A 57,383-nucleotide genomic window follows, 5' to 3' on the forward strand; every position below is an offset into this window, starting at 1 on the left:
CATCGCTGGGCATGGCGGCGGTGTTGGGAGGCGAGACGGAGACGTCCTTGGCCGGCGCGTCCGCGGTGGCAGTGTTCGGGGCGGGTGTGTTCGGGGCGGAGGTGTTCGTCGTGCGGGCGCCCGCTGTGGGCGTGTTCGTGGAGCGGGCGTGCGTGGTGCGGGCGTGCGTGGTGGGGGCGTTGCTCGGCGGTCGGGACGTGTCGTGCCCGGGGGTTGGGTGGGTCATCCTCGTGTCTCCTCGTCCACCGGCAGTACGGCCCGTACTCGCCAGATCTTGTCCTGCCCAGCCGTCTGTGGGCCCGCCTCGAAGGTGCCGCCGAGCAGCGCGGCGCGCTCCCGCATGCCGACAAGACCAGCGCCCGAGCCCGGCGCGCGCGGGCCGTCGCGGTCGCCGAGTGCGCTGCTCACCTCGATGTACAGGGGGCCCGGCGCCGTACGGCTCAGCCGTACGCGTACCTCGCCCGGGCCCGCGTGCTTGAGAGCGTTCGTCAGCGCCTCCTGAACGATGCGGTACGCGGCGAGCTCCACCGGCGCGGGCAGCGCATGTGCCGCACCGTCGCCTTCCTCGTTCAGCTCGAACCGCAGCCCGTTGTCCTCGCCGGTCCGCCCGGCCCTGGTGATCAGTGCCTGGAGGCCATCGAGGGTGGGCGCCACGGCGGGCTCCGTCTCTCCGGTGGCGTCACGGAGTAGCCCGATGAGGCGACGCATTTCGGCCAGCCCCTGAACGCTGTTCTCGCGGATGACGCCCAGTGCGTCGTTGGCCGCCTTCGGGTCGCCCAGTGAGAGGGCGGCGGTGGAATGGATGGCGATCGCGGACAGATGCCCCGCGACCATGTCGTGCAGTTCGCGGGCCATTCGGGCGCGCTCACTCGTGATGGCCTCTCTACGGTCCAACTCGGCCAGCAGCGCGGTGCGCTCGGCCTCAAGGCGCGCCGCCTGCGCCACCTCTCGATGGTTGCGGATGATCGTGCCCGTCCACGCCGGGACGATGGTGATCATCGCGGTGGCGAAGCCGAGCAGCAGCGCGGCCGGATCGCGGTAGATCACCAGGGTGGCGACCGTGATCAGGGCGGTGATCAGGTGGCACCCGTGCGGGATGCGGCGGGCCGCGCGGGGTGATCCGTACAGCACGGCCGCGTACACCAGGTCCGAGTACATCAGCACCGTGGTCACCAGGGTGCCGGTGAGCACGTCGAGCGCGAGAGCGCCGGTGGCGATGGCGAGGCCGGTCTGCGGAGCCGTACGCCGCAGCAGTTCGGCACCGGACATGATGACGAGCGCCACCAGCGACAGCCAGTTCGGCAGCCCGGACGAGGCGGGGCTGTTGTGCAGTCCGAGCCCCCACAGCACGCCGCCGCCCAGCAGCCCGCTCGCGCTGATCAGCACGTCGTCCTGGTGCGGGCGGAGCGGAGGCGAGCGGAACGGCATGCCCCCATCACAGCATGGGCGCGGAGCGCAGACGTCCGCTGGCGGGCGGGCGTGCGGGGCTGCGCGGTACATCAAAGGATGCAGCGCTGATTCGTCATCGGTGACGACGCGGGGCGGCTGGCGCCGGGCCAGGCTGGAAGAGATGTCAGGGAATGGTGCCATCGAGGGCCCCACCCACTCACCCACAACCTCACCCCCACCACCGACTCACCCCCACCACCGACTCACCCCCACCACCGACTCACCCCCACCCACTCACCACACGCGCACCCAGCCACGACCACACGAACCGAGCGGGAGAGATGCCGTGATCGTCGCCATGATCGTCATTGCCGAGGTGGGCTTTTGGGTGCTGCTGGCCGGTGGTCTGTGCCTGCGGTATCCGCTGCGGCGACCGCGGGCAGGAGCCATCGTGTTGATGTGCGAGCCGCTGCTCGAACTGGTGCTGCTGATCGTCACCGTCATCGATCTGCGCAACGGGGCGACTGCCAGCACCAAGCATGGGTTGGCGGCCGTGTACATCGGGTTCTCGGTCGCGTACGGCCGCTACCTGGTCACGTGGGCGGACGGGCACTTCGCCCACCGCTTCGCGGGCGGCCCGCGGCCGTCGAAGCCGCCGAAGTACGGGATGGCGCGGGCCGCGCACGAGTGGAAGATGTGGGGGCGTACGGCGCTGGCCGCGGCGATCGCCGCCGGGCTGCTCCAGGTCGCCATCTGGTACGTGGATGACGCGGACCGCACGGCGGCGCTGCGGAACTGGCAGTCGCCGATGGCTGTGGTGACCGGCATCTGGCTGGTGGTCGCGCTGTCGTACACGGTGTGGCCGAAAGAAAACCCCTCGGGTCAGGGCAACTGCCCCACGGGATCAAAGAGCCGTACTCCGGGTGCGATGAGTCTCATTGGTCGTGGCGAGGGTGTGGTGCGCACGGAGCGACCCGCACGAGTGGGGGAGCGGCCACCGGACGCGGACCGCTCTTGACGGCGTCGGGCTCGGGCCAGTCCCGGTAGACGGTGGATACCGCCCACCGGGAACAGGCGATGGCCATCGTGCGTCAGCGTTCGCCGCCCGGGACCCACAGGACGTCGCCGGTTTCCTTGTTCGCGGATCGCGCCAGGATGAACAGCAGGTCGGAGAGGCGGTTGAGGTAGGTCGCGGTGAGCGCGTTCATGCTGCCGCCGTCCTCGCTCGCGGCGTGTTCCTCCAGCGCCGCCCAGGTGGACCGCTCCGCACGCCGTACGACGGTGCATGCCTGGTGCAGCAGGGCCGCACCAGGAGTGCCGCCCGGCAAGATGAAGCTCCGCAGCTTCTCCAGGTCGGCCAGAAACGTGTCGCAATCCGCCTCCAACTGGTCGATGTAGGACTGCTCGACCCGCAGCGGCGGAAACTCCGGGTTTTCGATCACCGGGGTGCACAGGTCAGCGCCCACGTCGAAGAGGTCGTTCTGTACGCGTACGAGCACGCGTACCACCTCGTCGGGTAGCGAACCGAGCGCGATGGCGACGCCAATCGCGGCGTTCGCCTCATTCGCGTCGGCGTACGCCGCGATGCGGACATCGGTCTTGGCGGTACGGCTCATGTCGCCGAGCGCCGTCGTGCCCTTGTCACCGGTTCGGGTGTAGATGCGCGTCAGATTGACCATGCCCTGAGCGTAGCCACCGGTCAGGCTCCCGCGGACTTGAACACCCGGGTGCCGATGGTCACGGCGAGGGCCGATAGCGCGCCGCCCATCAGCACCCCGTACAGCATCTCCGTGCTGGCGTAGTCGCCGACGAACGCCGCCCGCACCGCGTCCACCAGGTAGCGGAACGGGATGAAGTGGGAGAGCACGTCCAGCCAGGTCGGAGCCAGCGCCATGGGCAGCATCAGGCCGGACAGCAGCATCGCCGGCATGGTCAGCGCGTTGACCGTGGGTCCGAACTCCTGCGGCGTGGAGACCTTCAGGGCCAGCGCGTAGGACAGGGAGGCGAGCGACACGGTGAGTACGGCGACGAAGGCGAAGCCGATGAAGACACCGGCGACCGGCGCCCGCAGCCCCATCACCAGCGCGGCCAGGATCAGCAGCACGGCCTGGAAGACGAACAGCGCCGCGTCCCGCAGCACCCGGCCGAGCAGCAGCGCCAGCCGGCTGACGGGGGTCACTCGCATCCGCTCCACCACTCCGTTTTGCTGTTCGATGATGACCGCGAAGCCGGAGTACGAGGCCCCGAAGAGGCCGAGTTGAAGGAGCAGCCCGGGCACGAGCAGTTGCCAGGAGTCCCCCTTGGAGCCCAGGGGCAGATCGGTGAGCAGCGGCCCGAAGAAGAGCAGGTACAGCAGCGGCATCAGCGTCCCGAACAGCATCTGGAACCGGGAGTTCAGGGTCTGGCGTGCGTACCGCCCGAAGATCAGCGCGGTGTCGGAGAAGAAGGCAGGCAGGGTGGTGGACACGGCAAGGGACTCCTAGCAGTCCGGGGACGGGGCGAGGCGGGTAGTGATGGTGCGAGTGCTGGTTGCGGCGTGACACCTGGTCACACGGTGACGGGGGCCGGGGAAGCGCCGCCCAGGTTGTCGGGGGCGAGGCCGCGTCCGGTGATGGCCAAGAACGCGTCCTGTAGCGACGCCTCGGGCGAGCCCGCGTAGCGGCGCTTGAGTTCGCGTGGGGTGCCCTCGGCCGCGACCACGCCGCCATCGACGATGATCAGTCGGTCGGCGAGTGCGTCGGCCTCATCGAGGTAGTGCGTGGTGAGGAAGACCGTGGTGCCGTGCTCCGTGCGCACCCGGCGCACCAGGTCCCACAGGTCCGCGCGGCTGCCGGGATCAAGGCCCGTGGTCGGCTCGTCCAGGAAGAGGATCTCGGGCCGGTGGGTGAGCCCCATCGCGATGTCGAGCCGCCGCCGCTGCCCACCGGAGAGCGCGAACGGCTTGCGGTCGAGCAGTTCGGACAGGCCGAGGTCGGCCGCCAACTCGATGGTCCGCGTTGCTGCTTGGGCCTTGGGCAACCGGTAGAGCCGGCCCTGGGTGACGAGTTCTTCGCGGACCGTGAGCTGGGGGTCTACGCCGCCGGACTGGGCAACGTAACCGCTCTTGCGCCGTACGCCTGCCGGATCGCGGAACAGGTCGCACCCCGCGACGGTGGCGGCTCCGCCGGTGGGTGGCAGCAGCGTGGTGAGCATGCGCAGCGTGGTGGTTTTTCCGGCGCCGTTGGGGCCGAGGAAGCCGACGATCTCGCCGGGTTGCACGGTCAGATCGATGCCTCGCACGGCCTCGACGGGGCCCTGCTTGGTCGTGAAGGTCCGGGCGAGGCCGATCGTGCTGATGATTGCCACGCCCACAGAAAAACAGAGTCTCTTAAAATTTGCAATCACTCCAAGTTTGGAGGCTGTCCATCCCGCCGCGCGGTCAGGCTTACGATGGAGGCATGGCAGAGGGGCTCAGAGAGCGCAAAAAGCGGCAGACGCGGCAGCACATCTCGGACATGGCGACCGGGCTCTTCTTGGAACGCGGCTTTGACGCGGTGACGATCGCGGAGATCGCCGCCGCGGCGGACGTCTCCGTCAACACCGTCTACAACTACTTCCCCGCCAAGGAAGACCTGTTCTTCGACCGCAGCATGGGCGTGATCGACCGGCTGCCCCGCTACGTGCGCGGCCGTGAACCGGGGGAGTCCGCTGCCCTGAGCGTCCTGCGTCAATTCCGTTTCGAGGTCGAGTGCGTCTCGCCCACCGTCGGACTGTTTGACGGCTACGACCGCTTCATGCGCGTCATCGAGGGGGCGCACGCCCTCAAGGCGCGCCTGTGGTACCTCCAGCAGGAAGTCATCGAGTCCGTCGAGCGCACCCTGCGCGAGGAGGCCGGGGCGGCGGCTGACGATCCGCTGCCGATGCTGGTCGGCGGGCAGCTCGCCTGGATACAGGGAACCCTGATGGGCTTTGTCGGCCGCGAGATGGTGGCGGGCCGTAAGGCGGTCGAGGTATCGCGCGAGGCACTCGTCTTGCTGGATGAGATGGAGGACCTGATCAGCGAGCGCGTCCTCAACTACGCGGTGCGGCCCGCCCCATGACCGCCGCCGGTGTGATGTCCGTCATGTGAGACGTGACGCGCATCTCTTCCCCTGCCGCTGGGGCCCTGACGCCCGCTAAGGTCCGCCCCAGAGCCGAAATTCCAGCGTGTGGTGGGGGCGCCGTGGCCCCCGGCCGGTAAGGGAGAAGCAGTGGCCAAGAAGCTTGCCGTCATCGGGGCCGGACTCATGGGTTCCGGCATTGCTCAGGTCTCGGCCCAGGCGGGCTGGGAGGTCGTACTGCGCGATGTGACGGACGCCGCCTTGGCGCGGGGCAAGGACGGCATCGAAGCCTCGTACGCGAAGTTCGTGTCCAAGGGCAAGCTGGCGGCCGACGCCGCCGAACAGGCCCTGGCCCGCATCACCACCACCACTGACCTCGACGCCGCCGCCGACGCCGACCTCGTGGTCGAGGCGGTCTTCGAGAAGATCGACGTCAAGCGGGAAATCTTCAGCACGCTCGACGGCCTGGTGAAGGACGAGACGATCCTCGCCTCCAACACCTCCGCCATCCCGATCACCAAGATCGCGGCGGCGACCTCACGGCCGGATCGGGTCGTGGGCACGCACTTCTTCTCGCCGGTCCCGATGATGGCGCTGTGCGAGTTGGTGCGCGGCTACAAGACCAGTGACGAAACCCTGGCCGCAGCCCGCGAGTTCGCCGAGAGCGTCGGCAAGACCTGTGTCGTCGTCAACCGCGACGTCGCCGGCTTCGTCACCACCCGGCTCATCTCGGCGCTCGTGGTCGAGGCGGCCAAGCTGTACGAGTCGGGCGTCGCCACCGCCGAGGACATCGACATCGCCTGCAAGCTCGGCTTCGGTCACGCCATGGGGCCGCTGGCCACCGCAGACCTCACCGGCGTGGACATCCTGTTGCACGCCGCCGACAACATCTACACCGAGTCCCAGGACGAGAAGTTCGCCCCGCCGGAAATCATGCGCCGCATGGTGGACGCGGGCGACATCGGCCGCAAGAGCGGCCGGGGCTTCTACCCGCACAACTGACCTACGGGGGCACGAGGGTCCGGCTCCAACAGCGCGGGCCCGGGTCCCCAATGCAGGGGGCGGATGCCGCGTGGGCGGGTAAGTGGACCGTACGAACGGGCCCTGCGGACCCGTACGAACGGGCCCCGTGAACCCGTACGAACGGCGCCCGCGACGTCCGTCCACCTCATAGAAAGGCCCGCACTCCACGGGCCCACCCCATGGGGTGAATTCGGTATCGGTTCGCTTACGGGCGGCAACTTTGCCGTATGAGAGGCAGTCAGTTCTGTAGACCGAAGATCACGACGACGCACCATCCGGGGAGCGCATATGCACATCAAGGGCGACCACGCTGAGCTGGTCGTCGGGGGCCGACTCGACATCCGTAGCGCGGCGGACGCCCGTACAGCCTTCCACACCGCCGTAGACGGGGGCGGCGGAGACCTCGTACTCGATCTGTCCGGACTCGACGCCTGGGATGCCACCGGGCTCGGCGTCATCATGGGCGCCCACCGCAGGGCGGGCCGCGTCGGCCGCCGTCTGGTGCTGCGCGACGTACCGCCGCAGATGCAGCGGCTCCTGGTCGCCACCCGACTGCACCGGATTTTGGCCATCGAAGGCGGCCTGGAAGTGGCATCCCTGCCCCGGGTGTGAGGTTCGTCGGCCACGGGCGCGACGCACCCGCCCGGCCGCGGAGCCGTACGCACCGCGTGGAGTGGGCAGCCATGGTGAGGGATGAGAGACGCTCGCGGGCCGGCACGCTGGCGGGCGATCCTCACCATCTCGTGATGTCCGGGCGGCACGGCGCCCCCGGGGTTCAGAGATACTGAGTAAAGGTTTAAAGTTCGGAACCGCCGCGCGCTATGCCAGGTGGATACCGGACACGATGCGGCGGCCGGGCATCTTCCCGCCCATGACGGAACCGTCGCGAACCAGCCCGCTGAACACACGGCACGCAGCTCTGGGGGGCTTTCACCATGGACCCGACGCACCGGGGACCTGAAGAGCACGGCCAGGACGCTCCGGGCGGCGCAGCGAGCAGCGGCGCCCCCGGCGGCCACCCGCGCCGCTCGCACCACCGCGGACCACAACTGCCCGCCATCGGCCCCCACGACCGTGACCACGGCGGCGCACCCTCGCCCGGCATCGCCCGCACCGCCCGGCTCACCTCGGGCGACTACCTGCTGACGATCAACCCCATCGACGGCAGCGAGATCGAACAGTGCCCGCCGGGCAGCGCCCACCGCCCCGCCACGCCCGAGCGGCACACGCCCGAAGAGCGCGCCGAACTGCGCCGGGCGCAGGCCACAACGCGCTCCACCGTGACCGCCGGCGCGGGCGCCATCGCGGCCGGCACCGGCCAGTTCGAACTGCCGCTGCTCGAACGCGAGGAGGAGCGGGATCGGCTGATACGGCTGCTGGCCCGCGGCCGTTCCGTACGGCTCACCGGCCCGCCGGGCACCGGCCGCAGCTCGCTGCTCGACGCGGTCGCCGATGGGTGTGACGACATCGCACCGGACGGCGTAGTCCGGCTCTCCGGATACCGCCGCACCGCAACCGACCTGCTGTACGCGCTGTGCGCCGCCGTCTACCGGATGCCTACGCACCGCCCGGACCGTGCCCAACTCCTTGAGCTGACGCGTGACATCGGTGCCGTCGTCATCCTCGACGACATCGAGTTCGGCGGCACCGCGCTGGACGACTTCCTTGATGCCACACCCGAATGTGCCTTCTTGATCGCCGCCACACCCGATGTGGCGGCCCCGTCCCCGGGCGCGTATCTGGAGGAGGTCGCACTTGGCGGCCTCAGCCGCGCCGCCTGCATGGAACTGCTCGGACGATTGGTGCGCCGGCCGCCCACCGACGAGGAAGCGGCCTGGGCGGCGGACCTGTGGTTCGAGTCCGAGGGACTGCCGCTGCGCTTCGTTCAGGCCGCGGCGCTGCTGCGGCACCGCGATCGGTCAGCGGCGGCTGCCGCTGACGTTGACCTGGTGGCGGACGCCGCGCCCGGCGATGCGTCCACGGGCCCCGTTCAGGTCGCCCACGAGCAGCAGGGTGCTCACGAGGACCGCGGTGCGCACGGTACGCAGGATGCCTCTGAGGACGCGCTCGCTGACGCCACATCGGATGAGATCGCCGCCTCGATCGAGGACCAGGACGGTGCGCGGGACGCGCCGAGCGTTCCCACGCTCACCGAGGGAGTGGCGCCGGCCGCGCTGCTGGCCGCCATGGTCAGCGAACCGGCCCGCGAGACCCTACGGTTCGCGCTCGCCCTCGGCGGGGAGTGCCCGCACCCGGCCCATCTGCCCGCGCTCATCGGCGACCCGCAGGCCGACGCCGCCATCGCCGACCTGCTCGGCTGCGGCCTGATCACCCCGGCGGGCAACCATCACCGGCTGGTGAACGGCGTTGCCGCGCAGCTTGAGGCGGCCGGATTCCAGGAGAACGCGACGGCACGCGCCCTCACCGCGGCTCAGCACTACGCCTGGTGGGCCGGGCACCCCTCGGTGGCCGCACGTCGCGCCGCGGACGAGGGCGACGCCATACTCGGCGCGCTCTCCGCGCTCGTGAGCGCCCGCGACACACCGAGCACCCCCGCCACCGGCCGCGCGCCCGGCGCATCGGGCGCACCGAGCGCCCAGCAGGGGGCGCAGCCAGCGGGGCCCGGGACCGGCGGCGGGCAGCGCGTGGGGCAGCTCAGCGCCGCCGTGCTGCTGGCGCGCACGGCCGCCCCGGCCTTCGCCGCCGGGCTCCACTGGAGCGCCTGGGAACGCTGCCTACGCCATGGCCAGGAGGCCGCAAGACTCGCCGGCGAGGTCGCCGAAGAGGCGTACTTCCACCATGAGTTGGGCGTGCTGGCACTGTGCACGGGCCAGCTGGACCGAGCCCGCGCCGAACTGGAGGCGTCCATCTCGCTGCGCGGCGTGCTCGCCGACCGGCGCGGTGCCGTCGCCGGGCGCCGCGCGCTGGCCCTGGTCGTGGATCGGACCGGGATCTCAGCGCCCGGCGGCCTCGACACGCTCGGCGCCCTCACGGCGGGCGATGAGCCGCCTGACGCACCGGCGAGCCAGGCACGGGACGGCGCTGGTGCCTCGCCGCAGCAGGGCCCGAACGATACGAAGGTGAGCACCCCGCGGCACGTCGCGGGCGACACCCTCAAGGGCACGGCGGTAGGACTCGGCGCGGTGGCGTCCGGTAGTGGCGCGGGCTCGGGTGCCGGCGCGGGCTCCACCGGTGGTACGGGCTGGACCCGCGGTGGCTGGCGCTCCTCCGTGCGGCGCCTGCCGCTGCTCATCGCGGCCCGCAGAAACGTGGCTGCCGCGGGCGCAGGGGCGCTCCTGGTCGCGGTGCTCGGCACGGTGGTCACCCTCGGTGCCACATCGGGCGACGACGGGGCGCCGGACCGGGGCAAGCCACAGCAGAGCACATCGCGCCATGACGACGCCGACGAGGATCGGGCGGCCGACGAGCCGGCCCGGGACGCGACCGGCGGCGACACCCGACCGGGCCAGACCGCGGCGCCCGGCACGACGGGGGCGGCGAGCCCATCCGCATCCACCGGTACGAGCCAGAGCCCCAGCGCCTCGCCCACCAGCGGCTCCGGCACCCCGTCAACGGGCAGCCCCTCCACATCGGGCAAGCCCACGGACCCGAAGCCGACCGGCCGCCCGACCAAGCCCACCGAAACGCCGACGACGCCGACCGATCGTCCGACGAGCCCCACGAGCTCGCCGACCAAGCCCACGGACCCGCCGACCAAGCCGACCGATCCCCCCACGGAGCCAACGGACCCGCCCACCACGGCCCCCACGACGGACGCGCCCCCGCAGACTCCCACCCAGATCACCACCGGCCCGAGCACCCAGACCCCGGAAGCGACCACGGCCAACCCGACCGTGTGACCCGCAACGCGGCGCCCGCACCGGGACGGGTGCGGGCGATCGGCTCGTACGCGGGGTACGGCGTACGGGGCACGGGCCGGGGGCGCCAACGAGTCTGCGCCACCGCGGCCCACGCGGCGCGTCACGCGACCCGTACCGCAATCCATGGCGCGAGCCACGACGAAATCATCGGTGCCATCGGTGCCATCGGTGCCACCGGCGCCGTCGTCGATGGCGTCCTCAACTGGGCGCAGCAATAGCCGTGTTGAGGGCGGGGCCGTAGGGGAGCGTCAGAAGAGTAGAAGAGCGTCAGAAGATCAGAAGAGGCGCAGCTTGTCGTCTTCGATGCCGCGCATCGCGTTGTAATCGAGTATGGCGCACCCGATACCGCGGTCCGTGGCGAGCACGCGAGCCTGCGGCTTGATCTCCTGCGCCGCGAAAATGCCCTTGACCGGGGCCAGATGGGGATCGCGGTTGAGGAGTTCCAGGTAGCGAGTGAGCTGCTCCACGCCATCGATCTCGCCGCGTCGTTTGATCTCCACCGCGACCGTCACACCGTCCGCGTCCCGGCAGAGAATGTCCACGGGGCCAATGGCAGTGGGGTATTCACGCCGAATCAGGGTGTAGCCCTTACCGAGCGTTTCGATGCGGTCGGCCAACAGTTCCTGGAGGTGCGCCTCCACCCCGTCCTTGATCAGGCCGGGGTCCACGCCGAGCTCGTGGGAGGAGTCGTGCAGCACTTCCTCCATGGTGATGATGAGCTTCTCGCCCCCCTTGTTCACGACGGTCCACACGCTGTCGTCACCCTCCTTGAGGGTGCACGGCGGAGACATCCAGTTGAGGGGTTTGTAGGCCCGGTCGTCCGCGTGGATGGACACGCTGCCGTCTGCCTTGACCAGGATCAGCCGAGGCGCGGAGGGAAGGTGGGCGGTGAGCCGGCCCGCGTAGTCAACGGAGCAGCGGGCAATGACGAGACGCATGGTCGGCAACGCTACTCGACGCTGGGCCGTCCACGCGATTCGTCCGACGATGGGCCCTTCGCTGTTGGCCGGTAGTAAGTGCACCGTCCTGGTGCGGGGCACCGTGGCCGAATTACCGTTGCAGCGGGGCGTCGTCACACGAGTACGCTGCGTCGCGGCTTCCCGCCCCCCCATCCGCAGGACCCCGGTCCCCGGGGTCGCGAGAGGAGAACTCATGTCGCTCGACGTCTCACCGGCCCTGCTCGAACAGGCCGAGCGAGGCGAGGTCGATGAAGCGATGTTCATCGACTGCGTCCGGACCTCCCTGCCGTATGCCTGGGAGATGGTCAGCTCTCTAGTGACTCAGCTCAAGGCGGACGGTGGCGAGATCGCCGACAACCAGGTTCCGCCGCCGGACGAGCAGGCGCGCGGGCAACTGCTGCGTGCGCTGGCCAGTGACGCGATACGCGGGTCGTTAGAGCGGCACTTCGGAGTGCGGCTGGCCTTCCAGAACTGCCACCGGGTAGCGGTCTTCCCGTTCGGCCCGTCAGCCGACGACCGGCTTGCTCGCTTCACGTCCATCCGCGGTCAACTGCTGAATCAGTCTCCGCAACTGCGCGACTGCTGATGCGCTGCCGCTGCCGCTCCACATGCGGGAGGAGCCCAACGCTGGGGCGGCAGCTGCTTCGCGGCCTGCGCGGCACCCGACACATCGCGCACGACAGGTAGCGACCCCGGGCCCAGCCCGCGCCACCCGTGCCGCAAGCCGGTGTGGTGGGGGTCGCTCAGCGGAGCTGTGGCAGCACTTCCTCGCCCAGCCGGCGCACGTTCTCCTCCGTGCCGGTCAGCTCGCCGGAGCCTTCGACCAGGAAGGCGAACCGGTCGATGCCGGTGCGCTCGGCGCTGGCGGCGAGCAGGTCCGCGCAGTACCTGGGCGGGCCGACCGGGTGCAGCGCGCACAGCATCTCCGCGTACGCCCGCGGGTCACGCATCGACCGCCGCCGCCCATCCACGGTCGTATACGCGTCGAGGCCCTGCCGTAGCCAACCAGGCATCGCCTTCAGCAAGCACTCCGCCGCGTCCTCGCGGGAGTCCGCGATCTGGGCGACGCCCGTCGAAACATGGCCGGCCGCCACGACCATCTCCGGCGCGTGCCCCGCCGCGAGCGCCGTCTTGCGCCACAGCGCAACCATGTCCGCCTTCTCCTCATCGCCGCAGTGCATCCCGAGCAGCATGGGCAACCCCCGCTCGGCGGCGATTCGTACGCTGCGGGGCGAGACGCATGCGACGATCACCGGCGGCCCGTCTGCGGCTACACCATCCATAAACTCATCCACTCGCGGTACGACGGGGACCTCGCGAAAGACGAACTGTTCTCCGTCCGCCCCGACCTCTGGCTCCCGCAACCAGCGCAGCAGGAGGTCGAGCGACTCGGGGAACCCCTCCTCGTACGCCCGCAGGCCCGTGCCGAAGACCTCAAGATCAATCCAGGGCCCGCCGCGCCCCACGCCCAGCGTGAACCGACCACCCGTGGTGAGATGAAGCAGGGCCGCCTGCTCACCCAGTGCGACGGGATGGGTCGTTGACAGTACGCTCACTGCCGTGCCGACGCCGATGCGGTGCGTGCGCCCCAGTACGAGGGCGGCGAGGGTGGTCGCGGACGGGCACACTCCGTACGGGATGAAATGGTGTTCTGCTAGCCAGACCGCATCGAGCCCCGACTGCTCGGCGACCTCAGCGATCCTGACTGCCCTGCGTAGGGCCTCCCCCTGTCCTTGGCCCGGAAATTGCGCGGCCAGGACAAATGCTCCAACGCGCATCGCTCTCTGCCTCCTCTTGCAGCCTCGCGACCGACGCGGCCCCCGCTGGCAATAACGCCTGTCACGTGCCAAGGGCACGGCTCGGCAAGAAGTTTTCATGATGATCAGGAGATGGGGCGAGTCGGAGCCCGCCCTACGGCATCCCGAGGCGGTGACGACAGCCCTTACGCTGGTAACAGCCCGTAGCCCCCGCCGAGTCCACGAGGTGCCCCATGTCCCCGCGCCGAAACCGCCCCCGAGGCGGCGAGAAGCCAGCAGAGCGTCCCGCAGGGGGCGTGACAGGGTTGGAACGTAGGGAGAGTTGGCGGGGGGAGGAGTGGCTGGTGCGGCCGGTGGCGGGGTCCGCGGCGGGCAAGCGCTACCGCTGCCCGGGATGTGATCAGGAGATTCCGCCGGGCGTGGGGCATCTAGTGGCCTGGCAGCAGTACGCCGGAGTGGACGACCGGCGGCACTGGCACCGTGCGTGCTGGAGCGCACGAGACCGCCGGAGCGCGAGGCTCCAGCGGTCTCGTAACGCGCCCCGCTACTGACGCGTCCACCGTGTCCACCGTGTCCACCGTGTTCACCGCGCCTCGGCAGGGGCCGGCGGGGTCGGCTGGTTGCTGACGGGGCCGGCGGTTTGCAGACGGGACCGATGGGTTGCTGACGGGCCGTCAGGAAGGCGAAGTCTCTAGCCCCAGGCCCGATGGGTCGAGCTGAACGGGATGGACGCTAGCCACTGGTCAGTTGGTCCTCAGCCGCAAGAGGCGCGACAGCAGACCCCGGGCATCTCGCACTACCGACCACCGGGCCGTAGCGATGCGAGAACAGGGCTGACCAAGGACGTCAGACGTCCCGCTTCTCCAGCACCGCGAAGGCGCCGGCCATTGCCACGCCCGCGACGATGATGACGATCAGCAGCGGCTCCCAGCCGGAGGGCCCGGAGTCCGAGATGGTGTTGCTGTACAACACGCCGAGCTGGCTGGGCACCGAGTAGTCAAGCAGCGCCTCCTGCACATCTTGTAGCGCCTCGCCTTGCATGAACAGTGCCAACACCATCGGCAGCAGTACCAGGCCGATCATGACGGTGATCGCCCCGGCGGAGTGGCGCAGCAGCGAGCCGACGCACAGTGCGAGCAATCCGAGCGCGGCCACATACAGGCTGACCCCGATGGTCGCCTTGACCCAGTCAGCGCTACTGGAATCACCTGCGCCCCGGTGACCGCCCAGTATGCCGTCGTTAATGAGCGCGACCAGGGTGGTCGAGGCGAGCGTCACCGCGAAGGACAGGCCGAAGAACACGAGCGTCTTGGCCACGAGCACCCGGCCGCGGCTCGGGCACGCGGTCAAGGTGGTACGGATCATGCCCGTGCCGTACTCCGACGAGACGACCAGCACCCCGAGCGTGATCACGCACATCAAACCGAGCAGCACCCCGAAGAAGCCGAAGGCCAGCGGCGATTCGCCCTCCAGGTCGGTGTCGCCACTGGAGATGCCCACCACGGTCAGCAGGCTGATGCCCACCACGAGCGCGACCATGACGCTCAGCGTCCACACCGTGGAACGCACCGACTTGATCTTGGTCCACTCGGAGGCGAGCGCATGCCCGAGGTGCGTGGGCTGAATCGGGATCGGCGAGCTGTAACCACCGGGCGCGAAGCCGCTGCCCTGCACTGGAGCGTGCGCCTGTGCGTAGGGCGCCGGCGCCTGGGGGTGCCCGTGTGCCGGCGCGTACGCCCCGGTCTGCTGCGGTACGGGCGGAGCCTCCAGCGTCTGGAGCTGCTGCGGCTGCTGCTGCGGCTGCTGGGCCTGATGTGCCAGCGGCGGCTGGGCCGGCTGGGCTTGCTGGGCCGGCGGCTGGGCCGGAGCCGATGACGGGGGCTGCTGCGGCTGCGCCGGTGCGGCCTGGGCGGGGGCCGGCTCGCCTTGCTGCGGCTGCTGGCTGACCAGCGGTGCGGTGGGCGCTGCCGGGGGCTGCGCGGCGGGGGTGCCCTGCGGCTGCTGAGGGGTGGTCATCGGGCGTCCTCGTTGTCGCGCTTGTTCAGGTCGGCGGGGGCGGCGGGCGGCTGCGCCGCGGGGGAGGGGGCCGGGGCGGAGGGGGCTGCGGCCTCGTACGGGCTCGGAGCAGTCGGCTGGTCCGGCAGGGCGCGCAACTGCGTGGTGCGCGGCGAGCCACCGGCCGCCTGCTGGGGCGGTGGCTGGTGCGGCGTCGGCTGCTGCGGCAGTGGCTGACCTGGGGCCGCTGCGGCGGGGCCTGGCTGCTGCGCCGGGTAGGGCTGCTGGCCCGGGGCGTACGGGTGCGGTGGGCCGGACGCGTAGGGGTTCGGCTGGCCGGGGGCCATGCCGGGCCCCTGCGGCGCGGGGTGGCCCCAGCCCTGCGGGGGCCCGGGCTGGACCGGCTGGCCCGGCGCGAGGCCCTGCTGGAGCCCAGCGCGTAGATCCTGCGTTGAGCGGTAGTCCACGGCGCCCTGCGTCATGCGCATGTACGCCTCTTCCAGCGAAGCCCGGTGCGGCGACAGCTCCCACAGCCGGATGTCCGCACCGTGTGCGAGGTCGCTGATCCGTGGCAGCGGAATTCCGGAGACCCGCAGCGCGCCGTCCTGCTCGGGCTGCACCTGCCCGCCAGCCTCGGCGAGGGCGGCCAACAGCTTCTCGCGCTGTTGCGGCTCGGTGTCCGGGGTGCGTACCCGGGCGAAGTCGGCAGAGTTGGCCGAAATGAAGTCGGTCACACTCATATCGGCGAGCAGCTGACCACGGCCGATGACGATCAGATGGTCCGCGGTAAGCGCCATTTCGCTCATCAGGTGGCTGGAGACGAAGACCGTACGGCCCTCGGCTGCGAGCTGTTTCATGAGGTTACGCACCCACAGGATGCCCTCCGGGTCGAGACCGTTGACCGGCTCGTCGAAGAGGAGTACCTGCGGATCGCCGAGCAGGGCCGCCGCGATGCCGAGCCGTTGGCCCATGCCGAGCGAGAAGCTCTTGGACCGCTTTTTGGCCACCTCCTGGAGCCCGACCACGCCGAGCACCTCGTCCACCCGGCGGGCCGGGATGCCGGAGAGTTGCGCGAGGCACAGCAGATGGTGACGCGCGCTGCGGCCACCGTGCACGGCCTTGGCGTCGAGGAGCGCGCCGACCTGCCGCGGGGCGTTCGGCAGCCGGCGGAACGGATAACCGCCCACCGTGACCTGACCCGCGGTCGGCTCGTCGAGGCCCAGGATCATGCGCATGGTCGTCGATTTGCCGGAGCCGTTGGGGCCCAGGAAACCGGTGACGGCGCCTGGCCGCACCTGGAAGGACAGGTTGTGCACGGCCGTCTTGGCGCCGTAGCGCTTCGTCAGGCCGACTGCCTCGATCAATTCTCCGCCCCTCGCGAGATCGTCGGGACGTCAACCAATTGGCGGGACGCCCCCGTGAGGGTTAGGAGGATAACGGTGAGCTGACGGTTCCACTTCTGCCGCGATCGATGTGAGGCCCGGCACACCGGCACCGCAGCACTGGCCCTTGCGGTGGCTGGCCATCAATGCCACTCGTGTCGTACGCGGCGCTTAGGCATCCCGCTTCTTCAGCGAGATATAGCCGCCTACCAGGGCCGCGAGTACCCACAGCGCCATGATGAAGATGCCGCCCCAGGGCCCGTACGGGGCGTCGTCGCCGGTCTCCACCACCTGCATGATGCGTGAGCCCGCCTGGTCGGGCAGATACTGGCCGACCTTCTCGGTTGCCGAGACGTTGCCCAGGATGTTCGAGATGAGGAAGAAGAACGGCATCAAAATGCCGAGCGAGAGCATCGGGCTGCGCAACATCGCGGTGACACCCATCGCGAATACCGTGATCAGGGTCATATAGATCGCGCTGCCGAGCAACGCTCGCATGACGCCCGAGTCGCCGAGTGCCGCCTTGTGGTCGCCGAGCATGGCCTGGCCCGCGAAGAAGCTGAGGAAGCTGATGACAAGGCCGACCACGAACGCCAGCAGCGTGGCCACGGCGATCTTGCTGAAGAGGAAGGTGAAGCGCTGCGGGACCGCCGCGAGCGAGGTGCGGATCATGCCGGTGCTGTATTCGTTGGAGACCACGAGCACACCGAAGACGATCAATGCAAGCTGGCCGAGGCCGATGCCGGCGAAGCTGATCTGCGTCGGATCGAATTCGAGCTTGTCCTGGCGAGACATGTCGTCGAATTCATTCTTGCTCACGGCGCTGATCAACATGGACAGGGCCACCGTCACCACCAGCGCCAGCGCCATGGTCCAGACCGTGGAACGCACCGACCTGATCTTGGTCCACTCGGACCTGAGTACCTGCGTTGCGACCGCCATCGTCAGGACCCCTTCTTCCGCTGCCAGTCAGCTCCCCAGCCGCCCGACTGGCCGCCTTGCTGCCCGGGCCCCGGTTGGCCAGGTTGGCCAGGTTGGCCCGGTGGAGAGTCCGGCCCCTGCTGTGGGTAACCCGGAGGCGGGTATCCGCCGCCCGGTGGCACCTGCCCGCCGCCCGGTGGCATCGGCGGCGCACTCGGCGGCATCGCGCTGCCGGGAGGCCCCGGCGGCACAACCCCCGGCGGCACAACCCCCGGCGGCACAGCCGCCCCAGGAGGCACCGGCTGGGCCTGCGGTCCACCCGGTAGCGGGCCGCCGTAAGGGGCACCCGGCACGAGCGGATGTGCCCCCGTCGGCCCCGAGTGCGCGTGGTACTCCACCGACTCCGCCGTGAGCTGCATGAACGCTTCTTCGAGCGACGCCCGCTGGGGGCTCAGCTCATGCAGGACGACCTGGTGGCGCGCGGCCAACTCGCCGAGCTGCGCCGGGTCGGCACGGTCCACCTCAAGGGCGCCGTCCACCGCGACCAGCGCCGAGTAACCCGCCTCCGACAGCGCCTCACGCATCCGCTCGTGATCGGGCGTGCGCACCCGTACGTACGAGCGCGAGTTCTGCGCGATGAACTCCGACATCGACGTGTCGGCCATCAACTTGCCCTGCCCGATGACCACCAAGTGGTCGGCGGTGAGCGCCATTTCGCTCATCAAGTGGCTGGAGACGAACACCGTACGTCCCTGTGCGGCCAGGTTCTTCATCAGGTGGCGAATCCAGTGAATGCCCTCGGGGTCGAGGCCATTGACCGGCTCGTCGAACATCAGTATCTCGGGGTCGCCCAGCAAGGCCCCGGCTATGCCGAGCCGCTGGCCCATACCGAGCGAAAAGCCCTTGGAACGCTTCTTCGCGACCGAGGAGAGGCCGACCGTGTCCAACACCTCGCTGACCCGGCTCGTCGGAATGCCGTTGCTCTGCGCGAGACACAGCAGATGGTTGTACGCGCTGCGCCCGCCGTGCATGGCCTTCGCGTCGAGCAGCGCACCGATGTGCTTGAGCGGTTCGTGCAGCTGTCGGTAGTGCTTGCCATCAATACGGACATCTCCGGCCGTGGGATTGTCCAAGTCGAGCATCATCCGCATCGTCGTGGACTTCCCCGCCCCGTTCGGCCCCAGAAATCCGGTGACGATCCCGGGGCGCACGGTGAACGTCAGCCGATCCACGGCGAGCTTGTCGCCGTAGCGCTTGGTCAACCCCACAAGCTCGATCATGCAGGCCACGCTAAGGGCCGCACGGCTCACACGCCACCCCACGGCAACGGCGCCTCGCACCACTTTCCGTGGTGCGAGGCGCCGTTTGCTGAGCGTTTCGGGGTCACAACCGACTGGATACCTTTCGGCTACCGGCCAGCCATCGGCCGACTACCTGCGCGAACCGCTCGCTTCCGAGCGTCATCGCCGTCATCTGCCACCGGTGACCGCGCCCGTCCGATGGCCGCCGACAAGCCGCTGGACCCCAGCGAACTGCCTGCGCTCGTACCAAGTGCCCGTCTCGACGGGCTGGACCGGCACCCGCCCCGGCGCCGCCCCAGAGCAAAGAGGCTCCGACCGGCGCCGGTACGCGGCGTGCCGACAGTGTGTCAGCGGCTCTGCTGCGCCGGAACGCCGCGCTGCATCGACTCATCCTCAGTCGGGGAACCGGCCGCTGCGACCGCCGCACCCGTGAGCGTGGCCAGCATCTCGCGGACGTTGGTGAGCTGCGCGTTGATGCTGTCGCGGCGGTTGGTGAGCGCCGCCAGCTCGCGCTCGGACTCGCTGCGGACGCGGTCGGCCTTGGCGTTGGCGTCGGCCACGATGTCCTCGGCCTGCCGCTGCGCGGTCTCCACGGTCTGCCGGGCCCGGCGCTCCGCGTCCGTACGCAGCTTCTCGGCCTCCAGGCGAAGCTGCTCGGCGCGGTGCTCGATCTCCGCGAGTCGCTTCTCCGCCTTGGACTGACGCGACGCCAGGTCACGCTCGGACTGCTCGCGGCGCTTGGCCAGGTTGGTCTCGAAGTCTGCGGCGGCCTGTGCGGCCTTGGCGCGGGTCTCCTCGAAGAGGGAGTCCGCCTCCTCGCGCTTGGTCTGCGCGTCCTTCTGCGCGTCGGTGCGCAGCGTGCTCGCGTCGGACTTCGCCTTCTCGACGATCCGCGCGCCCTCGTCCTCGGCCTTCGACTTGCGCTCGGAGGCGAACGATTCGGCGTCGTTACGCACCTGCTGCGCGGCGGACTCGGCCAGCTCGCGGTGCTGCTCGGCGGCGCGGCGGGCCTCCTCGCGCAGGTCCTTGGCCTCCTCCTCGGCGAGCCGCAGGATCTTCTCCACGCGCGCACCGAGTCCCGCGTAGGACGGCTCGGAGTCATTGACCTGGGCTTGCGCGTTCTGCGTTTCGAGGTGCAGCTCCTCGATGCGCTTTTCCAGGGAGGTGATGCGTGCCAGGGCGCTGTCTCGGTCGGCGACGAGCTTGGTAATGCGGTCGTCCACCTGACCGCGGTCGTATCCACGCCGCACGAGCTCGAAGCCGAAGGGGGAGGAAGTGTCGCTCATGGGGTTCCTGTCGAAAGAAGACCGGTGAGGTGATAGAGAGAATCCTAGGGGTGCGGACGGCGTGTCTTCGAGTCATTGCCCGTTTGATCTGGAGAATGACCCCTCATTTGAGTGGCTAGCCGTCAGACTGCTTGCCACTTGAACGAGTTGCGCCCGCCCCCGCCGCTGTTTTTGCGCCCCCGTTGTCCTTGCCACTCCCGCTGCCAGGCGCTGGCGCCTCGAAGGATTCGAGGGCTTCCAGCACATCCTGGACGCGAGAAATCTCCGTGTTGATGTCTTTGCGGCGGCGTACGAGCAACTCCAGCTCATGCTTACCGTCATCGACCATTCGCTTTGCCTCGTCGGCGGCCTCGGTACGCAAGCGTTCAGCATCGCGTACTGCTGTGGTCTTCTTCGACTCGGCTTCTCGGATCAACCCATCGGCCTTCTTGACCGCGGAGATCCGAACCTTACTTGCCTCGCTGTTCGCGTCCGACAACAGTTGCTTGGCCTTCTTTTCGGCCTCAGCGAGCTGTTCTTCCGCCGCCTTGACGAGCCTATCCGCACGCTCGGCCGCGGACTTGAGCGCCTCACCGGATTCCCGGCGGGCCCGGTCGTGCAACTCCTCGACCTCGCCCTCGATCCGGGTCCGCAACTCTTCGGCCCGCTCTCTTATGGCCGTCGCGTCGCCGCGGGCTTCGGTCAGCATGGTGTTGGCGTCCGTACGCGCCTTCTCCACCAGCCGGTTACTTTCGGCGTTCGCCTCGGCGACGATCCGGTCGGCCTCCTTGCGGGCCACGCCCACCATGGTGTCGGCGCGCTCCTCGGCTTCGGTCGCCGACCGCAGCGCCTCCTCCTGGGCCCCGGCGATGAGTTGGTCGGCCTGCTCGGCCGCCTCGCCGCGGCGCTTGGCCGCCGCCGCCCTGGCCTCGTCCACCGTGCGTTCCGACTCGACCTGTGCCTTGGCGAGCAGGCGCTCCGCCTCTTCCTGGGCGCGCGTTTTGATCTTCTCGGATGCGACGCGGGTGCGCGTGGCGTGCTCCTGTGCCGAGGTGACCGTGGCCGCCGCGTCCGCCCGTAGCCGATCGGCTTCCTTGGTCGCGCCGGCCACCAGCCGGTCCGCCTGCTCGGCGGCCTCGGCCCGGCGCTGGCCCGCGGCCTCGCGCGCCTCGTCCACCGTGCGATCGGCCTCCTGCCGCGCGGCGGCCGTCGTCTCGGCCGCTGCGCGTTGCATCCGCTGGGTCTCGGCGGTCACCTCGGCCCGCAGCCGCTCGGCCTCCTTGGCCGCGTCGCCGACGAGCTTCTCGGATTCCTTCGTCGCCTCGGCGATGAGCCGGTCGGCCTGCTGTGCGGCGTCCGAACGCAGCCGGTTGGCGTCCTGCCTGGCCTCGGCGCGCGATCGCGCGGCATCCTGCTCGGCCGCCGCGAGGGCGTCCGCCGCCTCCGTACGCAACCGCTGGCCCTTGGCGGTGGCGTCGGCGACCAGGCGGTTGGCCTCCTTCGTCGCCTCCGTGACCAACGTATCGACCTGCTGGGCCGCGTTGCTACGAAGCTGGTCGGCCTCCGCGCGGGCCTCGGCGCGCGCTCGTTCCGACTCCTCGATGGCCTCCGAGACCGTGCGCTCGGCGAGCGCCTTGGCGGCGTCGGACTCCTCGCGCGCCTCCCGACGCACCCGCGCCGCGTCGGCGGAGGCCCGCTCCCGCTCGTCGTACGCATCGGCGCGGACCCGGTCCGACTCCCCTTGCGCCTCGGTGCGGGTGCGCTGCGCCGCGTGCTCGGCGGCCGAGCGCAGCCCGGCGATCTCCTGCTCGGCCTGCTCCTGAAGGCCCGCGACCGTGTCCCGTACTTGCTGGGCGGTCTGCTCGGCGGTCGAGACCAGTTCGGTTGCCCGCTGCTCCGCCTCGTCGCTAAGGCGCTGCGCCTCGGCCTGCGCCTCAGCGACCCGCTTACGGGCCGACGCCAGCAGTTCCTCGCTCTGTTCCTGGGCCCGCTCGCGCTCGCGCTGGGCCTCGCTGCGGGCGTCGCCGAGCAGTTCCTCGGCCTCCCGGCGGCGGCGGGCCGCCTCGTCCTGTGCTGCCGACAGCGCCTCGGCCGCTTCGGCGGCAAGCCGCTCGGCCGCCGCCTTCGCCTCGGCCCGTACCCGGTCGGCGCTCTCCTGCGCATCCGTGCGCAGTTGCTCCGCCTCCGCCGCGGCCTCGCTGCGCAGCCGTACCGCAATCGCCTCGCCCTCCGCGCGGGCGCTTGAGGCATCCGCCGACGCCTCGTCCCGCAGCCGCTGGGACTCCGCCTCGGCCTGCTCCTGGAGCGCGCGCAGCCGCTCCACGGACTCGGCGCGCAGCCGCTCCGTCTCCTCGGTCGTCTCGCGGCGCAGCCGCTCGGCCTCGGCACGCGCCTCGCGCAGCGCCTCCTCGGCGGCGCTGACCCGCTGCTCGGCCTCGCTGTGCAGCCGCGTGAGCTCGACCTCGGCCTCGGCACGCCGCTCGGCGGCCGATCGCTCGGCCTCCTCGCGCAGCCGCTGGGCCGCCTCCGCTGCCTCGGACCTGATCTTGCCGGCGCCCTCATCGGCGGCGGCTACCAGGTCCTCGGCCTCGCCCCGGGCGCGCTCCAGGGCCTCCTCGGACTGCTTACGCAGCGCCGCGGCGCGCTCGCTGGCCTCGGTGCGTACCCGCTCGCTCTCGGCGGTCGCGCCGGCCCTGCTCTCGGCGGCGTCCGCCTTGGCCTTGGTGAGCAGCTCCTCGGCGGTCTTGGCCGCCTCCTCGATCTGCTGCACCGCGTCCCGGCGGGCCTCGCCGCGAATCTTCTCGCCCTCGGCGACGGCCTCGGCCCGCAGCTGCTCGGCCTCCCCGCGCAGCCGCCTGGCCTCCTCCTGGAGCTCGACGGTCTTGGCGCGGTACTCCTTGGTGTCGTCCTTGGCCGCGCCCTTGAGCTGCGCCGCGGTGTCGTGCGCCGCCTCCCGCAGCCGGTCCGCCTCGCTCTCCGCCTCGGTCCTGATCCGCTCGGCCTCGGCGGCAGCCGCCTTGGTGGTGGCCTTGGCGTCATCGGCGGCCTTGGTCAGCACGTCCTCGGCCGTACGAGCCGCCTTGGCCAACTGCGCGGCGGCGTCCTCGGCGGCCTCGGCGCGTGCCTTCTCCTGCGCCTCGGCGACCAGGCGTTCGGAGTCGGTACGGGCGTCGTCCCGAAGCTGCTGGGCCTCGGCCTTGAGCGCCTCGGCCTCCTTGGTCGCCTCGCCGACCAGCCGGGCGATCTCCGCCTTCGCGGTGCGGGTGCGTTGCTCGTTGTCCGACTCGGCGGCCGAAAGGCGCGCTGATGCCGCCTCCTTGGCCCCGTTGACCAGCTTGTCGGCCTCGGCGCGCGCCTCGCGCAACGCCGTGTCGGCCTCCTGCATGCGCTGCTCGGCGCCCCGGGTCAACTCGGCGGCCTCGCGGCGGGCCTGCTCGGACTCGGTGGTGGTCGTGGTGCGGAGCTGTTCGGCGTGATCGGTGGCCTCTTGGGCCTGCGTGGACGCGGCGTTCAGCAGCCGTTCGGCATCGGTACGGGCCCGGCGCAAGATCGCATCCGCCTCCGAGCGGGCGCTCTCCACCTCCGAGTTGAGCCGTTCCCTGGCCTGCTCGGCCAGTCGCTGCGCCTCGGTGCGCGCAGAGGCGAGCGCCTGCTCGGCCTCGGCCCGCGACTCATCGAGAAGCCGCCTGGCCTGCGCCTCGCTGCGAGCTCGCAGTTGCTCCGCCCACGCCACGTTCTCGTTGACGTGGGACTCGACGGTCGCGCGCCGCTCCGCCAGCTCCTCATCGAGACGCTGGCGGCGGGCGACCGCCTCGGAGTGCAACTCGGCCTCAAGGCGCGACTGCCGCTCGGCCTGCTCTTGCAGGAGCCGCTGGGTCTGCGCGCGCACATCGCGCAGTTCGCGCTCGGCGTCCGCACGGAGCTGATCGGCCTGTGCCTGGGCGTTGCGCAGGAGCTGTTCGGCTTGGTAGCCGAGATCAGCGGTGTCGTACGCGGGCCGGGACGCGATGGTGCGGCGCGCCTCGTGCAGCTTGGCGCGCAGGACTTCCACCTGATAGCCGAGGTCGTCGGCGTGCTGGACGGCCTTCTCCCGCTCGGTCTTCAGCCGTTCCATCTCGGCTTCGAACTGCGAAAGGTGATCGTCAGGCTCGTAGCGGTCGTAGCCCCGCACTGCGCGGTCCCATCCGTCCCCTGGTCGCGTCGGTGGCCTGCCCCGCCCCGCGTGCTGGGTGGTGCCCGGAGCTGGCCCTTCCGAAGAAATGGTGTCAGATCATCGGCATGACATGGGCCGAGCCCCCAACCCGCACCCCGGCCAAGCCTGCACTCTACCGGCCGGGGAAGGGGTGAGTCAGTGTTCGGTCTGGCCAGGAGATGCGGAGGTGACTAGTTCTGTCAGTACACCGTGGCAGTCCTTGGGGTGCAAAAACGTGATCCGTGAGTCCATCGAGCCGCGGCGCGGCTGCTCGTACAGTACGCGGACGCCCTTGTCGCGGATGTCCGCCGCGTCCGTGTCCACATCGGCGGTCCCGAAGGCGATGTGATGCACGCCCTCGCCGTTCTTCGCCAGCCACTTGCCGACCGCGGAGTCCTCGCGGGTCGGTTCGAGGAGTTGGAGGTAGGACGCGCCGCCATCGGACGTCTCGTTGATCTTGAGCATGGCCTCGCGTACGCCCTGCTCCTCGTTGACCTCGGAGTGGAACACCTCGAACCCGTACGTGGCACGGTAGAACTCGACGGTCTTGTCGAGGTCGAAGCAGGCGATCCCGATGTGGTCGATTCTCGTCAGCATTACCCCAGTGCACCGCTCGCACAGCCGGTTACGCAACGTGCCAGCGATCACACCTTCGGGCCGGTGACCTGTCGGGTACCGCTCAGTACATTGACGGAAACCCTCGTTAACATCCCTGACGCTTGCGAAGAGGCCGCACCATGACTGGAACGACCGACACCACCTCTGTGATCGTCGCGGGCGCCCGTACGCCCCAGGGCCGCCTCCTTGGCTCGCTGCGCACCTTCTCCGGAGCCGACCTCGGTGGCGTGGCCATCAAGGCCGCGCTCGACCGCGCCGGCATCGGCGGTGACCAGGTGCAATACGTAATCATGGGCCAGGTGCTCCAGGCCGGCGCCGGCCAGATCCCGGCCCGACAGGCGGCCGTGAAGGCGGGCATCCCGATGAGCGTTCCCGCGCTCACCATCAACAAGGTCTGCCTCTCCGGGCTCAATGCGATCGCGCTCGCCGACCAGCTCATCCGCGCCGGGGAGTTCGACATCATCGTGGCGGGCGGCCAGGAGTCGATGACCAACGCGCCGCACGCGCTGCCCAAGTCCCGCGAGGGTTTCAAATACGGCGCTGTTCAAATGCTGGACACGATGGCCCACGACGGCCTCGTTGACGCGTACGACAACATCCCGATGGGGGAGTCCACCGAGCAGCACAACACGCGCCTTGGCATCGGCCGCGCCGAGCAGGACGAGATATCCGCCCGGTCGCACCAGCGGGCCGCAGCGGCGCAGAAGAACGGCTTGTTCGAGGCCGAGATCACCCCCGTGGAGATCCCGCAGCGCAAGGGTGAGCCGGTGGTCTTCAGCCAGGACGAGGGTATTCGCAGCGACACCACCGTCGAAGGTCTGGCCAAACTTCGCCCAGCGTTCACCAAGGACGGCACCATTACCGCCGGCAGCTCGTCGCAGATCTCCGATGGCGCCGCGGCCGTCGTCGTGATGAGCCGGGCCAAGGCCGAGGAGCTGGGCCTGGAATGGATCGCCGAGATCGGCGCCCACGGCAATGTCGCGGGCCCGGACAACGCGCTTCAGTCGCAGCCGTCGAATGCCATCAACCACGCCCTCGGCAAGGAGGGTCTGACCGCCGCGGACCTCGATCTGGTCGAGATCAACGAGGCGTTCGCATCGGTCACCTTCCAGTCAATGAAGGACCTGGGAGTTTCCGCCGAAAAGGTGAACGTGAATGGTGGCGCCATTGCCCTTGGCCATCCGATCGGCATGTCCGGTGCCCGGCTGGTGCTGCACCTGGCCCTCGAACTCAAGCGGCGCGGCGGTGGCGTGGGCGCGGCGGCGCTGTGTGGCGGTGGCGGTCAGGGCGATGCGCTGATCCTTCGCGTCCCGAAGAGGTAATCGGGGTCAGCCAGATTCGCGGCCGGTCCCCTCGGCCGACCCGGCCCGTACAAGCAGAAGGAGAGCGGCACGATGGTGGACGTCCCTGACCTGGTAGAGCAAGCGAGGCAGGGCAAGCCGCGCGCGGTGGCCCGGCTGATCTCCCTGGTGGAAGGGGCCTCCCCGCAACTGCGTGAGGTGATGGCGGCGCTGGCGCCGCTCACCGGTGGCGCCTACGTGGTGGGCCTGACCGGCTCGCCCGGGGTCGGCAAGTCCACCTCGACCTCGGCGCTGGTCACCGCGTACCGCAAGATCGGCAAGCGGGTCGGGGTGCTGGCCGTCGATCCGTCGTCGCCGTTCTCCGGCGGCGCGCTGCTCGGCGACCGGGTGCGGATGAGCGACCACGCGTCCGACCCCGGCGTCTACATCCGGTCCATGGCCACCCGCGGCCACCTCGGCGGTCTGGCCTGGTCCGCGCCGCAGGCCATCCGGGTGCTGGACGCGGCGGGCTGCGAGGTGATCCTCGTGGAGACCGTGGGCGTCGGCCAGTCGGAGGTGGAGATCGCCTCCCAGGCCGATACCAGCGTGGTTCTGCTCGCGCCCGGCATGGGGGACGGCATCCAGGCGGCGAAGGCCGGAATCCTGGAGATTGGCGATGTGTACGTGGTCAACAAGGCCGACCGCGATGGCGCCGACGCCACCGTCAGGGAGCTGAACCACATGCTCGGCCTCGGCGAGGCCCGCGCCGCCGGTGACTGGCGGCCCCCGATCGTCAAGACCATCGCGGCTCGCGCGCAGGGCGTGGACGAGGTCGTGGAGGCGCTGGAGAAGCACCGCGCGTGGATGGAGGAGCGGGGCGTCCTCGCCGAGCGGCGGCGCGCACGCGCCGCCCACGAGGTGGAGACGATCGCGGTCACGGCACTGCGTGAGCGGATCGGCGATCTACGCGGCGACCGGCGCTTGGGCGCCCTCGCCGAGCGCATCGCCCGGGGCGAGTTGGACCCGTACGCGGCGGCGGACGAACTGATCGCGGGCATCACGAAGGGATAGCGGGTAGCCCCCGGGGGCTACTGGGTGTGGTGCCGGGCGAGCTGCGTGGCAGCTCGCCCGGCACCGGTGAATCGGCTGCCCGGCCATCAGACGGGGGACTGTCAGCCGTGGCCTGCCGATGGTCCGCGGTGGGCGATCAGTCGTTGTCGCCGCTGTTGTCGCTAACACTGCTAACACTGTCAACGCCGTCAACACTGTCAACACTGTCAACACTGTCGCTAACGCTGTTGCTGGCGCTGTCATCGTCGTCGTACGCGTCGTCGTGGTCCTCCGGGTGCTGTGACACCTTCCCGGACGCCAGGTCCACGCGCAGTTCGTGCTTCTTGCCGTCCTTGTCGAGGACATCCACGTCCCAGGCCGTCACCCTGTCATCGTCATCGAGCTCCGCCGATGTCACCGTGCCCGGCACGGTCCGTAGGGCATCGTCCGCGGCCTCGGCGGCGGAGACCTTCGCCCGCTGCAAACCGTCCTTGAGCGCGGCGGCGTCGTCCTCGTGGGCAACGTGCTGGTGCAGCACCCTCGCGGTGTTGGCGTCGAGCGTCAGGTCGTGCCAGCGGCCGTCCTTGCCGTAGAGGTCCACGTCCCAGACGGCGCGGGCGCCGTCGTCGGCGTCGAGGTCGATGGAGACCACGGCGCCGGGCGTCGCCTTCAGCGCGGCATCCACCGCCGCACGCACGGTCACCCGAGCGTCCCGCTGGGCCTTATCCTCGGCTGCATCCTCGCGCCGGTCGGCTGCGTCCTCTGTGCTGTCCTCCGCGTCGTCCGTACCGTCGTCGTCCCCGTCGTCGCCATCGGCGCGTTCGCTGTGGGCCCCGTCGTCCCCGCGGTCCTCGTCACCGGCCGCCTGGTCGTCCCCATCGGCTTGGTCGCCGCCATCGCCGCCATCGCCGCCATCACTGCCATCGGCGCCGTCGTCATCTGCGTGGTCGGTGTCGGCGGCCTGTGACTGGCGGGCGGGCCCGCCGTCGCCGTCGCCGGTGAAGGCGACCGCGGAGGCCGTGCCGCCGCCGATCAGGGCCGCTGCCGCGACGGTTGCGATGACGAGGTTGCGCTTCATGAGTGCCTCCTGATGAAACGGGTGGAGCTGGGTCGATCCGTTGACGTGTCCCACGCTGACGGAGCGACGCTGAAGAGAACCTGAAGCCGGCTGAAGGGATCTTCAGGTTCGGTTTGCGAGGCTGTGCGCATGCGCCTGTTGATCGTGGAGGACGAGAAGCGGCTTGCTCTGTCGTTGGCCAAGGGTCTGACGGCGGAGGGTTTCGCCGTGGATGTGGTGCACGACGGGGTCAGCGGGCTGCACCGGGCGAGCGAGGGCGCGTACGACCTGGTCGTCCTCGACATCATGCTGCCCGGCATGAACGGCTACCGGATCTGCGCCGCACTGCGCGCCGCTGGCCACGAGGTGCCGATCTTGATGTTGACCGCCAAGGACGGCGAATACGACGAGGCCGAGGGGCTCGACACCGGCGCGGACGACTACCTGACCAAGCCCTTTTCCTACGTCGTGCTGCTCGCGCGGGTACGGGCGCTGCTGCGCCGCCGGGGCACCGGGGCCTCACCCGTGCTGCGAGTGGGTGCGCTGTCCGTGGACCGGGCCGCGCGCCGCGTGGAGCGCGACGGCACCGAAATAGCGCTCACCGCCCGGGAGTTCTCGGTCCTTGAACAACTAGCCGTCAGAGCGGGCGAGGTGGTCTCCAAGGCGGACATCCTGGAGCACGTATGGGACTTCGCGTACGAGGGAGACCCGAACATCGTGGAGGTCTACATCAGCGCGCTGCGCCGCAAGCTCGGTAGCGGGCTCATCGACACCGTGCGCGGCGCCGGGTACCGGCTGGTGGCCCGTGCCTAGAGCGCTGCGCGGGGCGCTGGGGTCGGTCCGGGCGCGCGCTGCGCTCGGGGCCAGCGTGGTGGTGGCCCTGGCGTTGGTGGTGGCTGGTTTCGTACTGCTCGCGGTGCTCCGGGACAACCTGCGGGAACAGGCCAATCTCCAGGCCGATGTGCACGCGCGAGAGGTCGCGGCACGCCTTGCGACCGGCGCCGCCTTGGAGCTCGACGACGATCCGCCGGTGCAGGTCGTGGATGAGGACGGCCGGGTACGGGCCGTCAGCGAGGACCTCACCCACATCACCGGCACCGGCACCGGCTCGGTGCGGATCACCGCGCCGCCCAAGCGCTCCACCATGACCGAAACCCCCACGCCCAAGCAAAAACGCGCCCCCACCTCGACGCCCACGCCCACCCGCGGCGCGGAAACCGAAGGCCATGCCGATGGTGACAGGGACGGTGACAGCGACAGCGACAGCGACGGTGCGGGGGACGGCGACACCGACAGCACCGACAGCACCGACAGCACTGACAGCCCCGATGAAGGACCCGACCTGGGTGACCCCGATAACGCCGACGGCAGTGACGACACGGACAACAGTGGTGACACCGATACCCGTGATGACACTGATAACAGCGGCGAAGCCGACGACCCACAGGACGCTGTGGAGGAGGCCGCCGAAGAGGCCGCGGAGGACGCCGCCGAGGCGGTAGAGCGAGGCGAGGCGCCCCAGCAACCGTTGGCTCGGCAGGGCGAGATTCGCGATGAGGCCACTTACCACGAGGGCTCCGCGACAGTGGATGCCGAGCGGCGGGACTACCGGTTCGCCGCCGTGCGCGTGAGCACCCCGGCCGACGAGTCGATGACCGTCTACGCGGGTTCGCCGCTGGACACCGAGCGCGATGCGGTCGGCACGGTGCGGCGCGCCATGCTGATCGGGCTGCCGGTGCTGCTCGTGGTGGTGGCGGCGGTGACCTGGCTGGTGACCCGGCGCGCGCTCCGCCCGGTGGAGGGCATTCGGCGCGAGCTGGCGGCCATCACCGCGAGCACCGATCTGACTCGGCGGGTGCCCGAACCACAGGCCAGGGACGAGGTGGCCCGCCTCGCGGTGACCACTAACGAGACGCTGACCGCGCTGGAGAGCTCGGTGGAGCGGCAGCGCCGCTTCGTCGCCGACGCCTCGCACGAGTTGCGCAGCCCGATCGCCAGCCTGCGTACCCAACTGGAGGTGGGCGTGGCGCATCCGGAGCTTTTGGACGCCGAGGGTGCCGTGGCGGATGTGGTGCGATTGCAGCACCTCGCGGCGGATCTGCTGTTGCTTGCCAGGTTGGACGCGGGAGAGCGGCCGATGGCGGGCCGGGTGCCGCTGGTGGACCTGGTACGCGACGCCCTTGCCCAGCGGACGGGCGACCGGATCGCGGTGCGTGTCGGGGAACTGGCCGACGTGGAGGTCAGCGGCTCGCGCGGGCAGCTCGCCCGGGTCCTTGGCAACCTCCTCGACAACGCGGAGCGGCACGCCGATGGCGCGGTTGAGGTCACGGTGCGCTCGGTCCAGGGCGAGGGCGGCGACTGGGTGGTGCTGGCCGTCACCGACGATGGGGCTGGGGTGCCGGAGGCCGAACGGGAGCGGATCTTCGAGCGCTTCGTGCGGCTGGACGACGCGCGCAGCCGCGACGAGGGCGGGGCGGGGCTCGGGCTCGCGATCGCGCGCGATGTGCTGGCGCGGCACGGAGGCACCCTGACCGTCCGGGACGCCGCCGCGGGCGGAGCGTGCTTCGAGGCGCGGCTACCGCGGAGCGGACCCGCGTAGGCGGCAGCCCGTACGGCGCCCGCGTGCGCCCGCGCGACCTCGCGTGCACCAGGGCGCCCGGCGGGGCCAACTGCGTCGTGGGCCCCGGCAGGCGCCCCGGGCTCCGGCCGGTCGCGTAGGCTCCGGCCGGTCGTCGTGGGCCCGCTCGTCGTCTACCGATGGGCGCCGTGCGTCAGCCGGTACGCGTAGGCCGGCGTACGTCAGCCGATCTTCCGGCGCGTCCGCAGATGGTCCGCGACGGGTGCCAGCGAGCCGTAAAGCGCGTTGATCCCCTGGGTGCCCAGCAGATCGATGAAGTGCTGCCGTACCGAGGCGACATGATGCGGGGCGACCTCGCGCATGGTTTCCCAACCGCGGTCGGTGAGCACCGCGTACAGCCCACGCCGGTCCGACTCGCAGTTCTCGCGGCGGACCAGGCCCGTGGTCTCCATGCGGGTGATCTGATGTGAGAGGCGGCTCTTGGACTGCAAGGTTGCGGCGGCGAGGTCGCTCATCCGCATCCTGTGATCCTCGGACTCCGAGAGGTTCACCAGGATCTCGTAGTCGTTGTTCGTCAGCCCGAACGGTTGCAAATCGCGTTCGAGCTGATGCATGAGCAGACGGCTGACGTCCAGGTGGGCGCGCCAGGCGCGCTGTTCCTCGTCGTTGAGCCAGTTCGTGCCGTTCTCGGTCTCCATGTGATTGATTCTACCTAAAGAAGTTGAATTCTGAACCAATGGATGTATGCGGCTGCTAGAGGTCACGCGTTCGACGTTACACTCCGCAGGCTACCGATCACGAACCGGTACCCCTGCCTGGTGGGGAGAGGCCCCGGTGGCGATCTCGGCCATAAGTTGCTCGGTCGATTGGAGCAGTACAGTACCCGCGCCGACGAACTCGAACTGATGCTCTTCGCCGGACGCCCCGCCGATTCCGGTGTGCGCCCGGACGCCGCCCAGAAAGCCGCTCAGATACTGGTGGTCGTAGTGATGGCAGGGTGTAGGGCAATCCGCCCAGCCCACCAGCGCCTGCGGATCGACGCGGATAGGCGGTTCGACGAAGAACACCGGGCCGTTCGAGGCCGCCACAAACGTGCCCGTGCCGATCAGTGTCACAAACCCGGGCACGATCGACTGCTTCAGCGCCAGGGACGGCTGAAAGGCGAGCAGATTGCCGGAGCGCACCGTCAAATTGCCGTCGTCCAGATCGTACGAGTTGACGTCAAAGGCCCGGTCGGCGAGGACCATCTTTCCCCGGCCCTCGGCCACCACCCAGTCCGCCGCGTGCAGCGGCGAATGGAAGCTTCTGGCGATGAGCCGGTCCAACCGGCCGAGCCCCACCCCCTGGAAGTCGATCTCGCCGTAGTAGGCGATCATCTTTCCCTTTTGAAGGAACCACTGGCCGTCGAGCGCCACACTGAAGGCGTACGGGTTCACGTTGTCGCTTGGGGGCAGCGAGTGCGCATCGAAGACGACGGGACCGGTCACAGCTTCTCCTCGGACGCCTGGACGTACACCGTGCCGGTGCCTGACAGGGCGAGTTGGAACCCCTCGCCCGAGCCGCGGCCGACCAGTTCGCGCCAGCCGAGCGCGGTGGACAGCTTGTTGCGGACCTGGCCGCGGTGGGCCACGTACGCCTGCGGATCGACGTGCACATCGCGGCCCGGGGTGATCGGCAACTCGATCACCCCGCCGTGCGCCATCACCGCCACCGAGCCATGCCCCTCAAGGGTGGTGGTGAACAGGCCCTGCCCGCTGACCTGGCCGCGCACTATGCCCATCACGCCGCCCTGCGACCCCATGAACATCGTGCCCTGGCGCAGCGTGCCGTCGAACGCGAGCAGCCGGTCCGCCTCCACGTACAGCGTGTCGCCGGTCAGGTCGATCACCTGCACATGGTGGCCGCCGTGCCCGAACATCACCGAGCCACTGCCCTCCACCGTCATCAGCGGTGTCGCCTCGTTCGCCACCCGGCGCCCGATCATCGACATCACGCCGCCTTGGCCGCCGGTGATGCTGGGCGTGAAGGACACCTCGCCCCGATAGGCGAGCATCGCGCCGCGCTGGCTGAACAGCTTCTGCCCGGGGTCGATCTTGATCTCGACCATCCGCGAGTTGAGCACCGTGAACGCCATCAGACCTCCCCGCCGATCGTGTTGCGCTCGCTGGGTTGTACGTACACCAGGCCCTCGCCCTCGAAGCGGATCTGGAACGCCTCCCCGGAGCCCTCGCCTATCAAACTGCGGAAGTTCACGCCCGACTGGAAGTGCTGTTGGAGTCGGCCGGTGTGCGCGACGTATGCGCCCGGGTCAACACGCAGTGGGTAGTCGGGCGTCACGCGCAGCACGACCGCCTGTCCGTCCGAGGTGATCGCTGCTTGCCCGCTGCCCTCGACGGTCGTGGTGAACAGGCCGTTGCCCTGCGAGGCGCCGCGCAGCCCGGTGAACGTGGTGCCCGTGCGAAGCGCGTCGTCCGTGCACAGCAGGTTGCTCGATTCGACGTACAGCTTTTCGCCGTGCAGCGTGACCAGGTTGATCTCGCTGGCCCGGTCGGCGAAGTAACAGGTGCCGTGCCCCTTGACCTCCATGACCTCCATTTGTTCGCCCGTGAGCCGCCGGGTGACCATCCCCCGTAGACCCTCTCCGCCACCGGTCTTCTTCTTGAAGGTCATCTCGCCGTCGTACGCCACCATCGAGCCGTTCTTGGCCTTGACGGCGTCGCCGGTTATCTCGACGGCGAGGACCTTGCTCCCGTGGAGCCGAAAGTGAGCCACGCGCCCGACGCTATCGCTCGCGTCGGGTGTCGCACAGGTCTCACCGGCCGGCCACCCACCAGACGTATCGCTGGGTGTTCTCGTCGGGCGCCTCGTCGGACGTCGCGTTTCACCGTCCGTGGTGGGGCGGGGGCGTGCGGTGCGCGTTCGGGGGACGGGGTGTGGCGGGACGCGCCGTGGGGGGATGGCCGAGAGGCGTCGAACACCGGCCGGGTCGTTGACCCCCGGGCATTGATCACCGGCGTAACTGTCACAATGGCAGAGCTTGTGAAGACGGGCACAAGGGGTGCCCGTTCCCGCCCTCTCACCGAAGGTGCCCCCCGTGGACCTCAAGACCGCATCCGCTTTGCGCCGGCTCCGACTGGTCTCCGTGCCGGAGGCCGTTTCCTTCTTGATCCTCGCCACGTGCTCGGTCCTCAAGCGCACGACGGACTTCAACGCCGTGCCGGTCATGGGCCCGGTGCACGGCATGCTGTTCGTGGTGTACGTGATCTTTTGGGCCGAGGCGTGGAAGCGCACCCAGTGGACGCGCGGCACCGCCGCCCTGTACTTCGCAGCCTCCGTGGTGCCCCTCGGCGGCTTCTTCGCCGAGCGCAAGCTCAAGCAGGAGGCCGAGGCCGGGGTCATCGCCGCCCGCGCCCGCAAGGAAGGGATCGTCAACGCGTGATCGTCGCCTTCTCCATCACCCCGCTCGGCGTCGGCGAGGACGTCGGTGCGTACGTCGCCGACGCCGTACGGGTGGTGCGCGAATCGGGCCTGCCCCATCGCACGGACGCGATGTTCACGTCCATCGAAGGAGAGTGGAACGAGGTCATGGACGTCGTGCGGCGGGCCGTGGCCGCGGTCGAGGCACAAGCCCCGCGAGTCAGTCTGGTGCTGAAGGCCGACATCAGGCCCGGGGTCGTGGACGGGCTGACCTCCAAGGTGGAGACCATCGAACGGCACTTGGCCGAGAGCTGACCCGCACTGGCCGAATGCGCCGTCAGATGTCCGACCTGAGCACGAGGTAAGGCATGCCTAACGTGTCTTAGTGTCACGCGCATGAAGAAGCTCACCCGCGGTCTGGCGACCGCGATCGTGACCATGGCACTCGCCGTACCGGCCACGCTCGCCGGTACGGCATCGGCCGACCAACGCACCTCCGGCACGACGCCGGCCGGGCGGCACGCCTCGTTCGCGCCGCCGGCCCCCGGGGCTCGACCTGCCGACTCGGCCAAGGACACCAAGAGCGTCCAGCTCACGCTGCCACGCCCGACCGGCAGGCTCGCTGTCGGCCGCGACACCCTCCACCTGGTGGACAAACACCGCAAGGACCCCTGGGTCCCCACGGCCGACCGCGAGTTGATGGTGTCGCTCTACTACCCGGCGAAGTCCGGCACCGGCGACCCCACCACGTATATGACCGCACCGGAGGCCAAGGCCCTGCTCGCCGCCACCGGCGAGTTCAGCAAGCTGGTCACGGCCCAGCAGCTCAGCGCGACCCGCACCAACGCCCGCGAGGACGCCCGCCCGCTGCGCAGCGGCGGCCCGTACCCGCTGGTGGTGCTCTCCCCGGGCTACACCATGCAGCGCAGCACGCTGACCGTGCTGGCCGAAGAGTTGGCCAGCCGTGGCTACGTCGTCGCGGCCGTTGACCACGCGTACGAGTCGGGCGGCAGCAGCTTCCCCGGCGGGCGGCTGCTCGACTGCGTCTCCTGTGGGCAAACCGGGTCGGTCCAGGGGATGCGCCGAGTCTCCGATGGCCGGGCCAAGGACGTCTCCTTCCTGTTGGACCAGTTGACAGGCCCGAAGGCCACCAAGCGTCTGTCCTCATTGATCGACCGCAAGCGCATAGGCATGGCGGGCCACTCCATCGGCGGCTCGGGTACCGCGGCGACGATGGCCGCCGATGCGCGGGTGCGGGCCGGGGTCAACATGGACGGCACGTTCTTCTCGCCGATCCCCGACACCGGCCTAAGCGGCCGGCCGTTCCTGATGCTCGGAGGGGACCCGGCCCTGCTGCCGCCGGACTTCGAAGACACCTCGTGGGAGGACACCTGGCAGCGGCTTGACGGCTGGAAGCGCTGGCTGACCGTCAGCAAGGCTGGGCACTTCAGCTTCACCGACTGGCCTGTTCTCGCCGACCAGGTGGACTATCAGGACCCTGGGGCCCCGCTGTCGGGCACCCGGTCCCAGCAGATCACCCGCTCGTATGTGGGGGCGTTCTTCGCGCAGCATCTGCGCGGCGTGCCGCAACCGCTGTTCGACGGGCCGAGCCCGGCCAACCCGGAGGTCGTGTTCCACCAGGGAGGCTGACGCTGCCCTGCTGCCCTGCCTCGCGGGCCGGGCGCCTGCGGGGAGGGCTCAACCTCGCGCAGCAATAGCCCTGCGCCGCAACGGCCTCGCGCAGTAATGGGCCTTCCGCAGCAATGGCCCTACGCACCCCTAGCCCAGCCCAGCCCCGCCCCGCGTCCGCATAGGCTCTCCTGCGGCCTACGCGCCGCCCCCGCCGACCAGCGCGATGCCCAACGGAGTGCGCTCGTAGAGGACCTGGAGGCCCTGTCGGCGCGAGGTGACCAGGCCCGCCTCCCGTAACACCGCGAGCTGTGCGGAGACCGACGACACCGCGAGCCGGTGCCGATGGGCCAGGGCCGTCGTGGAGGCGGGGGCGTCCAGGTCGGTCAGGATCGCGGCCCGGTTCGGGCCGAGCAGCCGGGCCAGCGCATCGGCAGTCCGCCCGCCGGGCCGCTGCCACAGGCCCCCGATGCCCCGCGCCGGATACACCACCGTCGCCTGCCACGGTGGATCGAACCCGCCGACCACATCCGGCCAGACGAAGACGCTTGGCATGAGGGTCATGCCGTCGCCGCCCAAGATGCGTTCGTGCACGGATGCGGAGGGGGTACGTACCGTCAGCGAGCCGTGGGACCAGGTCAGCCGGGGATGAAGATCGGCGAAGAGCCGTTCGAGGCCGCCGTCCGCCAACTGCCGGGACCGAAAGGCCACTTCGGCTTCGAGCAGTGCGCGCAGTCGCGGCCAGTCCGCTGCGATCAACGCGTGCCAGGCCCGTTCCGTCGTATCGGCGAGCACCTCGATCGCCCGCTGCGGGTCGGCGAGCATCGCCCGGCCCGCAGCCGACTCCATCGCGCCCGGGGTACACACCAGCGATTTGCGGATCTCCGCCGCCGCCTGCTCGGGGCGGGTCGCCCTGAGCCGCGCCAACTCCTCATCGACCGAGGAGAACGGGGCGCTCGGCGGCAGGCCAAGGAAATCCGGGCTGTATCCGCGGCGCGGCATGAGCAACCACAGGGCGCGCAGATCGAGCCCATCGGCCGCCGCGTGTATCCGGCGCAGCCACGGCGCGTGGTAGCCCTGCCGATCGGGGTGCTTGAGGGTACGTACCGCCCCGTGGGTCTCGCACAGCGGCGAGATGGCGAACCGGCAGCGCAGCAGATCATCCGCGCCGAATTGCATGTGCAGCGGCACCATGTTCTCCCTTGCCCGGAAGGATTCGGCTCGGGCCGAAAGAGTAGAGCGCACGGCGGCGTACTCGGCACGCTGCCGCCATGTCGATCTCTTCCAAGGCAGCGGCGGGTGCGGACGGCTCCGTCGGTTATCGGGCGGTGTTCGCCGTACGCGAGTTCCGTACGGTCTTCGCCGCACACCTGCTGTCCATGCTCGGCGTCGTCATCTGTGAGATCGCGCTGTCCGTCCTCGTCTACGACCTCACCGGGTCGCCCCTCCTCAGTGCGCTGACGTTCGCGCTGGGGCTGCTGCCGTACGTGCTCGGTGGCACCCTCCTGTCCTCCATCGCCGACCGCTATCCATCGCGCGCCGTGCTGGTCGTGTGCGACGTGGCGAGCGCGGTGTGCGCGGCGGGCATGGTGTTCCCCGGCACTCCCATCGCCGTCCTGCTGTTCCTGCGGACCGTCAGCGCCGCCATCGCGCCCGTCTTCGGCGGCACCCGCGCCGCGACGCTCGGCGACATACTCGGCGAGGGTGATCTGTTCGTCCTCGGCCGGTCCGTCATCCGGGTGGTCGCGCAGTGCGCGCAACTGGCCGGCTTCGGCGTGGGCGGGCTGCTGCTGGTCGTCGTCGCGCCGCGCGGCGTGCTCGGCTGCACCGTCGTCACCTTCCTGTGCTCGGCGCTGCTCCTGCGCTTCGGCACCCGGAGCCGGCCGCCGCGTGCGGTCGCCAGCGGCGCGGTGGTCGGCGCCTCGCTGGCCGGGGCCAAGCAGTTGCTCGGCAACCGCCGGGTGCGGGCCCTGCTGCTGCTCGCCTGGGTGCCGCCGATGTTCGTGGTGGCCCCGGAGGCGCTGGCCGCGCCGTACGCCGATGATCTTGGGCTCGGCTCGGCCGGGCTCGGTCTGCTGCTGGTGGGCCTGCCGATCGGCGCCATCACCAGCGAGGTGCTCGTCGGGTCGCTGCTCGGGCCGCGGGCCAGGGAACGGATCGTGCTGCCGGTCGCGACGCTGACGATGCTGCCCGCCGTGGGCTACTTCCTGCATCCGCCGCTGCCGCTCGCGCTGGCTTTCCTGGTACTGGCGGGCTGTGGCATCTCGTACACGCTCGGGCTCGACCAGTGGTTCATCGCGGCGGTTCCCGCGGAGTTGCGCGGCCGGGCGATGACGGTGTTGACGGCCGGGCTGATGACCGTGCAGGGGCTCGGGATGGCGCTGGCCGGTGCGGCGGCGGAGTTCGTGCCGGTCCATGTGGCGGTGGGGTGCGCGGGGGTGCTCGGCTGGGCAAGCGTGCTGCTGGTGGCGGCCGAGGTGCGGCGCACCAGGCCACGCAGCGGCCTCGAAGCGGACATCGGTGGCCCGAAGCCTGAGACGGGGCTGACCAGCATATGACTGGCCGATAGGGTCGGTGGCGTGGCAAAACCGCTCCGTCTCACCTTCGATCCCATCGCCAGGGCCGGCGAACTCTGGCAGCAGCGCTGGGGGCCCGTACCATCCATGGCCGCCATCACTTCGATCATGCGCGCCCAGCAGATTTTGCTGGGGCAGGTGGACGCGGTGGTGAGGCCGTACGGGCTGACCTTCGCGCGCTACGAGGCGCTGGTGCTGCTCACCTTCAGCCGGGCCGGTGAGCTCCCCATGTCGAAGATCGGCGAGCGGCTGATGGTGCATCCAACGTCGGTCACCAACACGGTGGACCGGCTGGTCACCTCGGGCCTGGTGGCCAAGCGGCCGAACCCGAACGACGGCCGCGGCACCCTGGCCTCCATCACGGACCGCGGGCGCGAGGTGGTAGAGGCGGCCACCAAGGACCTGATGGACATGGACTTCGGGCTCGGACCGTACGACGCCGAGGAGTGCGAGGAGATCTTCGACCTGCTCAGGCCGTTGCGAGTGGCGGCCGGGGACTTCGACGGCGGGCCCGTCGCCGGGGCGTCCTAGCGGGTCGGGGCGCCGCCGGGCCGACCCATGGGCGCCGCACCCCCGGCAGGTGAGGCCGGCCCCGGCGCTCACGGTTCGGCAGCCGGCGAAACGCCCCCGGGGGCGGCCAAGATCCGTACGCAATGGGTCGATACGCTCCCTCTTATGAAGCGAAGCGTGTTGACCCGCTACCGGGTGATGGCCTACATCACCGCCACGATGCTGCTGGTGCTGTGCACCTCCATGATCTTCAAGTACGGCTTCGACAAGGGCGCCGACGCGACGATGATCATTTCGCAGATCCACGGCGTGCTGTTCATCATCTACCTGATCTTCGCCTTCGACCTGGGACAGAAGGCCAGGTGGCCGTTTGGCAGGCTGCTGTGGGTGCTGGTGTCGGGCACCATCCCCACTGCCGCGTTCTTCGTCGAGCGCAAGGTCGTACGGGACGTCGAGCCGCTGATCGAGGCCCCGGAAGCAGCGCCCGCCAGCGCGTAGCGGCGCGCTCGCTCGCACGCCGTTGGTGCCCGGCACGGGCGCGCTCGCACCCTGCTTGCGCCCCGTAGCGGCGCGCTCGTACTGCGTTCGTCACCGGCCCGGATTTTCCCCTCACAGTCCGTGCCCGCACCCGCTTCGCAGGGCTGTGACCTGCTACGTAGTGTGCGTGCTGGCCGGTGCGCCAGTGCGCCGCGGTAGGCGCGTCCTGACCCCCATCGACAATTACTAGGACGTCCAAGTAAATTTGTGGCATGGACGCCGAAGGCATTGAGGAGGGCCGCCGTCGCTGGCAGGCCCGGTTCGACGCGGCACGCAAGCGTGACGCTGACTTCACCACGCTCTCCGGAGACCCCGTCGAGCCGATGTACGGCCCGGCGCCAGGCGATACCGTCGCGGACTTCGAGCGCATCGGATGGCCCGGTGAGTTCCCCTTCACCCGTGGCCTGCACGCGACCGGCTACCGGGGCCGCACGTGGACCATTCGTCAGTTCGCGGGCTTCGGTAACGCCGAGCAGACCAACGAGCGCTACAAGATGATTCTCGCGGCGGGCGGCGGCGGCCTCTCCGTCGCCTTCGACATGCCGACCCTGATGGGCCGCGACTCCGACGAAGATCGCTCGCTGGGTGAGGTCGGGCACTGCGGTGTGGCCATCGACTCCGCCGCCGACATGGAGGTCCTGTTCAAGGGCATCCCGCTCGGTGACGTCACCACATCGATGACGATCAGCGGCCCCGCCGTGCCCGTGTTCTGCATGTACCTGGTCGCAGCCGAGCGCCAGGGCGTTGACCCCGGGGTCCTCAACGGCACGCTCCAAACGGACATCTTCAAGGAGTACATCGCTCAAAAGGAGTGGCTGTTCCAGCCGGAGCCGCATCTGCGCCTGATCGGCGACCTGATGGAGCACTGCGCGCAGCACATTCCCGCGTACAAGCCGCTGTCCGTCTCCGGCTACCACATCCGCGAGGCCGGATCGACGGCAGCGCAGGAGCTCGCGTACACCCTGGCCGATGGCTTCGGCTATGTGGAGCTAGGGCTCTCCCGCGGCCTCGAAGTGAACACCTTCGCGCCCGGGCTCTCCTTCTTCTTCGATGCCCACCTGGACTTCTTCGAGGAGATCGCCAAGTTCCGCGCTGCCCGCCGGATCTGGGCCCGCTGGATGCGCGATGTGTACGGGGCCACCTCCGACAAGGCGCAGTGGCTGCGCTTCCACACCCAGACGGCCGGTGTCTCGCTGACCGCGCAGCAGCCGTACAACAACGTGGTGCGCACGGCCGTGGAGGCCCTGTCCGCCGTGCTCGGCGGCACCAACTCGCTGCACACCAACGCCCTGGACGAAACCCTGGCGCTGCCCAGCGAGCAGGCTGCCGAGATCGCCCTGCGCACCCAGCAGGTGCTGATGGAGGAGACCGGCGTCGCCAATGTCGCCGACCCGCTCGGTGGCTCGTGGTACGTCGAGGCGCTGACCGACCGGATCGAGGCCGACGCCGAGAAGATCTTCGACCAGATCAAGGAGCGGGGCCGGCGGGCCGTGCCGGATGGCCAGCACCCGATCGGGCCCATCACCTCCGGCATCCTGCGCGGGATCGAGGACGGCTGGTTCACGGGAGAGATCGCCGAGGCGGCCTTCCAGTACCAGCAGTCGCTGGAGAAGGGCGACAAGCGCGTCGTCGGCGTCAACTGCCACCACGGCTCGGTCACCGGCGACCTGGAAATCCTGCGGGTCAGCCACGAGGTCGAACGCGAGCAGGTGCGCGACCTCACGCAGCGCAAGGCCGCTCGTGACGATGCCGCGGTGCGCGCCTCGCTCGATGCCATGTTCGCCTCGGCACGGGACGGCTCCAACATGATCGAGCCCATGCTCACCGCCGTGCGCGCCGAAGCCACCCTCGGCGAGATCTGCGGCGTGCTGCGCGACGAGTGGGGCGGCTGGACGGAGCCTGCCGGCTTCTGACCGGTGGCGTACGGGCGTTCGCCGGCCGCGTATGCGCTCCGCGCGGCAGCAGTCGTGGGTACCCCTGCCGGGCCCGCGCCTGCGTACCCCACCCGGCCGAGTTCGCTCAGTGTCGCCCCAGGACAGTGTCGCCCCAGGACAGCGAAGGCGGTCCGCTCACCCCCGCGCGGGGGAGAGCGGACCGCCTTTCGGTTCGGTGCGGCCGGTGCCTACGGCAGCCGTTAGCGCAGCCGTGCGTACCAGTTGGCGTTGTGCCCGATCGCCTTCTTGTACGTGGCGAGGTGGTCCGAGTCCCCGTGGTTGATGACCTTCGCGCGGACGCCGTGCTCGGCGAGCGTCTTGACGCAGGAGGTGGTGTTGCCGATCGGCACATCGCGGTCGCCGGTCGAAGCGTGCAGGCGAACCGGCACCTTGGGGGCCCAGTCACAGGCGCCGTCGTTGAGCTCCAGCACCTTGGCGAGGGTGCCGGTCGGGTGCTGAATGTGGCGGGACCACTCGTCGGTCAGCAGCGCTTTGACGTTCGGGGCCAGGTCCTTGAGGATCTCCGTCTCGGTGTGGTCGTTGTCGAACAGCGTCTCCACCGTGCTCGCGTACGGCTGGCGGAAGACCTCGCGCGGGTCCTTGTAGAGCGGGTGCAGCTTGTTCTGCGCGGTCAGGAAGTACGAGAGGTAGTAGACGGCCGATGTGTCGTCGATGCGGCCGTCGAAGATGGCGGGCAACTCCTGCCCCGCTATGTCGTACGGGCCGGCGATCGGGGCGAGTGAGCGCGGTCGGAAGTGCCGGTCGGCGCCCCGGCTCAACTCGCGGGCCACGGCCACCGACACTTGCCCGCCCTGCGAGAAGCCGGTGACGTGCACATCGCGGGTGAGCGTGCGGCCGTGCTCGGCCGCGGCCGTGCGCCCGGCCCGCAGGGCGTCGATGGACGCCGAGACGGACGACTTGGTGTCCACGTACGGGTGGTTGCCCGGCCCCGTACCCAGACCCAGGTAGTCCGGGGCGACGACGGCCCGGCCGCCCGACGCGTAGAGCCAGGCGCCCATGGAGGAGTAGCTGTCGCCCATGGAGGGGGCGTCGCCCCGGTAGACCGTGGTGCCGTGGTGCTCGGCCACGGTGGCCAGGCGCTTGCCGCCGCCATCGGGCAGCACGAGAAGCGCCGACGCGGTGGTCGGCTTGCCGGTGGGCGTGATGGTCGCGTAGGTGAGGCGGTAGGAGGAAATGCCGTAGCGCACGGCGGACGCGTCCACCTTGTTGCCGGCGATGACTTCCACGACCTTCTCCTTGGACGCCTGCTGGACCGCGGTCACCGAAAGCAGCGTGCCGCGCGCGTCGTCGGCGCGAGCGGTCTGGGCGTGCTCGGCGCGCGGCGCGGCCGAACTGGCCAGCGCGGGGGCCGCGCAGACGGTGGCCAGGACGGCGGCGGCCACCGCGGTCAGGGTGGCGCGGCCTCGTGCGGGGGACCGAATCTCGTGTGAGGTCATGATTCGATCTTCATCCGCTGCCCCGAGCGGGAACATGGTGCTAACCCCCCGAGCGGGGTGCGCTTTTCCGTAGGGTGCGGCGAGGCGCTAGCGATGCCGCGCGAACCAGCGGGCGTTGTCGGAGATCGCGTTGAGGTAGCCGCCGAGGTGGTTGACGTCACCGTGGTTGATGACCTTTGGGTGCACGCCGTGCTGGGCCAGCGTCTTGACGCAGGAGGTGGTGTTGCCGATCGGCACATCGCGGTCGCCGGTGGCGGTGTGCAGCCGCACCGGAACCCGCGGCTTCCACTGACACACGCCGTCGTTGAGCGCCATGACCTCGGCGAGGGTGCCGGTGGGCTGCCGCACGTGCTTGTACCACGCGTCGGTCAGCAGCTCCTTGAGGTTCGGCGCGAGGCCGCGGGCGACCTCCTCCTGCGTGTGTTCGCTGTCGAACAGCTTCTCCACGCGGTCCGCGTAGGGCTGGCGGAAGACCTCGCGCGGATCGTCGTAGAGCGGGTGCAACTTGTTCTGTGCGGTCAAGAAGTACGCGATGTAGAAGATCGACGAGGTGTCCTTGACGCGCCCGTCGAACATGCCGGGCACCTCCTCGCCCGCGATGTCGTACGGGCCACTCACCGGCGTCAGCGAGCGCAGCCGAAAGTGCCGATCGGCGCCGCGGCTCACCTCCCGGCCGAAGGCCATGGCGACCTGTCCGCCCTGCGAGAAGCCGGTGACGTGTACCTCGCCGGTGAGCCTGCGGCCGAGTTGGGCGGTGGCTGGGCGCGCGGCGCGTAGGGCGTCGAGCGAGGCGGAGACCGAGGAGACGTTGTCCAGGTAGGGATGGGTCCCGGGGCCCGTACCCAGCCCCAGATAGTCGGGAGCGACAACGGCCCGGCCGCCGGCGGCGTACAGATAGGCGCCGAGCCGCGTGACGTTGTCGCCGGTGGAGGGCGCGTCCCCGCGGAAGACGGTGGTGCCGTGCAGCTCCGCCACGGTGGCCAGGTGCCGGCGACCGCCATCGGGGAGCACCAGCAGCGTGGAGGCGGTGGTGGGCTCGCCGGTCGGGGTGATGGTCGCGTAGGCGAGCCGGTAGGTGGCGATGCCGTGGCGTATGGAGGAGGCGTCCACGCCGTGCTCGGCAATGGCCTCGGTGACCTCGTCCCGGGACAGCCGCAGCAGCGGGGTGACGGACAGGAGTTCGCCGCGGACGTTGTCACCATGGGCGGTGCTAGCGGTGGCTGTGGTGCGAGCGGTGGCGGCGCGGTCAACCGTGGCTGTGGTGCCAGCCGTAGCTGTGGTGGCTGTGGGGGAGCTGGCGAGCGCTGGCGCGGTGCAGATGGCAGCGAGTAGGGCGGCGGCGGTAGCGGCGACGGGCCCGCCGCGGCGGGCTCGAAGCAGCGATGTGGAGCCCGGGCTGGTCGGCGCGTGGTGGCGGGTCATGACGGGATCTTCGCCTGACCCGCCGGCAGGGGGAACAGGGCTATCAGCCGATTCGTTGGCGGGTCGCAGCTACGAGCTTGCGGGATGTTCGGTGGTGGGTCAGAACGGGTGGTACGCGCCCAGGGCGTCAGCCTCCCGGACGGGTAGCCGGTGGGGCGGTTCCGGTGGCCTCGTGGACCGGGTCGGGTTCGGGGCAGGAGTTGCTCGCGGCTGTGGGGGCTGCTTCGGGTGGGCTCGTAGCGGCGCTGGTGGTCGTGCTGGGGCCGGTGCCCGGGGTGGGGGCAGCGGCGGTTGGCGTGGTGGCGAGGGTGGCCTGGACGCCGGTGACGACCAGGGCGCTGAATGTCGCGGCCCACTCCGCGTCCACCGGTTCGCCGCTCACCAGGGCGCGGTGCACGACCGTGCCGGCGATCAGGTCGAAGATCAGATCGGCCTGGCTTGCGGCCACGCACGGGTCGTCATCGAGGGGGAGTTCGCCCCGGGCCTGGGCGCGTTCCCTGCCAAGCAGTACGAGGCGTTTTTGCCGATCGACGATGGCCGAGCGGATGCGGTCGCGTAGCGCCTCGTCCCTGGTGGCTTCGGCCACTACGGCCATCAGCGCCGTTTTGGTCTCGGGGCGTTCGAGCAGCGCGGCGAACTGGAGGACCACACCTTCGACGTCGGCGTGCAGGCTGCCTCGGTCGAGCAGTTGCAGATGCTCGTCGAAGAGGTCGGCCACCGCGTCCACGACCAACTCGTTCTTGCTCGCCCAGCGGCGGTAGAGGGTCGTCTTGGCGACCTTGGCGCGGGCCGCGACGTCGCTCATCGTCAGCTTTCCCCAGCCCAGCTCGACCAGCGCCGCGCGGGTCGCGTTGAGAATGGCCTGGTCGGCGTCCGTGCTGCGGGGCCGGCCGGTGCGGCCGGTGCTGCGGCGGTGCGTGGGACACGGCATGCGGGCGACCTTACCCCCGGGTAACCGGTGTGGGGTGGAGCGTCGTGAGCGAGATCACGAACCGTATCTTCCCGCCGGGTTGTCGGCGTCGGGGGGCTGACAGTTACGCTACGACTCGTAGCGTAAGAGCGGCAGCCACAGCCAGCAGACTTTCGGTGCCCGGGTGGGGACCCGGCGCCAACGCGTGAGACCCTTCGGGGCCGGCTACGCCGGGTTCGCGCCCGGCGCTCCGCAAGCCGGCGGAGCGGCGAGGACGGCCCCGGAGTGTGCATGACGTGAAGCGTTTTCCGATCGCCATGCGAAGGGGGGAAGATGTACCTATGCAGCCACGGAATGTGCCCATGGGAGTAGTCGATCTCGCCGCGGTGAAGGCGGCCGGAGAAGCGAAACAGAAGGCGGAGCAGGCGCGGGCCCAGCAGGCGGCCCAAGGGGGCGCGGCCCCCGGCTCCGTGCGACTGGTGATCGATGTCAGCGAGGCGGATTTCCAACAGGAGGTTCTCCAGCGCTCCGCCGAGGTCCCCGTCGTCATCGACTTTTGGGCCGAATGGTGTGAGCCGTGCAAGCAGCTCAGCCCCCTTTTGGAGCGGCTGACGCGGGAGTATGCCGGCCGGGTCGTGCTGGCCAAGATCGACGTCGAGACCAACCAGGCGCTCTTCCAGCAGTTCGGTGTCCAGGGCATCCCCGCCGTCTTCGCGGTGGTTGCCGGACAGCCGGTGCCGCTGTTCCAGGGCGCGGCCCCCGAAGAGCAGGTCAGGCAGGTGTTCGACCAGCTCGTGCAGGCCGCCGAGCAGCAGTTCGGCATCGTCGGTGCGCCGGTGGACCCGGACGCGATCCAGGACGAGCCCGAGGTGGAGGCCGAGCAGCCCCCCGGCCCGTATGACAGTGCGCTGTCCGCCGCGCACCAGGCCCTGGACGCGGGCGATTTGGGCGGCGCGGAGCAGGCTTACCAGAGCGTGCTGGCCGATGACCCGAACAACGCCGAGGCCAAGCTTGGCCTCGCCCAGGCCCAGTTGCTTGGCCGGGTGCGCGACCTCGATGCGCAGCAGGTGCGTAAGGACGCGGCGGAGCGTCCCATCGATGTCACGGCGCAGCTTGCGGCGGCCGATGTGGATCTGGTCGGCGGGCATGTGGAAGACGCGTTCGGGCGGCTGGTGGAGTTGGTCAAGCGGACCGTGGGCGATGAGCGGGACAGCGCCCGAGTGCGACTCCTTGAGCTGTTCGATGTGATCGGTGCCGACGACCCCCGCGTCACCACCGCTCGTAGTGCGCTCGCTCGCGTACTGTTCTGACCCGGCTCTTCACACGGCCGACACACCCCGATTCAAACGATGCAGCGGTCGCGCTTTACCAAAACTTGGTAATCGCGACCGCTGTTACTCGTAGTAAATGAACGCCGGCCCTATGTCCGGGTTTTAGCTGGCTTATCCGTTACTTTCCGACGTCCGTGCGGCGACCCTGTGTGTGCGGCCGATATCGGCCAGCGTCACTTCGGTTATACGGGCGTTACTCGCAAGTAATGAACCCCTTGTGTCAAAGCCGTGGATGGACCACGATCGGCCAAGCTCGGTCCATTCCAACAGCACGGCAGCCAGCCGGGGCTGAAGGGTCGTGGGTCCCCACCGAGCGGGTCGGCGGTAGTTGGGCCGACCTATGGACAGGGGGGTCTCTGCTCTCGCGGCAGGGCCTGTCCGACAAGGCCGCGCGCTCAGCGCGGCAGTGGTTGTCGCTCGGGGGTGATCGCCGGTGTTTCGGGCACGTTTCACGCCCGGCGCGGGCGCTCTCCTTCCCGAGGACGTAGCACTTCTCCCATCTCAGATCAGGGTCGGTCGGCCACGGCGGGCACCCCGGTTTGGAGATGTACGTCCGAGAAGGAGGAAAGTCATGGAGTCCCTGGCTCGTGGCGGGACCAGATGGAAGCGGTTTGCCGTCGTCATGGTGCCCAGCGTCGCTGCGACGGCCGCGATTGGCGTGGCCCTCTCGCAGGGTGCGCTGGCTGCGTCGTTCAGCGTCTCCGGCCAGCAGTTCAAGGTCACCGCTAAGAAGCTCGATGGCAAGGGGTTCGTTCAGTACGGCGCGATCGATGTGCAGCGCGGGGGCAAGGAAATCCCCGTCGCGGTATCGGCCTTCGATAGCGCCGAGATCACGAACCTCTGCCAGTCCGTCGTTATTCCGGTCCCGTACTTCGGCGATGTGTCGCTGAAGCTGTCGGCCGGTACGAAGCCGGGCAAGCCGGTCGAGGCGAAGAACCTCTACATCGATCTCGATCAGTTGAACGCCGATGCGACGTTCAAGGACATCAATATCGGTGTGGCGGCCGGCGACACGAAGCACGGCCCTGGCATCAAGGAGCACGACCGGGCGGACCCCGGTTCATTCGCCCAGGAGGCCGACGAGGCGGAACTAAAGGACGTGAAGCAGACCGCCTGGGCGACCAGCGCGGGCACCTTCAAGCTCTCTGGTCTGTCGATGAACGTCAAAAAGGGCAAGCACGAGTGCTACTGAGGCACTGAGGTGGGTGGGGGGCCTCGCCCCTCGCCCACCGTGCTAGCGCAGTGAACATCTCGCGATCGTTTCTGCGATCGCCAGCCCCAGGGAGCTGTTTTCGATGAGTGCCGAGTCGCCGGGGGTTTCGATGGGCGCCGAGTCGTCGGGGGCACGTGACAGGGTCCGTCACTGGCGGATGATGTTTCGTGCGTGGCGCTGGCAGCGTCCGTTCTGGGCGGGGCTGCTGACGCTGCTTGGTGGACTGCCCATCGCGTATTTCCCGTACGCCAACCTCACCATGGGTCAGTTGACCATCCGCATGTCCACCACCACCGGTTCCGGTTCGCTGATCATCGGCGTTCTGCTGATAGTGCTGGGCCTGACCATGTGGTTCCAGCCCGCCACCCGGGTCTTCGCGGGAGTTGCCGCAATTCTCCTGGGCCTGGTCTCGCTGGTGATCGCCAACTTCGGAGGCTTCCTCGTCGGCTTCTTGCTGGCGTTGTTCGGCGGCGCCCTGAGTGTCTCGTGGGGGCCTGGCGAGGAGACCACCGGCCGGCCGGTGAAGTCGGCGAGGGACTCGGGGGCCGTGGTGCCCGAGCCGGACGAGGGCGCGGACGACGCGCTGGAGGCGGCGGGTGCCGGGTCCGAAACGGACCAGGAATCCAGGAATGGGAGGCACCGTGCGGGGTGAACAGGGGCCGCCAGAGGGCGAAACCCGCCGGACGCGAACGGGGCCGCGGCACGCTGCCCCGAAGAAATCGATGCTGAACCGGCTCCAGGTACCCGCGGGCAAGGCGATTGCCTTGGCCGCCATGCCGACAGCCGTGTTGATGGGCATGGGGCTTACGCCGCAGCTCGCCCAGGCCGACACGCAGGCCAAGGACCGCTTCAAGCCCGGCCCTTGCGTAACCCAGCCCGATGAGCCACAGAAGCAGGACCAAAAGGGCGAGCAGGAGCAGAAGGATAAGCAGGGCCAGAAAGGCAAGCAGGGCGAGAAGGAGCAGGACCGGCAGGATGGGGCCGGGGCAACTGACCCGGCCTCGCCCAAGGCGTCGTCCTCGCCTTCGGCGGACGCGTCCAAGGACGGCCACGAGCCCGCTCCCGCTGATTCCGGCTCCGGCTCCGGCTCCGGCTCCGCTGACTTTGACAGGGACGAAGCCGCCGACTCCACCACGCAGCCGCGGGTCCCCAAGAGCCCGGCTGCCTCGGACGCCCCGAAGCCGCCTGGTGACAAGCCTGCCGAGCCCACCGCTAAGCCCAGCCCCGCCGAGCCCAGCCCGGCTAAGCCAAGCCCCGCCAAGAGCGAGCCGAAGAACCCGCTTGACCCGCTGGGCATAGGGGACAAGATCAAGGACCTGCTGGAGAGCAATAAGGGCGAGGAGCCGGCGACCCCGGCGCCGAGCCCGAGCGCGTCGGACCCCACCACCAAGCCCACACCAGGCGGTGGAGCGGACGACGGCAAGGACGAGCGTCCGGCGCCTGACGACACGTCACCGAAACCTGATGATGACTCAGGTAAGGGCGGCGACTCGGGCAAGGGCGGTGACGCCGCCGGTGAAGCGACCGCGAAGGAAAAGGCCGCCGAGATCAAGAAGACGATCGAGGAGGCCCAGCGCGCTGCCGCCGAAAAGGCGGAGCGCGAAAAGACCGAGCGAGCTGAACAGGCCGACAAAGACAAGCAAGACAAGCAAGACGAGCAGAGCGAGCAGGGCAAGAGCGACGGGAAGGATGGCAGCACGACCGACGCCGCCCCGTCCGGGAAGCCCACCCTGCCCACGGCCGATGACCCGCAGCGGTACCCGTGCCCCACCACGGACGAGGAGGCGCTGAAGAACGCCACACTGGAGAACCTCCAGTTGGTGCCCGAGGACCCGTGGATCTTGGAGAGCAGCCTGCTCTCGCTGCACGGGCTCACCTACGACGGCATCGTCAAGGTGAAGACGTACAGCGGTCGCGTAAAGGAGGTCATGAAGTTCACCGCCACCGGCGTGGACATCCATGACCTGCATCAAAAGGTGGTGGGGCCGGCCGGCACCACCACGCACGTCGAGGCGCGCAAGGGCAGTAACTCGACGATCCGCGACGGCAAGGTGACGATGTACACGGAGGAGCTCTCGGGCAATCTCCTGGGCATCATCCCGATCACCTTCAGCCCCAAGTTCCCGCCGCCGCTGACCTTGCCGGAGTTGTTCTTCACCCAGGTGAAGGTGGTGCAGGCGGGGCAGTTCGGCGGAACGCTGACGGTGCCCGGCATGCATCTGTACAAGACCGGGGGGTGAGGGGCCGGTTTCGCTACGGGGATCGGCGCGCAAATCTGTGCGTCTCACTGCTTCACCGGGCCCGGCTTTTCGGCCGCACTGAACTGATCCGGGAGCCGCACGAAGGCCGTGGGCCGCGCCAGCAACTGGGGCGCGGTCCACGGTCGTAGCACGGGGCGGGCGGACCGGCTCGCCCAGGGCGTGCTCGTGCCAGGGGTCAGGAACCCAGGTGGTGGACGCGGACCATGTTGGTCGTGCCGGGGACGCCGGGCGGGGAGCCGGCGGTGATGATCATGGTGTCACCGCTGGCGTAGCGGCCCAGCTTCAGCAGCTCCGCATCGACCAAGTCCACCATTGCGTCTGTGTTGTCCACGTGCGGCACCACATACGTCTCCACGCCCCAACTCAGCGTCAGCACGTTGCGCGTCAGGGTGTCGGTGGTGAAGGCCAGGATCGGCTGCTGCGCGCGGTAGCGGGACAGCCGGCGGGCCGTGTCGCCGGACTGGGTGAAGGCCACCAGCGACTTGGCGTCGAGGAAGTCGGCGATCTCCGCGGCGGCGCGGGCGACCGCACCGCCCTGCGTACGAGGCTTCTTGCCCGGCACCAGCGGCTGGAGGCCACGGGAGAGCAGTTCCTCCTCGGCCGCGATGACGATGCGGGACATCGTCTTGACGGTCTCCAGCGGGTACGCGCCGACCGAGGACTCCGCGGAGAGCATGACCGCGTCCGCGCCGTCCAGGATCGCGTTGGCGACGTCGGACGCCTCGGCGCGGGTCGGCCGGGAGTTGGTAATCATCGACTCCATCATCTGGGTCGCCACGATCACCGGCTTCGCGTTGCGGCGGCACAGCTCGATGAGCCGCTTCTGCACCATCGGGACCTTCTCCAGCGGGTACTCCACCGCCAGGTCGCCACGGGCCACCATCACGGCGTCGAAGGCCGCGACCACGCCTTCCATGTTGGCCACCGCCTGCGGCTTCTCCACCTTGGCGATCACCGGGACGCGCCGGCCGACCTCGTCCATGACCCGGTGCACGTCGCGCACGTCGGAGGCATCGCGTACGAAGGACAGCGCGACCATGTCGCAGCCGAGCTCCAGCGCGAACTTCAGGTCGTCGATGTCCTTCTCCGACAGCGCCGGGACATTGACCGCGACGCCGGGCAGGTTGATGCCCTTGTGGTCGGAGATGACGCCGCCCTCGATGACGATCGAGCGTACCCGCGGCCCGTCCACCTCGATGACCTGGAGCGCGACATTGCCATCGTTGATGAGGATGGCCTCGCCCTTGGACACATCGCTTGGCAGGCCCTTGTACGTGGTGCCGCAGATGGTCCGGTCGCCCGCCACGTCCTCGGTGGTGATGGTGAACTCATCGCCGCGTACCAACTCGACCGGGCCGTCGGCGAAGGTCTCCAGACGGATCTTGGGGCCCTGGAGGTCGGCGAGGACGCCCACCGCGCGGCCGGTCTCATCGGCCGCCTTCCGCAGGCGGTGGTACCGCTCCTCGTGCTCCGAGTGGGACCCATGACTCATGTTGAAGCGGGCCACGTTCATGCCCGACTCGATCAGCGACTTGAGCTGATCGAAGGAGTCAACGGCGGGGCCCAGGGTGCAGACGATTTTAGAACGGCGCATGAGGCAGATCCTATCCGTTTGTTTCGGGGCGGAATTTACGAGGCTGTACAAGCTGGGGTACGAGCTGGGTGGCAGGTGGTGTTGGTGGTGTTTCGTCGGCTGGGGGCCGGCTCGAAGGCGGTCCGGACTTACGCGCCGACCAGCCGATAGGTCTGGGTGGCGATCTCCCGTTCCTCATCGGTCGGCACCACGGCGACCGCCACCGGACTGTTCTCGGTCGAGATCAGCCGCGCGCTGGTGCCGCGCAGCGCGTTGCGTACCGTGTCCACCTCGACGCCGAGCACGGCAAGCCCGCGCAGCGTCGCCTCGCGCACGGCGGCGGAGTTCTCGCCAACGCCGGCGGTGAAGGCGATCGCGTCCACTCGGCCAAGGACCGCGGTGTACGCGCCCACGTATTTGCGCAGCCGGTGGATGTAGACGTCGAAGGCGAGCTGCGCGTCCTGGTCGCCCTCGCCCATCCGGCGGCCGATCTCGCGCATGTCGTTGTCGCCGCACAGCCCGAGCAGCCCGCTGCGCTTGTTGAGCAGTGTGTCGATCTCGTCTACGGACATGCCGCCGACCCGCGCCAGGTGGAAGATCGCCGCCGGGTCGATGTCTCCCGAGCGGGTGCCCATGACCAGCCCCTCAAGCGGGGTGAGTCCCATCGAGGTGTCCACGCACACCCCGCCGGCGACGGCCGACGCGCTGGCCCCGTTGCCCAGGTGCAACACGATCGTGTGAGTTTCGGCGAGGTCCTTGCCGAGCAGTTCGGCGACGGCCTTGGAGACGTAAGCGTGGGAGGTGCCGTGGAAGCCGTAGCGCCGCACCCCGTACCGGTCGGCGGTGTCCGTGTCGATCGCGTACCGCGCCGCGGCCTCCGGCATCGTGGAGTGGAACGCGGTGTCGAAGACGGCGACCTGCGGCAGGTCGGGGCGCAACTGGCGGGCCACCTTGATGCCGGTGATGTTCGCCGGGTTGTGCAGCGGGGCCAGCGGCACCAGCTTCTCGATCTCGGCGAGCACCTCGTCGGTGATCAGCGTCGGCTCGGTGAACCGGGTGCCACCGTGCACCACACGGTGCCCGACCGCGGCCAGCGCGGGCGAGTCGATGCCAAGGCCCTGCGCGGACAACTCGTCGGCCACCTGCTTCAACGCGGCCGTGTGGTCGGCCACCGGGCCCTCGCCGATGCGCTCCACGAGCCCGGCGGCCAGCCGGTTGCCATCGGCCATGTCCAGGAGTTGGTACTTGACCGACGACGAGCCGGAGTTGACGACCAGCACCCGGGTGCGGTCAGGGGAGTGGTTCACTCGTTTTGCGCTTTCTCTGCGGGGATCTGTGCGGTGGCCGATGCGGGGACCGCAGCGGTGGGTTGCTCGCCCTGGGCCTGGATGGCGGTGATCGCGACGGTATTGACGATGTCCTGGACGAGCGCGCCGCGCGACAGGTCGTTGACCGGCTTACGCAGCCCCTGGAGGACCGGGCCCACGGCGACGGCGCCGGCCGAGCGCTGCACCGCCTTGTAGGTGTTGTTGCCCGTGTTGAGGTCCGGGAAGATCAGCACGCTGGCCTGCCCGGCAACCGCCGACTGCGGCAGCTTGGTGGCCGCCACGGCGGCATCCACGGCCGCGTCGTACTGGATCGGCCCCTCCACCGGCAGATCGGGCCGCCGCTCGCGGACCAGCTCGGTAGCCCTGCGGACCTTGTCCACGTCCGCGCCCGAGCCCGAGGTGCCGGTCGAGTACGAGAGCATCGCGATCCTGGGCTGCACACCGAACTTGGCGGCGGTGGCCGCAGCCTGGATGGCGATGTCCGCGAGTTGCTCGGCGTTGGGGTCGGGGTTGACCGCGCAGTCGCCGTAGACCAGCACCCGGTCGGCCAGGCACATGAAGAACACGGACGAGACGATCTGCGCACCCGGCGCCGTCTTGATCACCTCGAAGGCGGGCCGGATGGTGGCCGCCGTGGAGTGCACCGCGCCGGACACCATGCCATCGGCCAGACCCTCTTGGACCATCAGGGTGCCGAAGTAGGAGACGTCGGCGACGATGTCGTAGGCCAGCTCGTACGAGACGCCCTTGTGTGCCCGCAGCTTCGCGTACAGCTCGGCGAACCGCTCCCGCAGCGGCGAGGTCTGCGGGTCGATGATCTGCGCGCTGCCCAGGTCGATGCCCAGGTCGGTGGCGCGCTTACGCACCGCAGCCTCCGCACCGAGCAGCGTCAGGTCGCACACGTCGCGGCGCAGCAGCACATCGGCGGCGCGCAGCACGCGCTCCTCGACGCCCTCCGGCAGCACGACACGGCGGCGGCGCGCGCGGGAGCGCTCCAGCAACTCGTGCTCGAACATCATCGGCGTGACGCGGCTGGAGCGGGCCACCGAGATGCGGTCGGTCAGCTCGGCGGTGTCCACGTGCCGCTCGAAGAGCCCGAGCGCGGTCTCCGCCTTGCGCGGCACGCCCGCACTCAGCTTGCCCTCAAGGGCAAACAGTTCGGCCGCCGTGGGGAAGCTGCCGCCGGGTACGGAGACCACCGGGGTGCCGGGCGCGAGCCGGGAGGCTAGGGCGAGGATGTCGGGGCCTGGTCGTGCGTCGAGGGTCAGCAGCACGCCCGCGATGGGCGGGGAGCCCGCGGTGTGTGCGGCCAGCGCGCCAATGATCAGGTCCGCGCGGTCGCCGGGGGTCACCACCAGCGCCCCTTCGGTGAGCGCGGGCAAGAAGGTGGGGAGCATGGCGCCGCCGAAGACGAAGTCGCGTACGTCGCGGGCGAGCCCCGAGTCGTCGCCGAGCAGCACCTCGGCGCCCAGGGTGTGCACCACCTGGCGCACGGTGGGCGCCGACAGCGAGCCGTCCTCGGGCAGCGTGTAGCAGGGGATGGGCAACTGCTCGCTGAGTGGCTCGGCGATCTCGGCCCGGTCGGCGGGGGCGACGCGGTTGACCACGAGGGCCACCAGGTCGCAGCCGTGCGCCTGGTAGGCGCGATAGGCGTTGCGGGCCTCGGAGCGCACCGAATCGGCGGGCTGGTTCTGCCCGCCGACCACGGCGATGACGGCCGCGCCGAACTCGTTGGCAAGGCGGGCGTTCAAGGTCAGCTCGTCGGGCAGGTTGGTGGCGGCGTAGTCGCTGCCGAGTACGAGCACGTACTCATAGCTTTTGGCCACCGTGTGGAAGCGGGTGACCAACTCGGAGACCAGTTCGTCGGTGCCCCGCTCGGCCTGGAGGGTCGCGGCCTCGTCGTAGCCGATGCCGTACACCGTCTCCGGCGGCTGGGTGAGTCGGTAGCGGGCGCGCAGGAGCTCGTAGAGCCGGTCGGGCCCGTCGTGCATCAGGGGGCGGAAGACGCCCACCCGGTCCACGTGGCGGGTCAGGAGTTCCATGACTCCCAATTCCACGACCTGACGGCCGTCCCCACGGTCGATCCCGGTCACGTACACGCTGCGTGTCACGCGTGCTCTCCGATCCTTCGGCTGCGTCGGCTCTTGCTGTCCGGTTGTGGTCCGGTGCTACCCGGCACATGTGCTGGTCTTGCGGTCTTCGGCGGGCCGGTCTGTGGGATAGCCCAGCCTTCCAGTCTCCTGTGCTGTCCGGGCCCGGACAGGCCCAACTGCCCGGGCTGTGTGCTGCGCGTTCGCGCTGTGTTTTTGCCGTGTTCGCCGTGTTCCGCTGTATCCCGCTGTATCCCGCTGTGTCCTGCTGCGCCCTGCTGTGTTTCGCTGTGTCCTGCCGTCCAGGGGGCGGGGTCAGGCGGTTGGCCGGACGGCTGACCTGGTCCCGCCTTGTGACGTGTTCCCCGTGGTGAGGCGTTAGTTTCCCGCCATGGTCGAACGAAAGAACGCCCGCCCCGTTGGGCATTCCCTCTTGACAATACCTGGGTTCGCGGATAAGGGGGTCGCGGCCCGTGGGGTGCGCGAGACCTCCGGGCCCGTGAAACAATCGGACGAGCTCATATGTACCTCCCCTGGCCCTCGGTCGCGGGGGAACCCCAGGAGCAGGAGAACCAGCAGGATGCGCATCGGAGTGCTTACCGCCGGGGGCGACTGCCCCGGCCTCAACGCCGTCATCCGGTCGGTCGTGCACCGCGCCGTCGCCGGGCACGACGATGAAGTCATTGGCTTCGAGGACGGCTTCAAGGGACTCCTCGACGGCCGGTTTCGCCCTCTGGACCTAGACGCCGTCAGCGGCATCCTCGCCCGTGGCGGGACCATCCTCGGCTCGGCCCGGCTGGAGCGCGCACGGCTGCGCGAGGCCGCCGAGAACTGCGAGGAACTGGCCCGCTCGTACGGCATCGACGTGCTCATCCCGATCGGTGGCGAGGGCACGCTGACCGCGGCCCAAATGCTGTCCGATGCGGGCATGCCGGTCGTCGGCGTTCCGAAGACCATCGACAACGACATCTCCTCGACCGACCGCACCTTCGGCTTCGACACGGCTGTCGGTGTCGCCACCGAGGCCATCGACCGGCTGAAGACCACCGCCGAGTCGCACCAGCGCGTCATGGTCGTCGAGGTCATGGGCCGGCACGCGGGCTGGATCGCCCTGGAGTCCGGCATGGCGGGCGGCGCGCACGGCATCTGTCTGCCCGAGCGGTCGTTCGACGTCGCCGACCTGGTGAAGATGGTCGAGGAGCGGTTCGCGCGCGGCAAGAAGTTCGCCGTGATCTGCGTCGCCGAAGGAGCGCACCCCGCGGAGGGGTCGATGGACTACAAGAAGGGCGAGATCGACCAGTACGGGCATGAGCGGTTCGCCGGCATCGGCAACCGGCTCGCGGTCGAGTTGGAACACCGCCTCGGCAAGGAGGCTCGCCCGGTCATCCTCGGCCACGTCCAGCGCGGCGGCACACCCACCGCGTACGACCGCGTCCTGGCGACCCGCTTCGGCTGGCACGCGGTGGAGGCGGCGCACCGCGGCGACTTCGGCATGATGACCGCGCTGCGCGGTACGCAGGTCGCGCTGGTGCCGCTGGCCGAGGCGGTCACGGAGCTCAAGCGCGTACCGGAGGACCGGATGGACGAGGCGGAGTCGGTGTTCTGAGCGAGGGGTGGGCCGGGCTGAGTTGGCCCGTGCGGGGTCGGGCTGAGCTGAGCCTCACCGAGTTGGGTCTGCTGGGTTGAGTCTGCCGAGCTTGGCCTGCCGGGGTGGCTGGACAGCACGGTGGCGGCGGCCGGACCGCGCTGGTTCCCACCACCTGCGCCGTCCAACCGCCGCCTTCGCAGGGCGGGTGGCACAACCCACCGAGCCCACCCGCCCTGTTCCGGGTCCGGCACCCCCGACCGGCTGCCGGCACCCGTGCTCAGCCCGAGGCGGCACCAAGCCCCTGGCCGTATGGACGAGGGGCGATCCCGGGGTGAGCGGACCCCCGCGACCGCCCGTGCGGTGTGGCCACGGGCGGGCGCGGGAGCCGTCTGCGACAGCGCTGGTCAGCTGGTGCGGGCGACGCCCGTGTTCTGCTGTATCCACTGCCGGTGGGCGGTCACGTCGGTGTAGACCGTGGCGTCACCGGTGCCGCAGGTCTGGCTGTTGGCGCCCGCGCGGCTAGTCGCGCCGGCGAGCCGCCAGGTGCCGCCCTCCTTCAGCAGGGCCGGGCCGCCGGAGTCGCCGTAACAGGCGGTCTGGGTCCGACCCCCGTAGACGCACAGTTCGACGGCGCTGTTGAAGCTGGTCGTGCACATCCGGTCCGGGTTGATGCGCGTGTCGAGCTGCTTGAGGATGCGCGGCGCGGGGCCGCAGCCGGGCGTACCGCACTCCTGGCCCCAGCCGAGCAGCCGGGTGGCGGTGCCTTCGGGGGGCGAGCTGGCGGCGATGCTGACCGGCTGGTTGGGCACCGTGCGGCTCAGTCGCAGCAGGGCGATGTCGTACGGGCCGACCTGCCCGTACCGGGGGTGGCGGATGATCT

General features: G+C 69.8%; 49 protein-coding genes and 2 pseudogenes (2 of these 51 cut by a window edge). 24 read left to right on the forward strand and 27 right to left on the reverse strand.

From position 1 onward, the window contains the following. Together FHS42_RS13500 and FHS42_RS13505 are read right to left on the reverse strand one after the other, a co-directional pair. Positions 1-13, reverse strand: the start of a protein-coding gene (locus FHS42_RS13500) for a response regulator (RefSeq protein WP_184572667.1). It extends 686 nt beyond the left edge of the window; 13 of the gene's 699 nt are visible here — the first part of the coding sequence; it begins with the start codon at positions 11-13; the stop codon falls past the left edge of the window. A 209-nt stretch (positions 14-222) separates the two neighbouring features. Then, positions 223-1,428: a sensor histidine kinase gene (locus tag FHS42_RS13505; protein WP_184572444.1), complete on the reverse strand. Its 1,206-nt coding sequence runs from the start codon at positions 1,426-1,428 to the stop codon at positions 223-225. 307 nt (positions 1,429-1,735) lie between these two features. On the opposite strand from FHS42_RS13505, the gene FHS42_RS13510 reads away from it, so the two are divergent. Further along, on the forward strand, positions 1,736-2,407 hold the full coding sequence (locus tag FHS42_RS13510) for a hypothetical protein (RefSeq protein WP_312866858.1): 672 nt from the start codon (positions 1,736-1,738) through the stop codon (positions 2,405-2,407). Positions 2,408-2,480: 73 nt separating this feature from the next. Here FHS42_RS13510 and FHS42_RS13515 read toward each other — a convergent pair whose 3' ends face one another. The 3 genes from FHS42_RS13515 to FHS42_RS13525 all read right to left on the reverse strand — a co-directional run bounded on the left by FHS42_RS13515 (position 2,481) and on the right by FHS42_RS13525 (position 4,734). Then, the gene (locus FHS42_RS13515; RefSeq protein ID WP_184572445.1) at positions 2,481-3,068 is read right to left on the reverse strand and encodes a cob(I)yrinic acid a,c-diamide adenosyltransferase; all 588 of its coding nucleotides are present in this window, start codon (positions 3,066-3,068) and stop codon (positions 2,481-2,483) included. A 20-nt stretch (positions 3,069-3,088) separates the two neighbouring features. Then, complete coding sequence (locus FHS42_RS13520) at positions 3,089-3,856, reverse strand: ABC transporter permease (RefSeq protein WP_312866859.1); 768 nt, start codon at positions 3,854-3,856, stop codon at positions 3,089-3,091. Between the two features lie 80 nt (positions 3,857-3,936). Further along, on the reverse strand, positions 3,937-4,734 hold the full coding sequence (locus tag FHS42_RS13525; protein WP_184572446.1) for an ABC transporter ATP-binding protein: 798 nt from the start codon (positions 4,732-4,734) through the stop codon (positions 3,937-3,939). Positions 4,735-4,826: 92 nt separating this feature from the next. On the opposite strand from FHS42_RS13525, the gene FHS42_RS13530 reads away from it, so the two are divergent. From FHS42_RS13530 to FHS42_RS13550, 5 genes are all read left to right on the forward strand, one after another. Continuing rightward, positions 4,827-5,468, forward strand: coding sequence for a TetR/AcrR family transcriptional regulator (locus FHS42_RS13530; protein ID WP_184572447.1), 642 nt, complete (start codon positions 4,827-4,829; stop codon positions 5,466-5,468). Between the two features lie 150 nt (positions 5,469-5,618). Beyond that, positions 5,619-6,470: a 3-hydroxyacyl-CoA dehydrogenase family protein gene (locus FHS42_RS13535; protein WP_184572448.1), complete on the forward strand. Its 852-nt coding sequence runs from the start codon at positions 5,619-5,621 to the stop codon at positions 6,468-6,470. A 309-nt stretch (positions 6,471-6,779) separates the two neighbouring features. After that, positions 6,780-7,103: an STAS domain-containing protein gene (locus FHS42_RS13540; protein WP_184572449.1), complete on the forward strand. Its 324-nt coding sequence runs from the start codon at positions 6,780-6,782 to the stop codon at positions 7,101-7,103. Between the two features lie 323 nt (positions 7,104-7,426). After that, positions 7,427-10,351, forward strand: coding sequence for an ATP-binding protein (locus FHS42_RS13545; protein ID WP_184572450.1), 2,925 nt, complete (start codon positions 7,427-7,429; stop codon positions 10,349-10,351). Further along, positions 10,348-10,590, forward strand: a complete 243-nt coding sequence (locus FHS42_RS13550; protein WP_184572451.1) for a hypothetical protein — start codon at positions 10,348-10,350, stop codon at positions 10,588-10,590. The genes FHS42_RS13545 and FHS42_RS13550 overlap by 4 nt, the downstream gene beginning before the upstream one ends. Positions 10,591-10,647: 57 nt before the next feature. On the opposite strand, the gene nucS is transcribed toward FHS42_RS13550, so the two are convergent. Further along, positions 10,648-11,310, reverse strand: a complete 663-nt coding sequence (nucS, locus tag FHS42_RS13555; protein ID WP_184572452.1) for an endonuclease NucS — start codon at positions 11,308-11,310, stop codon at positions 10,648-10,650. Between the two features lie 214 nt (positions 11,311-11,524). Between nucS and FHS42_RS13560 the strand changes: the two genes are divergently transcribed. Further along, positions 11,525-11,917 (forward strand): SCO5389 family protein, encoded by a 393-nt coding sequence (locus tag FHS42_RS13560; protein ID WP_184572453.1) that lies wholly within the window; start codon positions 11,525-11,527, stop codon positions 11,915-11,917. Between the two features lie 157 nt (positions 11,918-12,074). Here FHS42_RS13560 and FHS42_RS13565 read toward each other — a convergent pair whose 3' ends face one another. Beyond that, positions 12,075-13,109 (reverse strand): LLM class flavin-dependent oxidoreductase, encoded by a 1,035-nt coding sequence (locus FHS42_RS13565; protein ID WP_184572454.1) that lies wholly within the window; start codon positions 13,107-13,109, stop codon positions 12,075-12,077. Between the two features lie 212 nt (positions 13,110-13,321). On the opposite strand from FHS42_RS13565, the gene FHS42_RS37010 reads away from it, so the two are divergent. Continuing rightward, on the forward strand, positions 13,322-13,639 hold the full coding sequence (locus FHS42_RS37010) for an Rv1322 family protein (protein ID WP_246494715.1): 318 nt from the start codon (positions 13,322-13,324) through the stop codon (positions 13,637-13,639). Between the two features lie 295 nt (positions 13,640-13,934). On the opposite strand, the gene FHS42_RS13570 is transcribed toward FHS42_RS37010, so the two are convergent. From FHS42_RS13570 to mce, 7 genes and pseudogenes are all read right to left on the reverse strand, one after another. After that, on the reverse strand, positions 13,935-14,858 hold the full coding sequence (locus FHS42_RS13570) for an ABC transporter permease (protein ID WP_376772597.1): 924 nt from the start codon (positions 14,856-14,858) through the stop codon (positions 13,935-13,937). Between the two features lie 242 nt (positions 14,859-15,100). Then, on the reverse strand, positions 15,101-16,447 hold the full coding sequence (locus tag FHS42_RS13575) for an ABC transporter ATP-binding protein (protein ID WP_184572456.1): 1,347 nt from the start codon (positions 16,445-16,447) through the stop codon (positions 15,101-15,103). 189 nt (positions 16,448-16,636) lie between these two features. Next, on the reverse strand, positions 16,637-17,407 hold the full coding sequence (locus tag FHS42_RS13580; RefSeq protein WP_184572457.1) for an ABC transporter permease: 771 nt from the start codon (positions 17,405-17,407) through the stop codon (positions 16,637-16,639). A gap of 293 nt (positions 17,408-17,700) precedes the next feature. Further along, positions 17,701-18,666, reverse strand: a pseudogene (locus FHS42_RS13585) (ATP-binding cassette domain-containing protein); the annotation flags it as partial. A gap of 368 nt (positions 18,667-19,034) precedes the next feature. Further along, positions 19,035-19,973, reverse strand: a complete 939-nt coding sequence (locus tag FHS42_RS13590) for a coiled-coil domain-containing protein (RefSeq protein ID WP_184572458.1) — start codon at positions 19,971-19,973, stop codon at positions 19,035-19,037. Between the two features lie 115 nt (positions 19,974-20,088). Continuing rightward, positions 20,089-24,123, reverse strand: coding sequence for a polarized growth protein Scy (scy, locus tag FHS42_RS13595; RefSeq protein ID WP_184572459.1), 4,035 nt, complete (start codon positions 24,121-24,123; stop codon positions 20,089-20,091). A gap of 177 nt (positions 24,124-24,300) precedes the next feature. After that, complete coding sequence (gene mce, locus FHS42_RS13600; RefSeq protein WP_184572460.1) at positions 24,301-24,741, reverse strand: methylmalonyl-CoA epimerase; 441 nt, start codon at positions 24,739-24,741, stop codon at positions 24,301-24,303. A gap of 140 nt (positions 24,742-24,881) precedes the next feature. On the opposite strand from mce, the gene FHS42_RS13605 reads away from it, so the two are divergent. Together FHS42_RS13605 and meaB are read left to right on the forward strand one after the other, a co-directional pair. Next, positions 24,882-26,084 (forward strand): acetyl-CoA C-acetyltransferase, encoded by a 1,203-nt coding sequence (locus FHS42_RS13605; protein WP_184572461.1) that lies wholly within the window; start codon positions 24,882-24,884, stop codon positions 26,082-26,084. A 72-nt stretch (positions 26,085-26,156) separates the two neighbouring features. After that, positions 26,157-27,113, forward strand: coding sequence for a methylmalonyl Co-A mutase-associated GTPase MeaB (meaB, locus tag FHS42_RS13610; RefSeq protein WP_184572462.1), 957 nt, complete (start codon positions 26,157-26,159; stop codon positions 27,111-27,113). A 136-nt stretch (positions 27,114-27,249) separates the two neighbouring features. Here meaB and FHS42_RS13615 read toward each other — a convergent pair whose 3' ends face one another. Then, positions 27,250-28,170: a PepSY domain-containing protein gene (locus tag FHS42_RS13615; RefSeq protein WP_184572463.1), complete on the reverse strand. Its 921-nt coding sequence runs from the start codon at positions 28,168-28,170 to the stop codon at positions 27,250-27,252. 129 nt (positions 28,171-28,299) lie between these two features. On the opposite strand from FHS42_RS13615, the gene FHS42_RS13620 reads away from it, so the two are divergent. Together FHS42_RS13620 and FHS42_RS13625 are read left to right on the forward strand one after the other, a co-directional pair. Continuing rightward, positions 28,300-28,962 (forward strand): response regulator transcription factor, encoded by a 663-nt coding sequence (locus FHS42_RS13620; RefSeq protein ID WP_184572464.1) that lies wholly within the window; start codon positions 28,300-28,302, stop codon positions 28,960-28,962. Positions 28,963-29,491: 529 nt separating this feature from the next. After that, positions 29,492-30,748, forward strand: coding sequence for a sensor histidine kinase (locus tag FHS42_RS13625; protein ID WP_446696879.1), 1,257 nt, complete (start codon positions 29,492-29,494; stop codon positions 30,746-30,748). Positions 30,749-30,948: 200 nt separating this feature from the next. Here FHS42_RS13625 and FHS42_RS13630 read toward each other — a convergent pair whose 3' ends face one another. From FHS42_RS13630 to FHS42_RS13645, 4 genes are all read right to left on the reverse strand, one after another. Beyond that, positions 30,949-31,425: a MarR family winged helix-turn-helix transcriptional regulator gene (locus tag FHS42_RS13630; protein ID WP_184572465.1), complete on the reverse strand. Its 477-nt coding sequence runs from the start codon at positions 31,423-31,425 to the stop codon at positions 30,949-30,951. A 90-nt stretch (positions 31,426-31,515) separates the two neighbouring features. Further along, positions 31,516-32,214: an AIM24 family protein gene (locus tag FHS42_RS13635; protein WP_184572466.1), complete on the reverse strand. Its 699-nt coding sequence runs from the start codon at positions 32,212-32,214 to the stop codon at positions 31,516-31,518. Then, positions 32,211-32,861: an AIM24 family protein gene (locus FHS42_RS13640; protein WP_184572467.1), complete on the reverse strand. Its 651-nt coding sequence runs from the start codon at positions 32,859-32,861 to the stop codon at positions 32,211-32,213. Before FHS42_RS13640 ends, FHS42_RS13635 begins: the two co-directional genes overlap by 4 nt. Further along, complete coding sequence (locus FHS42_RS13645) at positions 32,861-33,499, reverse strand: AIM24 family protein (protein WP_184572468.1); 639 nt, start codon at positions 33,497-33,499, stop codon at positions 32,861-32,863. The genes FHS42_RS13640 and FHS42_RS13645 overlap by 1 nt, the downstream gene beginning before the upstream one ends. Positions 33,500-33,821: 322 nt before the next feature. On the opposite strand from FHS42_RS13645, the gene FHS42_RS13650 reads away from it, so the two are divergent. The 3 genes from FHS42_RS13650 (at position 33,822) to FHS42_RS13660 (ending at position 35,794) form a co-directional block, all read left to right on the forward strand. Beyond that, the gene (locus FHS42_RS13650) at positions 33,822-34,166 is read left to right on the forward strand and encodes a DUF3817 domain-containing protein (RefSeq protein WP_184572469.1); all 345 of its coding nucleotides are present in this window, start codon (positions 33,822-33,824) and stop codon (positions 34,164-34,166) included. Beyond that, entirely contained in the window at positions 34,163-34,459 is a 297-nt protein-coding gene (locus tag FHS42_RS13655; RefSeq protein ID WP_184572470.1) for an MTH1187 family thiamine-binding protein, read from the forward strand. The genes FHS42_RS13650 and FHS42_RS13655 overlap by 4 nt, the downstream gene beginning before the upstream one ends. 81 nt (positions 34,460-34,540) lie before the next feature. Next, positions 34,541-35,794: an alpha/beta hydrolase family protein gene (locus FHS42_RS13660; RefSeq protein WP_184572471.1), complete on the forward strand. Its 1,254-nt coding sequence runs from the start codon at positions 34,541-34,543 to the stop codon at positions 35,792-35,794. Positions 35,795-35,971: 177 nt separating this feature from the next. On the opposite strand, the gene FHS42_RS13665 is transcribed toward FHS42_RS13660, so the two are convergent. Next, positions 35,972-36,964 carry an ArsR/SmtB family transcription factor gene (locus FHS42_RS13665; RefSeq protein ID WP_184572670.1) on the reverse strand — a complete coding sequence of 331 codons (993 nt, stop codon included), beginning with the start codon at positions 36,962-36,964 and terminating at the stop codon, positions 35,972-35,974. A gap of 80 nt (positions 36,965-37,044) precedes the next feature. On the opposite strand from FHS42_RS13665, the gene FHS42_RS13670 reads away from it, so the two are divergent. The 4 genes from FHS42_RS13670 (at position 37,045) to icmA (ending at position 41,309) form a co-directional block, all read left to right on the forward strand. Beyond that, on the forward strand, positions 37,045-38,331 hold the full coding sequence (locus FHS42_RS13670) for an MFS transporter (protein ID WP_184572472.1): 1,287 nt from the start codon (positions 37,045-37,047) through the stop codon (positions 38,329-38,331). A gap of 21 nt (positions 38,332-38,352) precedes the next feature. Further along, positions 38,353-38,880 (forward strand): MarR family winged helix-turn-helix transcriptional regulator, encoded by a 528-nt coding sequence (locus FHS42_RS13675; RefSeq protein WP_184572473.1) that lies wholly within the window; start codon positions 38,353-38,355, stop codon positions 38,878-38,880. Positions 38,881-39,024: 144 nt separating this feature from the next. Then, positions 39,025-39,357, forward strand: coding sequence for a DUF3817 domain-containing protein (locus FHS42_RS13680; protein WP_184572474.1), 333 nt, complete (start codon positions 39,025-39,027; stop codon positions 39,355-39,357). A 251-nt stretch (positions 39,358-39,608) separates the two neighbouring features. After that, positions 39,609-41,309: a coenzyme B12-dependent isobutyryl-CoA mutase large subunit gene (icmA, locus tag FHS42_RS13685; RefSeq protein WP_184572475.1), complete on the forward strand. Its 1,701-nt coding sequence runs from the start codon at positions 39,609-39,611 to the stop codon at positions 41,307-41,309. Between the two features lie 221 nt (positions 41,310-41,530). On the opposite strand, the gene FHS42_RS13690 is transcribed toward icmA, so the two are convergent. From FHS42_RS13690 to FHS42_RS13700, 3 genes and pseudogenes are all read right to left on the reverse strand, one after another. Then, entirely contained in the window at positions 41,531-42,787 is a 1,257-nt protein-coding gene (locus FHS42_RS13690) for an alpha/beta hydrolase family protein (protein ID WP_221476466.1), read from the reverse strand. A gap of 87 nt (positions 42,788-42,874) precedes the next feature. Next, positions 42,875-44,209 (reverse strand): alpha/beta hydrolase family protein, encoded by a 1,335-nt coding sequence (locus FHS42_RS13695; RefSeq protein WP_184572476.1) that lies wholly within the window; start codon positions 44,207-44,209, stop codon positions 42,875-42,877. A 310-nt stretch (positions 44,210-44,519) separates the two neighbouring features. Next, positions 44,520-45,140, reverse strand: a pseudogene (locus FHS42_RS13700) (TetR/AcrR family transcriptional regulator); the annotation flags it as partial. A 320-nt stretch (positions 45,141-45,460) separates the two neighbouring features. Here FHS42_RS13700 and FHS42_RS13705 point away from each other — a divergent pair. The 4 genes from FHS42_RS13705 to FHS42_RS13720 all read left to right on the forward strand — a co-directional run bounded on the left by FHS42_RS13705 (position 45,461) and on the right by FHS42_RS13720 (position 49,903). Next, complete coding sequence (locus FHS42_RS13705) at positions 45,461-46,429, forward strand: tetratricopeptide repeat protein (protein ID WP_184572478.1); 969 nt, start codon at positions 45,461-45,463, stop codon at positions 46,427-46,429. Between the two features lie 592 nt (positions 46,430-47,021). Next, entirely contained in the window at positions 47,022-47,642 is a 621-nt protein-coding gene (locus FHS42_RS13710; protein ID WP_184572479.1) for a DUF6230 family protein, read from the forward strand. Positions 47,643-47,772: 130 nt separating this feature from the next. Next, complete coding sequence (locus FHS42_RS13715) at positions 47,773-48,315, forward strand: DUF6114 domain-containing protein (protein WP_184572672.1); 543 nt, start codon at positions 47,773-47,775, stop codon at positions 48,313-48,315. Between the two features lie 70 nt (positions 48,316-48,385). Then, positions 48,386-49,903: a hydrogenase expression protein HypF gene (locus FHS42_RS13720; protein ID WP_246494719.1), complete on the forward strand. Its 1,518-nt coding sequence runs from the start codon at positions 48,386-48,388 to the stop codon at positions 49,901-49,903. Positions 49,904-50,099: 196 nt separating this feature from the next. On the opposite strand, the gene pyk is transcribed toward FHS42_RS13720, so the two are convergent. The 3 genes from pyk to pta all read right to left on the reverse strand — a co-directional run bounded on the left by pyk (position 50,100) and on the right by pta (position 54,936). Beyond that, positions 50,100-51,518, reverse strand: a complete 1,419-nt coding sequence (pyk, locus tag FHS42_RS13725; protein ID WP_184572481.1) for a pyruvate kinase — start codon at positions 51,516-51,518, stop codon at positions 50,100-50,102. Positions 51,519-51,646: 128 nt separating this feature from the next. Beyond that, positions 51,647-52,804, reverse strand: a complete 1,158-nt coding sequence (locus FHS42_RS13730; RefSeq protein WP_184572482.1) for an acetate kinase — start codon at positions 52,802-52,804, stop codon at positions 51,647-51,649. After that, on the reverse strand, positions 52,801-54,936 hold the full coding sequence (pta, locus tag FHS42_RS13735) for a phosphate acetyltransferase (RefSeq protein ID WP_184572483.1): 2,136 nt from the start codon (positions 54,934-54,936) through the stop codon (positions 52,801-52,803). Before pta ends, FHS42_RS13730 begins: the two co-directional genes overlap by 4 nt. Before the next feature lie 559 nt (positions 54,937-55,495). Between pta and FHS42_RS13740 the strand changes: the two genes are divergently transcribed. Then, on the forward strand, positions 55,496-56,521 hold the full coding sequence (locus FHS42_RS13740; RefSeq protein ID WP_184572484.1) for an ATP-dependent 6-phosphofructokinase: 1,026 nt from the start codon (positions 55,496-55,498) through the stop codon (positions 56,519-56,521). A gap of 386 nt (positions 56,522-56,907) precedes the next feature. Here FHS42_RS13740 and FHS42_RS13745 read toward each other — a convergent pair whose 3' ends face one another. Continuing rightward, positions 56,908-57,383: the 3' portion of a S1 family peptidase gene (locus FHS42_RS13745; RefSeq protein WP_184572485.1), read on the reverse strand. The gene runs 331 nt beyond the window's last position; 476 of the gene's 807 nt are visible here — the last part of the coding sequence; its start codon lies off the right edge, out of view; the stop codon is at positions 56,908-56,910.

The sequence above is a fragment of the Streptomyces zagrosensis genome (assembly GCF_014203645.1).
GTDB lineage: Bacteria > Actinomycetota > Actinomycetes > Streptomycetales > Streptomycetaceae > Streptomyces > Streptomyces zagrosensis.

Excerpts from the sequence above, each read along its gene's own strand:
- FHS42_RS13505 (WP_184572444.1), bottom strand. The coding sequence starts at position 1,428 with ATGCCGTTCCGCTCGCCTCCGCTCCGCCCGCACCAGGACGACGTGCTG.
- FHS42_RS13515 (WP_184572445.1), bottom strand. The coding sequence starts at position 3,068 with ATGGTCAATCTGACGCGCATCTACACCCGAACCGGTGACAAGGGCACG.
- FHS42_RS13530 (WP_184572447.1), top strand. The coding sequence starts at position 4,827 with ATGGCAGAGGGGCTCAGAGAGCGCAAAAAGCGGCAGACGCGGCAGCAC.
- FHS42_RS13540 (WP_184572449.1), top strand. The coding sequence starts at position 6,780 with ATGCACATCAAGGGCGACCACGCTGAGCTGGTCGTCGGGGGCCGACTC.
- FHS42_RS13545 (WP_184572450.1), top strand. The coding sequence starts at position 7,427 with ATGGACCCGACGCACCGGGGACCTGAAGAGCACGGCCAGGACGCTCCG.
- nucS (WP_184572452.1), bottom strand. The coding sequence starts at position 11,310 with ATGCGTCTCGTCATTGCCCGCTGCTCCGTTGACTACGCGGGCCGGCTC.
- FHS42_RS13560 (WP_184572453.1), top strand. The coding sequence starts at position 11,525 with ATGTCGCTCGACGTCTCACCGGCCCTGCTCGAACAGGCCGAGCGAGGC.
- FHS42_RS13565 (WP_184572454.1), bottom strand. The coding sequence starts at position 13,109 with ATGCGCGTTGGAGCATTTGTCCTGGCCGCGCAATTTCCGGGCCAAGGA.
- FHS42_RS37010 (WP_246494715.1), top strand. The coding sequence starts at position 13,322 with ATGTCCCCGCGCCGAAACCGCCCCCGAGGCGGCGAGAAGCCAGCAGAG.
- FHS42_RS13580 (WP_184572457.1), bottom strand. The coding sequence starts at position 17,407 with ATGGCGGTCGCAACGCAGGTACTCAGGTCCGAGTGGACCAAGATCAGG.
- FHS42_RS13590 (WP_184572458.1), bottom strand. The coding sequence starts at position 19,973 with ATGAGCGACACTTCCTCCCCCTTCGGCTTCGAGCTCGTGCGGCGTGGA.
- mce (WP_184572460.1), bottom strand. The coding sequence starts at position 24,741 with ATGCTGACGAGAATCGACCACATCGGGATCGCCTGCTTCGACCTCGAC.
- FHS42_RS13605 (WP_184572461.1), top strand. The coding sequence starts at position 24,882 with ATGACTGGAACGACCGACACCACCTCTGTGATCGTCGCGGGCGCCCGT.
- meaB (WP_184572462.1), top strand. The coding sequence starts at position 26,157 with ATGGTGGACGTCCCTGACCTGGTAGAGCAAGCGAGGCAGGGCAAGCCG.
- FHS42_RS13615 (WP_184572463.1), bottom strand. The coding sequence starts at position 28,170 with ATGAAGCGCAACCTCGTCATCGCAACCGTCGCGGCAGCGGCCCTGATC.
- FHS42_RS13620 (WP_184572464.1), top strand. The coding sequence starts at position 28,300 with ATGCGCCTGTTGATCGTGGAGGACGAGAAGCGGCTTGCTCTGTCGTTG.
- FHS42_RS13630 (WP_184572465.1), bottom strand. The coding sequence starts at position 31,425 with ATGGAGACCGAGAACGGCACGAACTGGCTCAACGACGAGGAACAGCGC.
- FHS42_RS13640 (WP_184572467.1), bottom strand. The coding sequence starts at position 32,861 with ATGGCGTTCACGGTGCTCAACTCGCGGATGGTCGAGATCAAGATCGAC.
- FHS42_RS13660 (WP_184572471.1), top strand. The coding sequence starts at position 34,541 with ATGAAGAAGCTCACCCGCGGTCTGGCGACCGCGATCGTGACCATGGCA.
- FHS42_RS13670 (WP_184572472.1), top strand. The coding sequence starts at position 37,045 with ATGTCGATCTCTTCCAAGGCAGCGGCGGGTGCGGACGGCTCCGTCGGT.
- FHS42_RS13680 (WP_184572474.1), top strand. The coding sequence starts at position 39,025 with ATGAAGCGAAGCGTGTTGACCCGCTACCGGGTGATGGCCTACATCACC.
- icmA (WP_184572475.1), top strand. The coding sequence starts at position 39,609 with ATGGACGCCGAAGGCATTGAGGAGGGCCGCCGTCGCTGGCAGGCCCGG.
- FHS42_RS13690 (WP_221476466.1), bottom strand. The coding sequence starts at position 42,787 with ATGACCTCACACGAGATTCGGTCCCCCGCACGAGGCCGCGCCACCCTG.
- FHS42_RS13695 (WP_184572476.1), bottom strand. The coding sequence starts at position 44,209 with ATGACCCGCCACCACGCGCCGACCAGCCCGGGCTCCACATCGCTGCTT.
- FHS42_RS13705 (WP_184572478.1), top strand. The coding sequence starts at position 45,461 with ATGCAGCCACGGAATGTGCCCATGGGAGTAGTCGATCTCGCCGCGGTG.
- FHS42_RS13710 (WP_184572479.1), top strand. The coding sequence starts at position 47,022 with ATGGAGTCCCTGGCTCGTGGCGGGACCAGATGGAAGCGGTTTGCCGTC.
- FHS42_RS13715 (WP_184572672.1), top strand. The coding sequence starts at position 47,773 with ATGGGCGCCGAGTCGTCGGGGGCACGTGACAGGGTCCGTCACTGGCGG.
- FHS42_RS13720 (WP_246494719.1), top strand. The coding sequence starts at position 48,386 with ATGCTGAACCGGCTCCAGGTACCCGCGGGCAAGGCGATTGCCTTGGCC.
- pyk (WP_184572481.1), bottom strand. The coding sequence starts at position 51,518 with ATGCGCCGTTCTAAAATCGTCTGCACCCTGGGCCCCGCCGTTGACTCC.
- FHS42_RS13740 (WP_184572484.1), top strand. The coding sequence starts at position 55,496 with ATGCGCATCGGAGTGCTTACCGCCGGGGGCGACTGCCCCGGCCTCAAC.